The organism is Embleya sp. NPDC025285 (assembly GCF_055558835.1).
Map to the genome: position 1 here is coordinate 1 of NZ_JBVHLU010000029.1, position 56,317 is coordinate 56,317.

A 56,317-nucleotide genomic window follows, 5' to 3' on the forward strand; every position below is an offset into this window, starting at 1 on the left:
GCCCTGCGCGACCAGATCGGTGTCCTGGCGGCCAACCAGTACCGCAGCGGCGGCCTGCCGCCGTCGCTCTCGCTCGCGCTCAGCGGCGACCCCGAGGGTTACCTGCAGAAGTCGCAGATGATGTCCCAGCTCGACGGCCAGCAGGCCGCCAAGCTGAAGCAGATCGCGGCGCAGGCCCGAGTTCTCCAGCAGGACCGCACCGAGGCCTCCTCGCAGCTCGCGGAACTGGAGAAGCTGCGGACCGAGCTGAACAAGAACAAGGCCGACATCCAGGCCAAGCTCTCCGAGGCCCAGCGGCTGCTGAACACGCTCACCGAGCAGCAGAAGAAGGAAGTCCTCGACTCGGACGAGCACGCGGGCGACACCTCGCGTACGCCCGACCGCAGCTCGCGGGACAAGGAGAAGGACACCGCGCCGGCGACCAACATCCCGGCCTCCGGCCGGGCCCAGGCCGCGATCAGCTACGCGTTGGCGCAGATCGGCAAGCCGTACGTCTCCGGCGCCGAGGGCCCCGGCTCGTTCGACTGCTCCGGCCTGACCCAGGCGTCCTGGAAGGCGGCGAACGTCTCGCTCAGCCGCACCACCTGGACCCAGATCAACGACGGTCCCAAGATCGCCAAGAGCGCCCTCCAGCCGGGCGACCTGGTGTTCTACTACTCGGACAACCGGCACGTGGGCATGTACATCGGCAACGGCCAGATCGTGCACGCCCCGCGTCCGGGCAAGACCGTGACCAAGGCGCCGCTGGACTCGATGCCGTTCCTCGCGGCCATTCGACCCGGCTAGGCCCACGGGGACACCGGCGACACGTCGACGGCGCCCGTCCTCGGATTCGTTCCGAGGACGGGCGCCGTCGTGTGTGCCGGGGTATACCGCCGGTCCGGTCAGACCAGCCGGCGGTCGGTCGCCCAGCGGGTCAGCTCGTGCCGGTTGGAGAGCTGCAACTTGCGCAGTACGGCGGACACATGGGTCTCCACCGTCTTGACCGAGATGACCAGCCGCCGGGCGATCTCCTTGTACGCGTAGCCGCGCGCGATCAGCCGCAGCACCTCGCGCTCGCGCTGGGTGAGTCGGTCCAGGTCCTCGTCGATCGGCGGCACGTCGGTGGCCGCGAACGCGTCCAGCACGAAGCCCGCCAGACGCGGCGAGAACACCGCGTCGCCCTCGCCGACCCGGCCGATCGCGCGGATCAGCTCGTCGCCGGTGATCGACTTGGTCACATAGCCCCGGGCGCCGCCGCGGATCACCCCGATCACGTCCTCGGCCGCGTCCGAGACGGACAGCGCCAAAAAGCGCACGGCCGGGATCAACGACGCGCACTGGCGCAGCACCTCGACCCCGCCGCCGCCGGGCAGGTGCACATCGAGCAGGACCACCTCGGGACGGGTCTCGGTGACCACGGCCACCGCGCTCGCGACGTCGTCGGCCTCGCCGACCACCTCGACCGCCTCACCGATCTCGGCGCGCACGCCGGTCCGGAACATCCGGTGGTCGTCGACCAGGACCACCCGGGTACGCGGCGCGTCCTCGGGGTGCTCGGTGCTCGTCTCGGTGGCGTTCACGTGTTCGTCCTTCCCACAGCGGCCCGGCCGGCCTCGGCTCGGCGCATCTCCAGCTCGACCTCGGTGCCCTCGCCGGGTTCGCTGCGGATGTTCGCGGCGCCCCCGTTGCGGCGCATGCGCCCCAGCACGGACTCTCGCACACCGAGTCGGTCGGCGGGCACCGCGTCCGGGTCGAAGCCGGGTCCGCGGTCCCGCACGAAGACGGTGACCGTGTCCTCGTCGGCCTCGCCGAACACCGAGATCGCCGCGCCGCCCGCGTACTTCGCCGCGTTGACCATCGCCTCGCGCGCGGCGGCCAGCAGAGCGGCCAGCTTGTCGTCCACCGGGCAGTCGCCCACGGACACCACCTCGATCGACACGCCGTGCGCGTCCTCGACCTCGGCGGCGGTCGAGCGCAGCGCGGCGGCGAAGGTGCGATCCGGTTCCTCGCCGTCGGGGCGGTACAACCACGCGCGCAGCTCGCGCTCCTGCGCGCGGGCCAGCCGGGCCACCTCGCGCGGGTCGTCGACCTGACGCTGGATCAGCGTCAGCGTGTGCAGCACCGAGTCGTGCACGTGCGCGGCCACCTCGGCCCGCTCCTGGGCCCGGATCCGGGCCCGACGCTCGGCGCCCAGCTCGCGCGTCTGTCGCAGCAGATACGGGCCGAAGATGACCAGCAGCCCGACCAGGAGCAGCCCGGCCCCGCGCATCGCGGCCAGCGCGTCGCCGAGGCCGCCCCGGCCGAACGAGAAGAACACCAGACCGGCCAGCACCAGCGTGGCGCCGACGAAGGTGCGCAGCGCGCCGGCCACCCGGCTGCGCCCGTCCAGCGAGAACCACCGGTTGCGCTGCGACTCGTCCGCCTGGCGCCACAGCAGGATCACCCCGGGGCCGGCCACCAGCAGCGGCCAGATCCAGTCCCCGACCTTGCTTCCGCTCGTGGTCGCGCCCACGCCGGTGAGCATGGTCGCGGCGATCAGCACGATGATCAGGGCGAGTGCCTGATGCCGCTCCCGACCACGTTCGCGCGGTGGCGGGGTCGTGGCCCCCGCGCCCTGCGGTACGAAGATCCAAAAGGCCGCGTAGAGCGCGATCCCCAGACCCGCGAAGAACGCGAGCGCGACGAAGGCGACCCGCAGCAGCAGCACCTCGACACCGAGGTGCTCGGACAGACCACGCGCGACGCCGCCGGCGAACCGGTGGGAGGCGGCGCGCCGGAGCCGCGGGGTCGGCGGCACGGGCCGGACGGGCGCGGCGGGCGGGGGGTGGACGGCGGTCACACGACCGATCGTCACACGCCGGCAAGCCCCGACGCATCAGGGCTCGACCCTGATTCGCCCTCAGGGTCGAACCAGGGGCGGGCCAGGGCGGAGCCCGATGGGAACGGGGCGGCGGGAGCGCCACGATGGACCCATGAACGACGACATGAAACCCGGTATCTCGGCCGGCGACCGGGCCGGCGACGTCCCGGGCGGCCCTCCGGGGTCGTCCGCGGCGCCCACGACGACGCTTCGCCCGCAGCTCCTGCGCAGCACCGAGGACCGGATGGTCTCGGGTGTGTGCGGCGGCCTCGGCGAGCACTTCGGCCTCGACCCCGTGATCTTCCGCATCGTGTTCGCGGTGCTGTCGCTCTTCGGCGGGGTGGGCGTACTGGTGTACAGCCTGGGCTGGCTGTTCATCCCGGCCCGGGGCGAGGAACAGCCGCTGCTGCGGCGGATCCTCTCCAGGAAGTTCGACCACGGGGCATTGGCCGCCGCCGCGGTCGCCGTCATGGGGGTCGCCTTGTTCTTCACCTACCTGGACTCGGGCTTCGGTCCGTCCATCCCGCTGCTGATGATCACCGCCGTGGTGTTGTTCATGGTGTGGTCCGACACGAAGAAGAAGCACGAGGCCGCGGTCCGCACGGCCGGGGTCGTGGCGATGACGCCGGCTCCCACCCAGGTGGACGCCCGGCCGGAGGGCGCGACGGTGCCCGGGCCGCCGATGTGGTGGCAGGTGCCGGGCTCGGGGTCCGCGGAGGAGAACCGGCCCGCCTCGGCGCCGGAGCCGGTGCGGCCCAAGCGCCCGCGCTCGTGGCTGCGGTTGGCCACGCTGTCCGCGGCCACCGCCGCCGGCGGTCTGCTGTGGATCCTGGACCACACGGGGGCCGCGGACGTGACGCTCACCGTCGCGCTCGCGATCCTGCTCGGCATCGTCGGCCTGGGGCTGCTCGCGGGCTCCTGGTTCGGCCGGGCCCGGCTGCTGATCGTGCCCGCCGTCGTGCTCACCGCGCTGCTTGCCGCGGTCACCGCGATCACCGTGCCGCTGACCGGCCCGTCGGGTGAGCGCACCTATACGCCCACCTCGGTCTCGGCGCTGCCGACCTCGTACGAGCTGGGCGTGGGCACGATGGACATCGACCTGCGTCGGCTCGACCTCGGGGCCGGCGGCAGCGCGACGGTCAAGGCCCGGATCGGCGCGGGGCGGATCCAGGTCTGGGTGCCCAAGGACGTCACGGTGGTCTTCCGGGGCGGCGCCGACGTCGGCCAGGTGCGCACTCCGGCGGGCCGGGACGACGGCTACCGACCGCGGCGCGTGGAGACCACGGCTCCGGAGGCGGGGCCGGGGCGCGGGACGATCACGCTCGACCTGAAGGTCGGCGCGGGCGAGGTCGAACTGTTGAACGGCGACGACGGCCGGGAGCCCCGATGAGCGCGCCGACGGCCGACCCGATCGGCATCCGCAGAACCCGACAGTGCACCGCGACCCGGATGGAGGGCGATTTCCGATGAGGCTGAACAGGTACCGCTTCGACCCCATGGCCCTGATCGCGGGCGCGGTCTTCACCGGCATCGCGGTCGCCTACCTGCTGCGGGCGACCGGTGCCGTGTCGGTGAGCGCGCAGTGGGTCCTGGCCACCGCGGCGATCGGGGTGGGGCTGGCCGGGCTGGCGGGGGCGCTGTGGGCGCTGCTGCCCAAGGGCGGGCCGGAGCCGGTGGCGGCGTCGATGCCGCCGATGGCTCCCACGACGACTTCGCCGGAGTCGGTCGCGTCGTTCGAGCCGGGAGCCTCGTCGGAGCCGACCGCGTCGTTCGCATCGAGCGCGTCGCTCGAGCCGCCGGTTTCGCTCGGGTCGACCGCTTCGCTCGCGGTCCACGATGTGAGCGAGGACCTCGCCGAGCCGCACGCCGACGACACGGCCGAGAACGCACCCGGGGCCGAGGCGGCGGGGGACGCGCCGGGCGAGGCCGACACCGGGGACGACCGCCCCGACCCGGAGCCGCCGACGGTGGACCTGGGCAAGTAGGCGCCGGCGGGTACGAGCGCGCGGGGGGCCGACGGCCCCCCGCGCGCTCGTCGTGTCCGCGTTCAGCCGCGTCCGTGCGGCGTGAGCCACAGCGCCGCGTCCGGCCCCTTGGGTACGACGCCGGTCGGGTTGATCATGTCGTGGGTGACGTAGTAGTGCCGCTTGATGTGGTCGAAGTCGACCGTGTCGCCGAAGCCTTCGGTCTGGAACAGGTCGCGGGCGTAGGCCCACAGGACCGGATACTCGGTCAGCTTGCGCAGGTTGGTCTTGAAGTGGCCGTGGTAGACCGCGTCGAAGCGGACCAGCGTGGTGAACAGCCGGATGTCCGCCTCGGTGATCGTGTCGCCGACCAGGTAGCGCCGCCCGGCCAGCCGCTCCTCCAGCGCGTCCAGGCGGGCGAACAGCGCGTCGAACGCGGCCTCGTAGGCCTCCTGCGTGGTCGCGAACCCGCAGCGGTACACGCCGTTGTTGACGTCCCGGAAGACGTCCGCGTTGATCGCGTCGATCTCGGCGCGCAGCGGCCGCGGGTACAGGTCCGGCGCGCCGGCGCGGTGCAGCGCGGTCCAGCGGGTGGCGAGGTCCAGGGTGATCTGCGGATAGTCGTTGGTGACCACGTGCCCGGCCCGCAGGTCGATGATCGCGGGCACGGTCACCCGGCCGGCGTAGGTCGGGTCACTGGCCCGGTAGGCGTCGGCGAGGAAGGCCAGTCCGGTGGCCGGATCGCGCCCGTCGGGGTGATTGGTGAACCGCCAGCCGGTCTCGTCCCGGATCGGGTCCACGACGGACAGCCCGAGCGCGTCCTCCAGCCCGAGCAGGCGCCGCACGATCACTGCCCGGTGCGCCCAGGGACACGCCAACGACACGACCAGCTGGTATCGGCCGGCCTCCGGGTCGGGACGTCCGGTGAACCGATTGGCCTGCCGGACGAACTCCCCGCGCTTTCCCGTCTCGGCCGCGAACTGCGGCTCGGAAGTGGTCATGCGTCCACGGTAGATCGCCGGGGCCCGGACCGGCGGGCGGCGAGCCGACGCCGGCCCGACGGGCCCGCCGTCAGGTCGGGTCGAGGCCGTTCGCGCGGAGCCAGGGGAGCGGGTTGATCGGGGCGCCGCCGCCCGGGCGCACCTCGAAGTGCAGGTGCGGACCGGTGCTGTTGCCGGTGTCGCCGCTGTAGGCGATCACGTCACCCGCCTTGACCGGGCCGGAGCGGATCTTGGCCCGGGTCAGGTGGCAGTACCAGAACTCGGTGCCGTCCTTGGCGGTCAGGATCACCATGTTGCCGTAGGCCGAGTTCACCTCGGTGCGCACCACGCCGTCCATCACCGCGAACACCGAGGTGCCCAGGTCCACCGGGAAGTCGATGCCGGTGTGGGTGTGCGCCCAGCGCGAGCCGGAGGAGCCGAAATAGGCGCTGAGGCCGCGCTGAGTGACCGGGAGGAAGTACTTGGGCCTGAGGGACTCCTTGCGCTGGCGCTCGGCTTCCTGGGCCCGCTGAGCCTCTTCCTGGGCCCGCCGGGTCTCGTCCTGACGCTCCTGGAGGGAGATCCGGGTCTGCGCGCGGCTGGCACGCTCGGCGAAGTCCTCTGCGCCGACCTGGAGATCCACCAACTGCTTGTCCATCGGCGACATCAACGGCAGGTCCTCGCCGCCCGCCACCGGGTCCGCGTCCTTGGTCTCGGCACCCGCGGTGTGCAGGCCGCCGATCGCGGCGACGGCCATCGCCGCCGCGCCCATCACCGCGAGCGGCGCGCCGGCGGTGAGCGGGAGCGCGCGTTTGCGCTTGACCTTGGCCTTGGCCGGGCTCTCCTTCGGTCGCGTGTCCGCGGCCGGCCGGTCCTGTCGCCGACTCCGCTCGTCCGGCTCGTCGGCCGCGTCGTCGTCCGGCTCGACCTCGTTGTCGGTGCGGGCCGGCACGCTGTCGCCGTGGTCACCGAGATCGAAGGCGGGCTCGATCGGCGCGGGCGTCGTGCCGTCGTCGAACAGGTCCGTCGTCGAGCGGTTGCCACCGGACCACATGTCGGCGTCGTCGCGCACCGGGACGGGGGAGAACCAGGTGTCGGACTCCCACGCGGCGGTGTCCGAAGCGGCGTACCACATACCGGTGTTCGAGCCGTTGTCCCAGGACGGGTCGACGTACGGCGCGGCCGGCGCGTCCTGGACCGCGGTGTCGGTCACCGCCCAGGCCCGGGTCTGCGTCTGCGCGTCGTAGGCGGCGTACCCGCCGCTGTCCGGGACCGCCGCGTAGCCGTACGTGCCGGAGCCGTCGTAGCCGGTCACGGCGTCGTAGCCGCCCGAGACGGCGGCGTGCGCGCCGCTGTCGTACCCGTCCGACGACCCGCCCGGGATCGCCCGGCCGTACGCGTCGTAGCCCGACACCGAGGCGTATCCCGAGGCGTCGTAGGCGGGTTGGTACCCGGACGCGTCGTAGCCCGAGGAGCCGTAGGCCGAGGTGTCGTGGCCGGGCGTGGCGTAGCCCGCGGGATCGTGGTTCGTACCGGCGTACGTCGCCGTCGCGTCGTAACCGTCGTACGACGGAGCCTGCGCGCTCCAACCGCCCGAGGAATCGACCGCCGGGTAACCGCCGTTCGTACCGGCCGGGTACACGTTCGCGTCGTACCCGGAGGTCTGGCCGTATCCCTGGTCGTAGCCGCCCTGGAACGAGCCGGACGGGCCGTAGGGGGAGTACGCACCCTCGGCGTCCGGAACGTAGCGACCCTGCTGATCCTCGCTCGGATAGCGAACGTCCGTCACCTACGTCGCCTTCGTCTCGGGGGCTGGTCGGAATCGGACTGTAGTGCTCTTGACGTTCGCAGGACAATCCTCGCGATGAGAACCGCAGGTCAGGCCGCCGAGCGGGTGACGAGGTCCGGCGGCGTCGAAGCCGGTCGCACGGCCGTGGGCGCGGCGTCGCGCCCGATCGGGCGCACGGTGCAGAGCAATCGGGTGATCTCCGCCGACACGGGCGCGTGCACGGTCGGTGTGACATGCCCGGCACCGGGAACCAGGACGTTCACCGCGTCCGGGTCCGGGTGGTCGATCGCGCCCGACCACAACGGCAGTACGAACGGATCCAGGCCGCCCCGGTAGGCCACGAAACGCGTCGCGCAGCCGGGCGCCGGCCCCGCCGGCGCGGCGATCGGCGCGCCGGCCGGGAGCAGTTCCCGGACCAGCGGGTGCGCGCTGAGCAACCGTGCTGTGCGGGTGCCGCCGTGCGGGGTGCCCAGGGTCACCACGGTGCGTACCAGCGCGTCGCCGCCGAGCAACTGGGCGTGGTAGCGGGCGATCAGGCCGCCGAGGCTGTGGCCGATCACATGCACACCGGTCGCGCCGTCACGTGCGCACACCTGCTCGATGTACCGGCCCGGCAGTGCCGCCTTGCCCGCCACGTCGCCGCCGACAGGGTTGTGGTTGACCGCGTGTACGTCCGCACCCGCGCGCAGCAGCGACCGGCGCAGCGGGCCGAAGATCGAACGGTTGTCGGCCGGCCCGTGCACGAGCACCACCGGGAGCCGCTCGCCGGCCTCGATCGGCGCCGGGTCGGCCCGCCCGCCGGTCCCGCGACGGGCGGTCGGGCGCGTCGGCAGCAGGCCGCCGGGGTGGCGGGCGAGGTGTCCGGCGATCAGCACGACCTCGCGCGCCGCGCCACGCAGGATCGCGGCGGGCGGCAGTACGGGGGCGGGGCGGTCGGGAGCGGGGGACGCGAGCGCCATGCGGGCCTCCGGGTGGCGACGCGGGACGGGCCCGGCGGCTGTGGCGCGCGAGGCGCCTACCGACGGTCGCGAACCGCCTACTGGTGGGTATCCCCGACGACACGCGGACGAAGCGGTGGGTTCATCGACATGACGGTCATTCAGGGTCTCTGTTGCCAAAGGGACTTCGCCCGGCGGGTGCTCGTCCCGGGGACCACCCCGGGCGGCCCGCCCCGGTCGGGGGTTACGCTCCGGGCGAGGGCTTCGCGATGTACATGGAGGCAGTGATGGGTGTTCCCGGACCGATCAGGATCGTGGTGGCCAAGCCCGGTCTCGACGGGCACGATCGCGGCGTCAAGGTGGTCGCCCGAGCGCTGCGCGACGCGGGCTTCGAGGTGGTCTACACCGGATTGCACCAGACCCCGGTCCAGATCGTGGAGACGGCCATCCAGGAGGACGCCGACGCGATCGGCCTCTCCGTGCTCTCCGGAGCGCACATGACGCTGTTCGCCAAGGTCATCGAGTTGCTCAAGGAGCGCGAGGCGGAGGACATCCTGGTCTTCGGCGGCGGGATCATCCCGGAGGAGGACGTCCCGGAGCTCGAGCGGATCGGCGTCGCGGCGGTCTTCACGCCGGGCGCGCCGACCACCGACATCGTCGACTGGGTGCGCGCGCACGTGGCGACCACGCCCGCCTGACCGGGCACTTCGCCCGGATCAGGACAACCGGCGGTCGGGTTCGGCCGGCACGTACACACGTGTCGGTGCGGGCCCGTACCGTGACCGTCATGCTGGAACGGTGGACCGCGGAACAGGTGCTGGCTCTCGCTCCCGACGCGGCGTCACGCAAGGCCGGGAGCAAGCTGGCGACAGCACACCCATGGTCGGCCGCAGGTGCCACGACCTTCGCCGGCGGGGGCGGTGCGGTGTGGGGCGTGTGCGCGGGAAGCGGGTCGACGCCCTACCGCACGGTGGTCGACTTGAGCGGACCCGCGTCGCAATGCTCGTGTCCCAGCCGCAAATTCCCGTGCAAGCACGTGCTCGGGCTGCTGCTCCTGTGGGCGGCCGACCCGACGGCCGTGCCCGCCGACGCGGGAGCCCCGGACTGGGCGGACGTGTGGTTGACCGGGCGGCGGGAGCGGGCCGGGAAGGCCGCGTCGGCCGGATCCGCGCCGGCCGACCCCGTCGCGGCCCGACGGCGGGCCGAACAGCGCGCGGCGCAGGTGGCCGAGGGCGCCGAGCGGTTGCGCCGCTGGCTGGCCGACCGGGTCCATCAGGGCCTGGCGGGCACCGAGCGCGAGGGGTACGCCATGTGGGACGGCATCGCCGAGCGCATGGTCGACGCCAAGGCACCGGGGTTGGCGGCCCGGTTGCGCGCGGCCGGCGCGATACCGGCATCCGGGGCGGAGGGCTGGCCGGGCCGACTGCTCGAGGACTACGCCGAGTTGTGGCTGCTGCTGCGCGCCCACGAACACGCCGACGACCTGGACCCGTCCCTGGCGGCCGGGCTGCGGGCGCGGATCGGCTGGACCGTGGACGCGGAGGACGTGCTGCGCAAGGCCCGGGAGGCGGGCACGGTGGTGCGGGATCGCTGGCTGGTGCTGGGCAGCCGGGACAGTGTGGACGGCAATCTGACGGAGCGTCGGATCTGGTTGCGCGGCACGGAATCCGGTCGGCCGGCGCTGGTGCTGGCCTTCGGGCCGCAGGGCCGCGCGCCGCAACTGGCCCTGCCGGTGGGCCGATCGATCGAGGCCGACGCCGCCTTCCACGACGACGCGGTGCCGCTGCGGGCGGCGTTGGGCGAGCGGAGCGGCGCGTCGTTGGAGGGCACGGAGCCGGCGGGGGTCGGGCCGGAGGAGGCCACCGTGGGCTACGCCGAGGCGTTGCGCAGCGAACCGTGGCTGGAGGCCTGGCCGGTGGTGTTGGCCGACGTGGTCGCGGTGCCGGAGCCGATGGGCTGGCGGATCGCGGGAGCGGACGGCTTCTGGCTGCCGGTGGACCGCGCGCGGACCGGCGAACAGGCGCTGTGGCGGCTGTCCGCGATGTCGGGCGGCGCCGGGCTGACCGTGTTCGGCGAGTACGGCGCGCGCGGGTTCGTCCCGGTGACCGCGTGGCACGAGGGCCAGGCCGTGCAGTTGTAGCCGGTCGCGCGGCTCGGCCCGGGTGCGGGACGGCGCCTCGGCGGCCGGCGGCGCCTCCGCGCGCGGTGCGCGGGATCGGTCCGGAAGGGCCCGGAGACCATCGGCGGTGTGTCGGTCGGCGTTGCCGATCGGCCTGTGCGGAAGGGGAGTTCGGATGCGGGTGGCGGATCCGGTGTGGGACGACCTGGTGTCGGCGGCGTTGGTGGGCACCGGACGGCGACCGGCCGCGGAACTACCCGCGCGGGACGCGCTGGGCACGCTGGCCGCGCGGGTGGACCGGGCGGACGAGGCGGTGCGGCTGCTCGACCTGGCCGCGATCGTGATGGTGCATCGGCGCGCGGGCCGGCGAGCCCCCGCGGGTGCGCCGCCGGCGCCGTGCACCGAGGTGGACCCCCGGCCGGCCGTGCCGGAGCCGGCCCGGGCGCGGCTGCGGATCCTGCTCGAGGGCGACGGGATGGACTTCCTGCCCGAGTGGCTCGCGCTGGCCCGCGCGGCCGGACTGCGCGCGCCGGAATCCGAACTGCCGGCGTTGTTGACCGCCGCCCGCTCGCGGACCGACCTGCGCGAGACCGTGGCCGACCTGGCCGGACCGCGGGGACGCTGGCTGGCCGGGCTCAATCCGGAGTGGGTGTGGCTGACCCGGATCGCGGCCGGTGCCATCGACGATCCGGTCGAGCAGTGGCGACACGGACGGTTCGGTGAGCGGCTCGCGGCGTTCGAGGTGCTGCGCGGCGACGATCCGGACGCGGCCCGGGGGCTGTTGGCCCAGGCGTGGCACGCCGAGCCGGCCGAGGACCGCTCGGTGCTGGTGGCGGCGCTGCGCACCGGGTTGTCGGGCGGCGACGAGGCGTTCCTGGAGCAGGCCCTGGACGATCGGGCCAAGGTGGTGCGGGTGGCCGCCGCGCGGTTGCTCACCGAGTTGCCCGGTTCGGCCTTCGTGGCCCGGATGCGTGAGCGGGCGCTGGCCTGTCTGCGGCCCGGCGGCGCGGGTCGGGTGCTGGTGGTGCCGCCGAGCGAGTGCGACGAGGCGATGCTGCGGGACGGCATCGCGGAGACCTCGCCGACCGGGCGCGAGGACCACTCGTGGTGGCTGGGCGAGATCGTCGCGGCCACGCCGCTCGGGGTGTGGCGGGAGGTGTTCGGGGCGAGCCCCGAGGAGATCGTGGCCCGCCCGCTGCCGCGCCGTTTCGTGGAGGACGTCCGGGAGGGCTGGGCCCGCGCGGCCGTGCTCCAGCGGGACGTCGCCTGGGCCCGGGCGCTGGCCGGGCGCGGCGCGCCCACCCGGCTGCTGACCGTGCTGCCGGCGGCCGAGTGCGCCGAACACGTGGCCCGGCACATCGCCGCGCACGGGCTTTCCGAGGCCCTGCAACTGCTGACCAACTGCCCGGCGCCATGGCCGGACACGCTGGGCGACGCGGTCCTGGACGCGCTCGCGAGCGCGGCCGAGGGCGGCGGCTACCCCTGGAGCTTCAGCGGTGCCCGCGACGTGGCCGGCCGCGGCCTGGACCCGAGCACGATCGACCGGGTGGAGCACCTGGCCGAGGGAGGGGGCGAATGGCCCAAGGCCTTCCGCGCCCTGGCCGACACCCTGCGCTACCGGGCCACGATGCGCGCGGAACTCCTGGGCGGCTGAACCTCGGGCGCCCTCGGCCCGGACGCCCGGTGGTCGACCGGGCGGCCGAATCATTCGTCCGGCTGGACCGCCCGTCGTCCCCTCCTCGGCGGACCTCGCCGCGAGAGGATGGGCGGGTGACCGACGACGCGGATCAGATCGACCCACTGGCGAACCTGCGCCTCACCGCCCTGCGGATGCTGCGCGACTCCGGCGAGTTTCCCGAGAGCGTGCGGTGGGAGGCGTCTCCGGCCGGCCTGGTCATGCAGGCGTCGCCGGACTGGGAGCATGCCCGGATCCTCACGGGCCTGCGCCATCTGCTCGAACCCTCGCTTCCGGCCGAGATCCTGGTGCTGGAGGGTGTTGCCTTCGTGGTGGGCGTCGGCACCGAGCGCACACCCGACCTCGTCGTCCTCGATCCCCGAAAGAAGGCCGAGTTCCGGGACGGCCACGCGTTGTCCGCGTCCGGGGTCTGGATGTTCGTCGAGGTGACCTCGGACAGCACGCGCCGCGTCGACGTGCGGGAGAAGCCCGGCGAGTACGCACGAGCCGAGGTGCCGGTGATGCTGATCGTGGATCGGCACAAGCACGAGGTGATCGTGCACTTCGAGCCGGTCGACGGGCGCTACACGTTCACCGAGCGAGTGCGGGCGGGCGCCGCGGTGCGCCTGCCCGAGCCGTTCGACGCGACCGTCGAGACCGGGTTCCTGCTCGAACACCTGTGAGATCGGCGGCCCCGAACGTGTCGGACCCGGGCGGCAGGATGGGGTCTGTTCGGGTTAGTTCGAGCCCTGGGGGAGCGCTGTGACCATGTCCGCCGAACCGGTTGAGCAGAGTGTCCTGCGGGCGCACGCCGAGGACGCGTTCGCCGCCGAACTGGCCGCGCTCGCCGCCGCCGACGAGCGGCCCCGGCCGCCGCGCTGGAAGCTTTCGCCGTGGGCGGTGGCCACCTACCTGCTGGGCGGCACACTCCCGGACGGCACGGTGATCTCGCCCAAGTACATCGGCCCCCGGCGGATCGTCGAGGTCGCCGTCACCACGCTGGCCACCGACCGCGCGCTGCTGCTGCTCGGCGTGCCGGGCACGGCCAAGACGTGGGTGTCCGAACACCTTGCCGCCGCCGTGTGCGGCGACTCCACGCTGCTGGTCCAGGGCACCGCGGGCACGCCCGAGGAGGCCATTCGCTACGGCTGGAACTACGCACAACTGCTCGCGCACGGGCCCAGCCGCGAGGCGATGGTGGCCGGCCCGGTGATGCGCGCGATGAGCCGCGGGCTGGTCGCCCGGGTCGAGGAACTGACCCGCATACCGGCGGACGTACAGGACTCGCTGATCACCATCCTGTCCGAGAAGACCCTGCCGGTACCGGAGTTGAACGACGAGGTCCAGGCCGTGCGCGGGTTCAACCTGATCGCCACCGCCAACGACCGCGACCGGGGCGTCAACGAGCTGTCGTCCGCGCTGCGCCGCCGGTTCAACACCGTGGTCCTCCCGTTGCCCGCGACCGCGGACGCCGAGGTGGACATCGTCAGCCGCCGGGTGGCCCAGCTCGGCTCCTCGCTCGATCTGCCGCCGGTGGCCGCCGCCGAGGCCGAACTGCGGCGCGTGGTCACGGTGTTCCGCGAACTGCGCGGCGGTCTGACCGAGGACGGCCGGACCAAGCTGAAGACCCCGTCCGGGACGCTGTCCACCGCCGAGGCGATCTCGGTGGTGACCGGCGGCCTCGCACTGGCCGCGCACTTCGGCGACGGCGTACTGCGCTCGGCGGACGTGGCCGCGGGCATCGTGGGCGCGGTGGTCAAGGACCCGGCCGCGGACACCCTGGTCTGGCGCGAGTACCTGGAGACGGCGGTGCGGCCGCGGGCCGACTGGCAGGACTTCTACCGGGCCTGCCGCGACGCGGACCGTGCCTGATGCCCACCCCCGCGCCCGAACCGCCGATCCTGCTCGGCGTCCGGCACCACGGCCCCGGGTCGGCCCGGGCCGTCGCCGCCGCGCTCGCGCAGGTCGAGCCGGACATCGTGCTGATCGAGGGCCCGCCCGAGGCGGACGTCCTGCTCTCCTTCGCCGCAGACCCCGACATGCGACCGCCGGTCGCCCTGCTCGCGCACGCCGTCGACGATCCGGCGCAGGCCGGATTCTGGCCGTACGCCGACTTCAGCCCCGAGTGGGTGGCCATCCGGTACGCCGGCGCACACGGCGTACCCATCCGGTTCATCGACCTGCCGGTCGCGGTCTCCTTCACGCTCGACCGGGCCCGCCGCGAACGCGCGGCCGACGACCCGCCCCGGGACACCGAGGCCGCGCCCGCGCCGCCGCGCCTCGACCCGATCGCGGAGCTGGCCCGACTGGCCGGCCAGGACGACCCGGAGCGCTGGTGGGAGGACGTGATCGAGCACCGGCTGCCCACCGGCGGGGACGCGCTGACCCCGTTCGCGGCACTCGCCGACGCGATGTCCGCCCTGCGCGAGGACGAACCCGCCCCCGTCTCCGGGGCCGAGCCCGACGTCGAGCGGCTGCGCGAGGCGTACATGCGCCAGTGCGTGCGGTCCGCGCGCCGTGCCGGACATCGCCGGATCGCCGTGGTGTGCGGCGCGTGGCACCTGCCCGCGCTCGCCGCGCCCGTCTCGGCCGCCGCCGACCGCGCGCTGCTCGCGCCGCACCGGGCCAAGGTCAAGGTGGAGAGCACATGGGTGCCGTGGACGCACCGCCGACTCGCGCACAGCTCCGGCTACGGAGCGGGCGTCGCCTCGCCCGGGTGGTACCGACACCTGTACGCGAGCACCGACGAACGCGAGCTGCTGCCACGCTGGTTCGTGCGGATCGCGTCGCTGCTGCGCGACGCCGGCCACCCGGTGTCCTCGGCGCACGTGATCGAGGCCACCCGGCACGCGAGCGCGCTGGCCGCGCTGCGCGATCGGCCGTTGGCCGGCCTGGACGAGACGATCGAGGCGGTCCGCGCGGTGATGTGCGACGGCGTCACCGGGCCGCTCGCGCTGGTCCACGACGCGCTCGTGGTGGGCGACGTGATCGGCGAGGTGCCCGACGCGGTGCCCGCCGTACCGCTCCAGCGCGACCTGTCCCGCGAACAGCGCCGTCTGCGGCTGCGGCCCGAGCCCTCGGCCCGCGAACTCGAACTCGACCTGCGCAAACCCTCGCACGCCGACCGCAGCCGACTGCTCAACCGACTCGCGCTGCTGGACGTGCCGTGGGGCGTGCCGGCTCGGGCCCGGGAGGGCAAGGGCACCTTTCGCGAGACCTGGCGCCTGGACTGGCAACCGGAGTTGGCGATCCGGGTCGCCGAGGCGGGCGTGTGGGGAACCACCGTGGTCGCCGCCGCCGCGGCCCGCACGGCCGACCTGGCGATCCGGGCCGAATCGCTGGCCGACGTGACCGACGTCGCCGAGCGCTGCCTGCGAGCCGACCTGCCCGGCGCGCTGCCGCTGATCATGCGCGTGCTGGAGCAACGCGCCGCGTTGGACACCGACGTGAGCCGACTCGCCGAGGCACTGCCGGGCCTGGTGCGCGCGCTGCGCTACGGCGACGTACGCGGCACCGACACCTCCGCGCTGGGCACCGTGGTGGCCGGTCTGGTGGTCCGGATCTGCGTCGGGTTGCCGCCCGCCTGCGCGGGCCTGGACGAGGACGGCGCCAAGGCGATGCGCCGACGCCTGGACGACGTGCACGCCGCCGTGCAACTGCTGCCCGACGAGCAACAGTTCGAGTGGCACGCGACCCTGGACCGGCTCGCCGACCGGGAGAACCTGCCCGGCCTGCTCACCGGCCGAGCCACCCGGCTGCTCCTGGACCTGGGCCGGCTCGACCCGGAGGCGGCCGCCCCGCGCCTGGCCCGGGCGCTGACCCGAGGCGTCCCGCATCGCGAATCGGCCGCCTGGATCGAGGGCTTCCTGGCCGGCGGCGGCATGCTGCTCGTGCACGACGAACGCCTGCTCGCGCTGGTCGACGAGTGGATCACCGGCACCCCCGACGACCTGTTCACCGAGATCCTGCCGCTGCTTCGACGCACCTTCACCACCTTCGCCGCGGCCGAGCGCCGAATGCTGGGCGAGCGGGTCCGCACCCCGGCGCACGCCGCCGTACAGGCCGCGACCGCCGACCTGTTCGACACCGCGCGCGCCGACGCCGTACTGCCGTTGCTGGCCGGGATCCTCGGCCTCGAACGCCGAGAGGCGGCCACCCGATGAGCGAGAGCACGAGCGACGAGCGACTGCGCCGCTGGCGCCTGGTGCTGGGCGGCGACGCGGACGGCACCGGCTACGGCCTGACCGGCGAGGACACCCGGATCGACCGGGCCCTGGCCGCGCTCTACCGCCCGGGAAACCCGGCCCCGCGCGGCAGCAGGCGCGGCACCGGCCCACGCGCCGCCGGCCTGGGCGCCTCCGCCCCGTCGGTGGCCCGCTGGCTCGGCGACATCCGCGAACACTTCCCGGCGGGCGTCGTACAGATCCTGCAGCGGGACGCGATCGAGCGGCTCGACCTGACCCGGCTGCTTCTGGAACCGGAGATGCTGGCCGCCGTCGAACCGGACGTGCACCTGGTCGGCACGCTGCTCGCGCTCAACAAGCTGATGCCCGAGGCCACCAAGGAGGCCGCCCGCGCGGTGGTCCGCACCGTCGTCGACGACCTGGAGCGCCGGGTCGCGCAGCGCACCACGAGCCTGGTCCAGGGCGCGCTGGACCGGGCGACCCGGATCAACAGGCCGCGGCACCACGACATCGACTGGAACGCCACGATCAAGGCCAACCTCAAGCACTACCAGGCCGAACACCGCACGATCGTGCCGGAGCGCCTGGTCGGCTACGGCCGGCAGCGGCACGGCGTGCGCAAGGACGTGATCCTGTGCGTCGACCAGTCCGGCTCGATGGCGGCCTCGGTGGTCTACGCGTCGGTGTTCGGCGCGGTGCTGGGCTCGATGCGCTCGCTCCGGACCTCGCTGGTCGTCTTCGACACGAACGTGGTCGACCTCACCGGGCAACTGGACGACCCGGTGGACGTGCTGTTCGGCACCCAACTCGGCGGCGGCACCGACATCAACCGCGCGCTGGCCTACTGCCAGTCCCTGATCACCCGACCCGCGGAGACGGTCGTCGTGCTGATCAGCGACCTGTACGAGGGTGGTGTCCGCGACGGGATGTTGCGTCGCGCGGCGGCCATGCAGGCGGCCGGCACCTCGTTCGTCACCCTGCTCGCCCTCTCCGACGAGGGCGCCCCGGCCTACGACCACACCAACGCGGCAGCCCTGGCCGCTCTCGGCAGCCCCGCCTTCGCGTGCACTCCCGACCTGTTCCCGGAGGTGATGGCGGCGGCGATCCAGGGCCTGCCACTCCCGATCCCGGAGCCGTAGCGTCCGGGCCGACGTGTCACGCCGGTTCCCCGGGTGGGGGCAGGACCATCCAGAGCCCTGGAACGTCAGGTCAAGGCAGCGGTGTCCAGGGCGGGGAGGTCGTCGGGGAGTCGCAGCTTTTCGCCGAGCGCCACCGGGTCGGCGGATCGATAGTAGGATTCCTCGCCCCGATCCACCGGGTCCGAGTGGCAGACGGCCAACCTCTTCTGTCGGTCGATGAGGACGTAGATGGGGATACCGGCACGGGCGTACGTGCGGTACTTCCCCTCTCGGTCCACCTTCCCGTTGCTGGGAGACGTGATCTCACCGGCGAGGTGGACCATGCTCGCCGGATACCAGCCGTCGTGACTGGTGCGGTAAGCCTCATCGGAGTCGTTCGGCAGACGGTACGGAATCACGAAATCCGGGATGAAGGCGCCGGTTACGTGCCTTTCCCCGGCCGGTTCCGAGCAGTATCCGTTGCCGATCAGAGCCAAGTCGACGCCTGCCATCCGCAACTGAACGATCAGTTCGACGGCCCAGCGATTGTGCTGGTCGTTTGCCGGCGGTGTCATGTGATAGTTCCCCTCGATGAACTCCACGCGCACGCCCTTCGGGGCCGCCAGCGTTGCGATGAACGCGGTGGGCCGCGTGGTGAAGACATCGAGCGGCGAGGCGATCCCCGGCTCGTGGGCGAGCGCCGTCATCTCGACTCCTTCTTCGGGACTGGGTTGCGTGTCCATGCTGTCCGCTCCGTTCGTCCGTCTGTCGGGATTCCCTGTAAGTGTGATTGTCGGCCGCAGGGCTTCGGCGTGGGATGGGACACATTGCCGCGATCACGGTCCGTTTCGGTGTGTTCCCTGTGTCACGGTGGAACAGGCCTAAACGGGCGGATCTCGACACCCGGCAGGGTTGGTTTCGAGCTTTGCTCGCGGAGTGTGATCAAGACCCTGATTCGGGGCCCGCGCTCTTGCCCGATAACCTGCCAGGCGGATCAGCTACGCGTGCGGACGCCGTCCACCAGAGTCTGGGGGCGAGCCTGCCGGACCCTGCGCGACGACGGACGCGGCTGCGCATGTTCCGCATATCCGATCGCGATCACAAGGACGGACCCGCGTGGACCTGTTCGAGTACCAGGCGAGGGATCTCTTCGCTAAGCACGGTGTGCCGGTTCTGCCCGGTGAAGTCGTCTTCACGCCGGAGGAGGCACGGGCCGCCGCCGAGCGCATGGGCGGCAAGGCCGTTGTCAAGGCGCAGGTGAAGGTCGGTGGCCGCGGCAAGGCCGGTGGCGTCAAGCTGGCGTTCAGCACCGACGAGGTCGTCGAGAAGACCGAGCAGATCCTCGGCCTCGACATCAAGGGCCACATCGTCAAGAAGGTCATGCTGGCCGGGCTGGCCAAGCCGGTGGACGAGTACTACGTCTCGTTCCTGCTCGACCGTACCAACCGCACCTTCCTGGCGATGGCGTCGGTCGAGGGTGGCGTCGAGATCGAGGTCGTCGCCGAGGAGAACCCCGACGCGCTCGCCAAGATCCCGGTCGACGCGATCGAGGGCGTGACCGAGGCCAAGGCCCGCGAGATCGTCGAGGCGGCGAAGTTCCCGGCCGAGCTGCACGACCAGATCGTGGCGACCCTCAAGACGTTGTGGACCGTCTTCGTCGAAGAGGACGCCACGCTCGTCGAGGTCAACCCGCTGATCAAGTCCGAAGAGGGCAAGATCATCGCGCTGGACGGCAAGGTCTCGCTGGACGAGAACGCCGACTTCCGCCACCCCGACCACGAGGCGCTCGAGGACAGGGACGCGGCCGACCCGCTGGAGGCGGCGGCCAAGGCCAAGGGCCTGAACTACGTCAAGCTCGACGGCTCGGTCGGCATCATCGGCAACGGCGCGGGCCTGGTCATGTCCACGCTCGACGTGGTCGCGTACGCCGGGGAGAACCACGGCGGCGTGAAGCCGGCCAACTTCCTCGACATCGGCGGCGGCGCGTCCGCCGAGGTGATGGCGAACGGCCTGGAGATCATCCTGGGCGACGCCGACGTCAAGTCGGTGTTCGTCAACGTCTTCGGCGGCATCACCGCGTGCGACGCGGTCGCGAACGGCATCGTGCAGGCGCTCGAACTGCTCGAGCAGAAGGGCGAGGCGGTCACCAAGCCGCTCGTCGTGCGTCTGGACGGGAACAACGCGGAGCTGGGTCGGCAGATCCTGACCGACGCGAACCACCCGCTGGTCCAGCAGGTGGACACCATGGATGGCGCGGCCGAGCGGGCCGCCGAGCTCGCTGCCGCGAAGTAAGGGAGACCGACCCAGCATGGCTATCTTCCTGACCAAGGACAGCAAGGTCATCGTCCAGGGCATGACCGGCTCCGAGGGGATGAAGCACACCCACCGGATGCTCGCCTCCGGGACGAACATCGTCGGTGGCGTGAACCCGCGCAAGGCCGGCACCACGGTCGACGTGGACGGCACCGAGGTACCGGTATTCGGCACCGTGGCCGAGGCCATGGAGGCCACCGGCGCGGACGTCACGGTGGTCTTCGTGCCGCCGAAGTTCACCAAGGACGCCGTGGTCGAGGCCATCGAGGCCGGGATCGGCCTCGCGGTGGTGATCACCGAGGGCGTGCCGGTGCACGACACCGCGCAGTTCTGGGCGCTCGCCGGCGCCAAGGGCAACAAGACCCGGATCATCGGCCCGAACTGTCCCGGCCTGATCACCCCGGGTCAGTCCAACGCGGGCATCATCCCGGCCGCCATCACCAAGCCGGGCCGGATCGGTCTGGTGTCCAAGTCGGGCACCCTGACCTACCAGATGATGTACGAGCTGGCCGACATCGGCTTCTCGACCGCCGTCGGCATCGGCGGCGACCCGATCATCGGCACCACGCACATCGACTGCCTCCAGGCGTTCCAGGACGACCCGGACACCGACGCGATCGTGATGATCGGCGAGATCGGCGGCGACGCCGAGGAGCGTGCCGCGGCCTACATCGCCGAGCACATCACCAAGCCGGTCGTCGGCTACGTCGCGGGCTTCACCGCCCCCGAGGGCAAGACCATGGGCCACGCCGGCGCCATCGTCTCGGGCTCCTCGGGCACCGCACAGGCCAAGCAGGACGCGCTCGAGGCCGTCGGCGTCAAGGTCGGCAAGACGCCGTCCGAGACGGCGCGCCTGATGCGCGAGATCATGGCGGGCTGACCCACCGGTCGCCCGTAGCCGACGACGCCCCGCGAACCGCTTTCCAGGCGGTTCGCGGGGCGTCGTGGTTTCCTCCAGCCCGCACGGGACCCGGTCAGAGCGGCGGCGTGCGCCGGAGACCGTTGTCCAGGCAGCTCGTGTCGAGCACGAACGCGCTCTTCGGGGCGGGCATCGTGTCCGGCCCGCTCGGGGCCGCCGACGCGAGGGTGAACATCCCGGTCGGGGTCGGCCCGAACGTGCGTTGCACGGTGGGCGCCACCGGCCGGACCAGCGGCTTGATCGGCTGTGTCGGCGCGGCGGCCGGCTCCGGGCCGACGGGCTGCGCCGCCGGTTCCGCCGCGGGTGCCGGCTCCGGTTCCGCGGGCGCCGGCGCGGCCGGCGGAGTGGGTGCCTCCGGCGCCGGCGGTGCGGCGGCCGGTGCGGGCGGTGCGGCGGCCGGCGCCGGTGGGGTCTCCACGTCGCCGGGTACCGGTGGCAGGCGTCGGGCCACCTCGGGACCGGTGATCGGGCGGACCCGGTAGCCGCCTCGCGAGTCCCGCGAGGTGGCCGGGTCGAGCAGCCGGGGCAGCGACGTGATCACGAGGGCGAGGACCGCCGCCGCGACCATCGCGACCAGCACCGAGGTCCGCGTCCTGCTGCCCAGCCTGGCCGCGTGCGGCCCGGGCACACGCGGTTCGTACCGTGCCGCGAGATCGCACGTGATCGTGCTCAGGAAGTCGTGCGCCTCCTGGCAGTTCGGTGACGGCCCGGTCAGCGCCGGGACCAGCTCGGCCAGGTCCTCGTGCGCGTGCACGAGCCGCATCAGGGTCGCCTCGGTGGTCGCCTCGGTCTCGACCGCGACCTGCTCCGGCGACATCCCGAACAGGTGACGCAGCACGAACACCCGCCGACGGTGCCCGGGCACCCGTTGGAGCGCGCGCAGGAGCGCGATGTCCTGCTCGCGACGCGCGTCGTCGTCCGTGTGCGGGACGACCCGGTCGGTGTGGTCCGGATGCGGCACCAGGCGCCACATCGCGCGCCGCAGCAGGAACCGGTGGCCGAGCGCGAGGTCGCCGGCGAGGGTGCGTACGTGGCCGGCGTCGGCCGGAGTGTTCGCGACGTCCGGCAGGTCGCGCCAGACCAGCGCGAAGGCGCGCCGGGTCACGTGTGCGGCCCGGGTGGGGCTCGCGGTCAACAGGTACGCGTAGCGCGCGATGTCGGATGCGATCGCCGCGTGCAGGGCCTCGAAGCCCGGGGCACGCTCGCGGGAGGTGTTCCGCTCGTTGTCGATGCCCATAGGGGCCTGAGGTACCCGAGGGGCGATTGATAATGCATATTAAATGACCCCAATCGAGCAAATGGGGTGTCTTGCCGCGCTCGGCGGCCATATGCGGCCCGGATCGGATCCGCGTTGGCAGCATGGGGCCGTGACCGAAATGCCGGAAAACGAACGCGGCCCGTCGGCGCCCTGGACGGTGGCCCGATCCACCCCGTGGGCCGGCGTCGAGCGCCTTCCGGCCACCCCCGGGATGTCCCCGCCCCAAGCTCTGGGGGAGTCGCCCGGGTCGCTGCCGGAGGCGGAACCCGGGTCGGTCGTCGATCCCCCCGAAACCGCCGAGACGCCGGGACCGTCCGGGCCGCCGGACCCGGTGGACCGGGTGGACCCGGTGGCTCCGGGAGACCCGGGAGACCCGGGAGACCGGGAGGACTCGGTGGACCCCTCCGAACCCGGGGAGTGCGCCGCCGAGTACTCGGGGTCCACCGAGGCCACCAAGCCCGCCGAGGTCCTCCTCGCCCCGCCCCGCCCCGAGACTCCGCCGATCGTCGTCCCGTCCAAGCCGGACCGTCCGCCCGCCGCGCTCCCGGTGCTGAGCCCCGTCGAGACCCCCGGTGGGCCCGAGTCGCCCGCCGATCGCCCGTGGGGCCCACCGGAGCCCGGCCGCTCGCCGGCCGCGGTCCTGGCCGCCCTGCCGGGCCTGCCTGCCCTGGTCGCCCTCGCCGACCGCCGCCCCGACACCGCCCGGATCGCGCAGGCGCTGGCCCGAGGCGTGGTGTCGGCGCTGCTCGCGGTCGGGGCCGGGCTCGGCGGCGTGGCGGTGCTCGTACTGATCGTGGCCACGTGCGGCGCCACCTCGGGCGGCTTCGATCACCCGCAGGCGCTGCTGCGGGTGATCGGCGGCATTTGGCTCGCCGCGCACCACGTGGGCTTCGAGTTCGTCGAGATCAGCCATCGGGCGACCGGATCGGTCGAACCGATCGTGACCGTGGTACCGCTGCGGCTCGCCCCGCTCGGCCTGACCGTGCCGCTGATCTGGGTGTTGTGCCGGATCGGCCGGCGGCTCGCGGACGGTCTGGCCGGGACCGCGATCGTGCTCGCGTCCCAGGTGCTGGTGTACACCGGCCTGCTGTACGCGGTCGCCCTCGGCGTCGGTACGGCGAGCGTGCGGCCCGTGTTCGACACGGTCGTGCCGGCCGCGCTCGGGGTCCTGGCGGCCGGGGTGCTCGGCGCGTTCGGGCCCGCGCTGGTCCGGGTGCCCGCCGTCCGGGCCGCCCTGGCCTCGGCCGCGGTGCTCGCGGCGGGCGGGGCGCTCCTGGTGCTCGCGTGCCTGTTCGCGCACGCGGGCCAGGTTCGGGTCGCGCTGGCGCTGACCACCCACGACCCGGTCGGCTTCGCGGCGCTGGCCGTACTGTGCGCCGCGCTGGTGCCCAACGCGATCGTGTGGGCGGTGTCCTACGCCGCCGGCACCGGGTTCGCGCTCGGCGCGGCCACCACCATCGCGCCCACCGGCGGCACCCTGGGCACGCTGCCCACCCTGCCGCTGCTCGCCGCGCTGCCCGGCCCGGCCACGGTGCCCTCCACCGCGTGGGCGCCCGCGGTGCTCCCGGTGCTCGCGGGCGTCGCGGCGGGCTTCTTCGCGGCCCGCGCCGAGCCGCCCCGGGCCTGGCTCGCGGTCACCTCGCACGCCGCGGGCGCGGGCCTGGGTGTCGGCCTGCTCGCCCTCGCCTCGGCCCGGCTCGCCTCCGGCACCGCCGGCCTGGCCAACCTCGCCGACCTGGGCCCGAACGTGTGGCGCACCGCCGCCGCGCTGACCGTCGAGATCGCGCTGATCGCCGCCCCGACCGCGCTGGCCACGACCTGGTGGCGCGGCCAAAAAAGCCCGAAGGCCGCCCCCGCCGAGACGGAGACGGCCCTCGGAACCACCGGCCCTTCCTAGCCGAGCGCGGCACGCAGGAAGAACTCGGCACCCAGCGGCACCCGGCGATACCTAGAACGTGCCGTCCACGACCCAGTGGTAGCGCTCGGGCAGCTTGTCCAGGCAACGCTGCTCGCCGGTCTTGGTGAGCGCGCTGTCCATGCAGTCGTAGTAGTCCTTGTTGACCGCCTCGAACGTCCACACGCCCAGCACGTAGACCACCGCGATCGCGCCGGTGACCAGACCCGCGAGCGCGGCGCCGGAACGGGCGCCCGCCGGTCGGCGAACGCGCGGCCGATGCGCCGGACCGCCCGGGGCGTGCCCCGGATGCCGCGCGGTGCCGCCGGGACCCTCCTCGATTCGCGGTCCGGCCGTGGCCGGCGTCGTCCCGCGCACCGTGCGGATGCCGAGCACCAGCGCGACCACGCCCAGCACCACGCCGAGCACCAGACCCAGGTCGGACGGCAGGAACAGCGCGAAGAACACCGCCCACACCCCCGACCACAGCGCCAGTCGGCCGTTGCGGACCCGGATGTCCTTCGGGTCGGGCTGCTCGCGCGGTTCGCGCGGAGCCCGTTGCGGCCGGTCCTCGCGACCGTGCCGATCGCCCCCGTTGCCGCCGTCCCCTCGCCCGTTGCCGGGCACGTTCCACGGGGCGGCCGGCGGGCGATCGGGCGTACCCTCCGGCGGCGGGGCGTAGGGATCCCGCTCGTCGGTCTCGTTGCCGGTACTCATCCTCTGCCTGCCCTCGTCGTGCCGGATCGCGGGATTCCCTTCCCAGGATCGTACGTGTGCGGGGTGCACCGTAGCCGGGCGGCGGCGCCCAAGTGGCCTCAAGGGCCCGTCGGGCGGATGCCGCCGGGTCCGCCGATGCCGTCCCACCCCGCCGGTTCGGTACTGCCTACCCCCTGACGCTATCGTTGCCGACGTACGGGCGTCGCTCCGTGTTCCCGCCTCTTGTCGGGGAACGCCCGCCGGCCCCGTACGAGATCCCGGCGAGAGCCCGAATCCATGTGGTGCCTCTCCCGCCCTTCCTTCCGGAAAGAGCCTGAAAGCAGTGGCCGTTCACGCCCCGCGCACCCCCGGGCCGGCCCGGCTCGTCGTCCTCGTATCCGGCTCCGGCACCAACCTCCAGGCCCTGCTCGACGCGTGCGCGGATCCCGCGTACGGCGCGAGTGTGGTGGCCGTGGGCGCCGACCGCGACGGCATCGCGGGGCTGACCCGGGCCGAGCGGGCGGGCGTGCCCACCTTCGTCGAACGCGTCGCCGATCACTCGGACCGGGCAAGCTGGGACGCCGCGCTGGCCGACGCGGTCGCCGGGTACGAACCCGATCTGGTGGTGTCGGCCGGCTTCATGAAGATCCTGGGCCCGCGCTTCCTGGCCCGCTTCGAGGGACGCACCCTCAACACCCACCCCGCACTGTTGCCCTCGTTCCCCGGCGCGCACGGCGTCCGGGACGCGCTCGCGTACGGCGCCAAGGTGACCGGTTGCACGGTCCACCTCGTGGACGCCGGCGTGGACACCGGGCCGATCATCGCTCAGGGCGTCGTCACGGTCGAGGACGGCGATCACGCCGACGGCGGCGACGCGTTGCACGAGCGCATCAAGACTGTCGAGCGCACCCTGCTCGTCGAGGTCGTGGGCCGGCTGGCCCGCGAGGGCTACCGCATCGAAGGAAGAAAGGTCCGGATCCCCGCATGACTTCCGCCGCCCCCACCCCCACTCCCGCCACCGAGGACGAGGCTCGCCGCCCGATCCGTCGCGCGTTGATCAGCGTGTACGACAAGAGCGGCCTGGAGGAACTGGCCCAGGGCCTGCACGCGGCCGGCGTCGAGCTGGTCTCCACCGGCTCCACCGCCGGGCGGATCGCCGCCTCGGGCGTGCCGGTGACCAAGGTCGAGGAACTGACCGGTTTCCCGGAATGTCTGGACGGCCGGGTCAAGACGCTGCACCCGCGCGTGCACGCCGGCATCCTGGCCGACCTGCGCCTGGAGTCGCACCGGGCGCAGCTCGAGGAATTGGACGTACGGCCGTTCGACCTGGTCGTGGTCAACCTGTACCCGTTCACGCAGACCGTCGAGTCGGGCGCGACCCCGGACGAGTGCGTCGAGCAGATCGACATCGGCGGCCCGTCGATGGTCCGCGCCGCGGCCAAGAACCACCCCTCCGTCGCGGTGGTGACCAGCCCGGACCGCTACGCCGACGTGCTGGCCGCGCTCGAGGCGGGCGGCTTCGACCTGGCGCAGCGCAAGCGGCTCGCGGGCGAGGCGTTCGGGCACACCGCCGCCTACGACGTCGCGGTCGCCTCCTGGTTCTCGAACAGCTACGCGCCGGCCGACGAGGAGAGCTTCCCGGCCTTCCTCGGCTCGGTCCGCCGCCGGGAGAACGTGCTCCGCTACGGCGAGAACCCGCACCAGGCGGCGGCCCTGTACGTGGACGGCACCGGCGGCCTCGCGGGCGCCGAGCAGTTCCACGGCAAGGAGATGTCCTACAACAACTACATGGACACGGACGCGGCCCGGCGTGCCGCGTACGACCACGAGCAGCCGTGCGTGGCGATCATCAAGCACGCCAACCCGTGCGGGATCGCGATCGGCGCGGACGTCGCCGAGGCGCACCGCAGGGCGCACGCGAGCGACCCGGTGTCCGCCTACGGCGGCGTGATCGCGGTCAACCGACCGGTGAGCGTCGCGATGGCCGAGCAGGTGGCGGGGATCTTCACCGAGGTGATCGTCGCGCCGGACTACGAGGACGGCGCGGTCGAGGTGCTCGCCCGCAAGAAGAACATCCGGGTGCTGCGCGCCCCCGAGGCGCCGCGTACGCCCGCCGAGTTCCGCCAGATCGACGGCGGCCTGCTGTTGCAGAACGCGGACCGCTACCAGGCGCCCGGCGACGACGCCGCCGCCTGGACGCTGGCCACCGGCGAGCCCGCCGACGCCGAGACGCTGCGCGACCTGGTGTTCGCCTGGCGCGCGGTGCGCTCGGTCAAGTCCAACGCGATCCTGCTCGCGTCCGGCGGCGCGACCGTGGGCGTGGGCATGGGCCAGGTGAACCGGGTCGACTCGGCCAAGCTGGCGGTCACGCGCGCGGGCGAGCGGGCGGCCGGTTCGGTCGCCGCGTCCGACGCGTTCTTCCCGTTCGCCGACGGCCTGGAGGTGCTGATCGCGGGCGGTGTGCGCGCGGTGGTCCAGCCCGGTGGGTCGGTTCGCGACGAAGAGGTGGTCGAGGCGGCACGTACGGCCGGGATCACCATGTACCTCACCGGGACCCGGCACTTCTTCCACTGATTCCACCGCTCGATCGCGTCCCGGGTGACCGGGGCGCGGTGAAGGCCCGCGAGGCGCGACCCCGGTCGGGGTCGCGCCTCGCGCGTGTGCTGAGGGTGGTGCTCAGACCTTGACCACGACCGTCGAGCAGACCTTGTCCGCGAACGTCTGCTTCTTGTCGTCCCACAGCGGCCACAGCCAGCCCAGGAAGCACGCGATCGTGTCCAGGAAGTGGGCGAGACCGCGAACGAACGCCATACCGAAGCCGGTCGGCATCCCGTCGCTCTCACGCAGCACCTTGATGCCCACGGCGCGCTTGCCGATGGTCTGCCCGGTCTTGCCCTGGCGGTACAACTGCCAGAGTTGGAAGGCCAGCGAGATCAGGCCGCCGATGACGATCAGGAGGACCGGACCGGCACCGCCGTCGTACTCGGTCGTCTCGCTGCCGTCGAGGTTCTCGGTGACCGTGGTCTTGTCCATGAACCAGATGTAGCCGCCGATATAAGGTATCGAGACCGGCAAGGCGACGAGCGCGTCGACCAGCAGCCCGCCTGCCCGACGGCCCCAGCTCGCGCACCACTCGCCGATGTTCGGCGGCGGGCCGTAGCCGGCGGGTGGACCGTAACCGGGCTGGCCGTAGCTCGGCTGGCCATAGCCCGGCTGGCCGTAGCTCGGCTGACCGTAGGCCGGCTGGCCGTAGCCGGGCTGACCGTAGCCCTGGCCTTGGCCCTCGGCACCGTAGCCGGACGGCGGGCCGTACGGACCCGGAGGTTGGGACATGCGGAACTCTCCCCTGAGAACGCGCGTACACGCGATACGCGGCGCCGATGGTTCCGGGTTTCGTCGACACGCGAACGCCGAAACGGGCCGCGATGTCGCCCCCACCGCCCGGAGCCTGTTGGAGGCGGCACCCTACACCTCGACGGTTGGCGCGCGGAAGGTCTGCGGCGGCTGCCGTGACCGGGGTCATGGTGGGGGACTTGGCATTCCGTGCGAAAGGTGCGTTGCATAGGAGGATGCAGGATCAGGCGACACCCGGACCCCAGCCGAAACGCGCACCACTCGCGTTGCCGCCGGGGCCCTCGGGGACCTCGTCCGATCCGCCGACGCTGCCGCCGTTCCCGGCGGTGCACCCGCCCGAGCTGGGTCCGCAGAACCAGATCAAGCCGCTGGTCACACTCACCGGCAAGGGCTTCACCTGGGCGTCCGGGGCACGCGCCGCACTCGGCGTGGGCATCCCGTTCGCGATCGTCACCGCGACCCTGGGCCTGGGCTACGCCACCTTCGCCGCGCTCGGCGGCTACACCGTCCTGTACGCGGCCAAGGAGCCGTACGCGCGCCGGGCGATCACCCTCGCGCTGGTGGGTCTGGGGCTGGCCCTGTCGCTGACCCTGGGCTCGCTCGCGGCCGGCACCGCGTTCTTGTACGTCCCGGTGATCACCCTGGTCGCCACCGTCGCCACCTTCCTGTGCGGCGCGTTGCAGGTGGAACGCCCGGGCGGCTACATGTTCACCCTGGTCTGCGCGATGGGCGCGTTTTTGCCGCACCAACCCGACATGGTCCCCGAACGGGCCGCGCTGGTGCTCGCGGGCGCGGCCGGCGCGTGGCTGGTGTCGATGTCCGGCTGGCTGGTGCGCCCGCGCCACCCCGAGCACATGGCGCTCGCGGCCTGTTTCGAGGCGCTCGCCGACTTCTTCGCCGCGATCGGCGACCAGCCCAGCGACGCCGCCCGACACCGCGCGTCCGAGACGGTGCACAGCGCGTGGGTGACCGTGTTGCGCGCGGACACCAAGCGCAACCGGCGTACCGGCGAGGCACGTCGGCTGCGGGTGTTGTGTCGGCGGGCGCTCGACCTGTTCCAGGCCGCGCAACTGCTCGCCGTCGAGCGCACCCGGCCGCTGCCGCCGGAGATCCCGGACACCGTGCGCGCGCTGGCCGGCGCGGTCGGCCGGCCCAAACTGGTCCCGGTCATGCCCGCGGTGCTCGCCGACACCGAGACCGCCGCCGAACGCCTCCTGCGCACGGTGCTCAAGGCCGCCGCCGAGGCGGCCGGCCGACCGGCGGTCAAGGAGGGCGAGATCATCCCCGGTCGGCGGCCCACCGCCGGCGAGCGCATGCGCGCCGCGTTCGACCGCGCGTCGCTGGTCCCGCCGACCGCGCTGCGCACCGGGCTCGGGGTCGGTTCGGCGACGCTGGCCGCCGCGCTGTTGCCGGTGGTGCACCCGGTGTGGGTGGCCATCGCGGCCGGTGCCGCGCTCCAGGGCGGCAATGTCGTGCTCGACTTCGGCCGTGTCTTGCAACGGGCGATCGGCACGCTGGTGGGCGTGGCGGTGATCGCGCTGTTCTTCCACGACCTGATGCCCAACCAGTGGCTGGTGGTGATCGCGGTCGCGCTGCTGTTCGGCGCGACGCAGACGGTGATCGCCCGCAACCTCGCCGTGGCCGCCGCGTGCGTGACCCCCGTCGGCCTCTTCCTGGCCGCCGCCGGCCAACCCGGCGCGCACGTGGGCGATCTGGCCGCCACGCGCCTGATCGACACCGTGCTGGGCCTGGCCGTCGGTCTGACCGCGAGCCTGGTGTTGTGGCCGCGCGCGTCCGCGACCCGACTGCCGCGCCAACTGGGCCGGACCATCCGCGCCGAGGGGCTGCTGCTGCGGGCCACGGTCACCGGGCAGATCGTGGACGATCGCGCGTGGGGCAGCACCCGCCGGGCGGCCCGCCGCGAACTGCTCGACCTGTGGAGCGTGTACGAGGCGGCACTGGGCGAGTTCACCGGCCGCCGACTGGACGCCGAACGGCTGTGGCCCGCGATCGTGACTGCCCAGCGGCTCGGCTACCGGCTGATGACCGCGCCCGAGACCTATCGCAGCACACCGCCCGAACCCATTCCCGAGGACGACCTGGCCCGCCTGGACGCCTATCTCAACGAACTGGCGTCGGCCGCCGAGGAGCGCCGTCCCCCGACGCCGCCCGAACTGCCGGACCTGTGGGGGCATCCGGTGCCGCGCCAACACCTCAAGCGGCTGGCCCAGGCGATCGCCCGGGCGAACGAGCCGGTGCCGACGTGGCAACTGCCCGAGTTCGTCCAGCAGCGCATCCTGGCCCCGCCGGCACGCCTTCTGCACGGGGCCCGCCGCGCGGCCGGCTCGGATACGGGACAATCTCAACGACCGGCCCGGAACCGTGGACCAGGAGACAGAACTTGAAGGCGCAGATCCTCGACGGCAAGGCCACCGCCACCGCCATCAAAGCCGAACTGGCCGTACGGGCCGAGGCCCTGAAGGCCCGAGGCATCACGCCGGGTCTGGGCACCGTGCTCGTGGGCGACGACCCCGGCAGCCACTCGTACGTGCGCGGCAAGCACCGCGACTGTGCCCAGGTGGGCATCGCGAGCATCCAGCGCAACCTGCCCGCGGACGCGACGCAGGAACAGGTCGAGGACGTGGTGCGCGAGCTCAACGCGGACCCGGCCTGTACCGGCTACATCGTCCAGCTCCCGCTGCCCAAGCACCTGGACGCCAACCGGGTCCTGGAGCTGATGGACCCGGACAAGGACGCCGACGGCCTGCACCCGATGAACCTGGGCCGGCTGGTGCTGGGTCAGGAGGCGCCGCTGCCGTGCACCCCGCGCGGCATCGTCGAACTGCTCCGCCGGCACGACATCCAGATCAACGGCGCCGAGGTGTGCGTGATCGGCCGAGGCGTCACCGTCGGCCGCCCGATCGGCCTGCTGCTCACCCGCCGCACCGAGAACGCCACGGTGACCCTGTGCCACACGGGCACCAAGGAACTGCCGTTCCACGTGCTCCAGGCGGACATCGTCATCGCCGCGGCAGGGGTGCCCGGACTGATCAGCGGCGACATGGTCAAGCCCGGCGCGGTGCTGCTCGACGTGGGCATCACCCGTACCGAGCAGGGCCTGGTCGGCGACGTGCACCCGGAGGCGTACGAGAAGGCCGCTTGGGTCGCCCCGATGCCCGGCGGGGTGGGTCCGATGACCCGCGCGATGTTGCTCACCAACGTCATCGAGGCCGCCGAGCGGCAGGTCACCAGCCTGTGATCGGACCGTGCCGGACCCGGGGCGGGGGCCGCGCGGGCACGGGCCCGCGGCGCGCGCCCGTCGCACCCGGGTCCGGCGCGGATCCGCTGCCGGCGAGATGAGAGAGGTGGGACCTGTGGCAACCGCTCGGGGGCGACGCAAGGACGGCAGGAGGAAGGAGCCGGGTACCTACCCGCCGGAGGGCGGTGCCTCGCCGGCCGGACCGGGGCCGTTGCGGGAGTGGCCCGCGATGGTGGTCTTCGGCTGCCTGCTCGCCGCGCTGCTGACCGCCGCGCTGAACGGCTTCCGGATCGCCGCGATCCTGATCGCCGGCACCTTCCTGATCGCGGCGATACTGCGGCTGTTCGTCTCCGACGTGGGCGTGCTCGCGGTCCGCAGCCGGTTCACGGACGTGGGCGTGCTGCTGTTCTTCGGCGTCGCGGTGCTGCTGCTCGGGCTGAGCATCCCCGATCCGCTCGTCGACCTGCCGTGGGTGCCCAAGCGCACCGGCTCCTAGGGGTGTCCTCGATGCCCTCGGCGTCCTCGGTCGCCCGACGGGGGATCGGGGACGCGTCCCGGGCACCGTCGGCGTCCGGCGGCGCGTCGAGGGGTCGGCTCCCGGATGTGCCGGTGGGCGGCGGGGCGGTCAGTACAGCAGGCGTGCGTCGGCCGCGATCTCGCTCGGGGTCATCCCGGCCGAGCGGGCGATCTCGGCGCGGCGGACCGCCGTGATCGCGTCGAACAGGGTCTCGCCGAGCGCCTCGCGCAGTACCGCGCTCGCCTCCAGCGCCGCCAGCGCGGCGGCCGGCGACTCCGGCAGACGGGGCACGCCGGCGACGGCCGACGGGTTGCCCGCCACCTCCACCGGCAGCCGCAGCTCGTCCTCGATGCCGGCCAGTCCGGCCGCGATCACCGTACCCACCACCAGGTAGGGATTGGCCGTCGCGTCGAAGCACTTGAGTTCGGCGTTCGCGGCGTGTTGCCGTTCGCCCGCCATCCCGGTGATCAGCCGCAGCGCCGCCTCCCGGTTCTCCAGGCCCCAGCAGCGGTACGCGCCCGCCCAGCGGTCCGGGACCAGACGCAGGTGGCCGGCCGCGCCCGGGGCGCCGATCGCCAGCAGCGCGGGCAACTCGCGCAGCACCCCGGCCAGGAACGCCTCGCCCTCGCGGGTCAGCCCCCGTGGTCCCTCGCCGCCGTGGCACAGGTTCACCCCGTCGCGCCACGGCGAGAAGTGCAGGTGCGCGCCGTTGCCGACCTCGCCGGGCAGCACGCACGGCGCGAAGGAGACCGCGTGTCCGTGCCGGGCGGCGACCGCGCGGATCGTCTCGCGCACCAGCACCGTGGTGTCCGCCGCGCCGACCGGGTCCTCCGGAGCGACGGAGACCTCCAACTGGCCCGCCGCGTACTCCGGATGCACCTGCAACACGCTCACGTCCTGGGCGGCGAGCGCGCGGATCAGCTCGCGCAGTTGATCGGATACCCGAACCATCCGGGTCATCCCGTACGCGGCCTTGTGGAACGCGGGGACGAAGGAGCCGTCCGGGGCCTCGGTGCCGGTGATCCACTCGACCTCGAAGCCCATCCGCAGCGACAACCCGCGCAGCCCGGCACGCGCGGTCATCCGCCGGGCGAAGGCACGTTGGCAGCCCGGGTAGGGCACGCCGTCCTGGGTGTACCGGTCACCCGGCGCCCAGGCCCAGCCCGGCTGCGCGGCCAGCGGGCGCAGCGCCGCCAGGTCGGGGATCAGCCGCAGATCGCCGGCCGGGCCGCCGACCAGCGAGCCGGCGGTGATCGAGTCGTCGGCGAGGAAGACGTCGAACACGGGGGAGAAGCCCACACCGTGCGTGGCGACCGCGTCCAGGCGCGAGTACGGGATCGCCTTGACCCGGGTGATGCCGGCGTTGTCGACCCAGCCGAGCACGACCGCGTCGATCGTCTCGAGCGCGGCGGGCCGCACCGGCGGCTCGAGTCGGCCGGGGGTGGGCACACAGGTCGTCTCGGGGAGGTCCGACAGGTGCATGTGGTCACCCTCCGGGTGTGGGCGGCTGCGCGGAGTCACGAACCTATCCGCCGGCTCCGCGGAAACGAAAACCGGGCGGTGCAATAGGCTTCGGGGCGAACCTCACACCCGGGGTTGGCCGAGCCGCCCCGGGGCGGGAGTAATGTGGCGGCGAAAAGTATCTCGATGCCGAGCTACCGGCGGACTGCCATCGGCGTCGGATCCCGCCGCAGCAGAGGAGACCCGCGCGCAATGTCCCGTACCCCCGTCAACGTCACCGTCACGGGCGCGGCCGGTCAGATCGGCTACGCGTTGCTGTTCCGCATCGCCTCCGGTCACCTGCTCGGTCCCGAAACCCCGGTGCGCCTGCGCCTTCTGGAGATTCCGCAGGCGGTCAAGGCCGCCGAGGGCACCGCGATGGAGCTCGACGACTGTGCGTTCCCGCTGCTTGCCGGGATCGACATCTTCGACAACCCGACCGACGGCTTCGCGGGTGCGAACGTGGCCCTGCTCGTCGGTGCCCGCCCGCGCACCGCGGGCATGGAGCGCGGCGACCTGCTGGCCGCCAACGGCGGCATCTTCAAGCCGCAGGGCGAGGCGATCAACGCCGGTGCCGCGTCCGACATCAAGGTGCTCGTGGTCGGCAACCCGGCCAACACCAACGCGCTGATCGCGCAGCAGCACGCGCCGGACGTACCGGCCGAGCGCTTCACCGCGATGACCCGCCTGGACCACAACCGCGCGCTGACCCAGCTCGCGAAGAAGACCGGCGTCGCGGTCACCGACATCGCGAAGCTGACCATCTGGGGCAACCACTCGGCCACCCAGTACCCGGACGTCTTCCACGCGCAGATCGCGGGCAAGAACGCCGCCGAGGTGGTCGACGACCAGACCTGGCTCGCGGACACCTTCATCCCGACCGTCGCCAAGCGCGGCGCGGCGATCATCGAGGCGCGCGGCGCGTCCTCGGCGGCGTCCGCGGCGAACGCGGCGATCGACCACGTGCACACCTGGGTCAACGGCACCGCCGACGGCGACTGGACCTCGATGGGTGTCGTCTCGGACGGTTCCTACGACGTGCCCGAGGGCCTCATCTCGTCCTTCCCGGTGGTCTGCAAGGACGGCAAGTGGGAGATCGTCCAGGGCCTGGACATCAACGAGTTCTCCCGCGGCCGGATCGACGCCTCGGTGCGGGAGCTGGCCGAGGAGCGCGACGCGGTGCGCGAGCTGGGCCTGATCTGAACCCGAGCCGAATCCGGGCCGGGAGCCGTTCGCCGATTTCGGACGGGGCCTGGTCGGTGGTGACCAAGGGCGGGCCGAGCGGCCCGCCCTTGGTGTGTTCCGGGAGCCTGCCGAGCACGATCGTGCTGCGGGTGTCGAGCACCAGGGGTTCGTCCCGGAGCCGGTCCGACACCTCCTCCGGGTGCCGTACGTCGGTCGCGGTGGTCCGCGACACCGCGTCCATGTCGCCGGCCACGCTGTCCGCGCCGATCACCTCGGGATGCCGGCGCAGACAGGCGAGCAACTGCGCGGGAGAGGTGCGCGGCGCGCAGGAGATCCGCACGAGCGCCTCGGTGGTCCGGCCCAACGCGTGCGGATCCACCCGGCGTGGAAGCCGCGGATCACGCCGGCCTCGCGCAGTCGGTCCACCCGCCGCTCGACCGCGGGCGCCCAGAGGCCGACCTCGGCCCCGATCCCGGCGAAGCTCGCCCGGGCGTCGCGGACGTGGTGAGCCACGATCTGCTTGTCCAGGCCGTCCGGTCGCACGCCTCCATCGTGACCCCGAACGGCGAGGTTACGGGCGGGTTTGCTCGTGCCGCCCGATTCGACCGGGTTGCTGCCCGGCTCCGAACGGTTCGGCCGGCGCCGCGACCGGGAGCGGCCCGGGGCGGTAGCGGTTCCGTGGCAGTACGCCGCCGGTGTCGACCCAGGTCGGGAGCGGTTCGCGGGCGGCGAGCCAGCTGTCGGGGATGCCGCGCAGGCCCGTGCGCGACGCGACCACGCCGGCCGTGATCGCGCACGTGGTGTCCACGTCGCCCATGCCCCGTGCGGTGTCCCACAGGGCGTCCTCGAGCGCGTCGAGCCGGCGTGCCGCCGTCCACAGCGCGAACGGGACCGTGTCGGGCGCGCTCATCCGGGAGCCGTTGCCCAGCACGCTCACCGCGTGCGGGACCGAGGACGTGGCCGGCAATCGGGACGCGGTCCGAATCCCCGAGGCCACGTCGCCCTCCGGCGTGTGCCCGGCCACCTCGGTCAGGAACTCGACCGGATCCGGGGCCGGTTCGTCCCGCCCCCGGGTCGCCAGCGCCGCCGCGATCGCCACCGCGATCGCGCCCGCCGCCGCCTCCGGGTGGGCGTGCGTGGTCGCGGCCGAGCGCTCGGCCTCGGCCGCGACGTGGGCGAGTCCCGCGTCCGCGTGCCAGGCGCCCAACGGCGCGACCCGCATCGCGGTGCCGTTGCCCCACGAGCCCTGGCCCTCGAATTGACGGCGCGTCACCTCGCGCCACGGTTCACCCTCGCGGATCGCGCGCAGCACGCCGTGCATCGAGGCGCCGTAGCCGCGATGCGGGTCGGCCTCGTACGACGCGGCGAAGTGCGCGGCCAGCGCGTCCTGATCCACGTCGTCGCACAGGTGCAGGATGCGCAGCACGGACAGCGCCATCGCGGTGTCGTCCGTCCACTGCCAGAACGCGGCATCCGGCGCGATCCGGCGCGCCTGACGTTCGGTCGGGTCGGGGTGCCTGCGCCTGAGGACGAACCACTGTTCGCCGAAGGCGTCGCCCAGAGCCAGGCCATGCAGTGCACGTGCCGCGTCGGCGACGCGTCGGGTACGGTCCATACGCTCAGCCTGTCAGCCGGTCCCGAGCCGGACCAGGCATTTCCGGCGCGCCCGAAGCCGCTCGCTTCCGGGAGAAAAGTGTCGGATATTGCTCAGTCTTATCTCGATATCAAGAGGCTTGGCGTCGAACGACTCGCTAGAATGAGTTCATGAAAGACGAGGTCGATCGGCTTGTCGCGGCGTGGAAGCGGGAGCGCCCGGACCTCGACGTCGAACCCCTCGAAGTACTGAGCCGGGTCACCCGACTGGCGCGCCACCTGGACCGCGCCCGGCGTACCGCGTTCTCCGCGCGCGACCTCGAACCGTGGGAGTTCGACGTGCTCTCCGCGCTGCGTCGCGACGGTGCGCCGTATCAGCTCTCGCCCGGCCAATTGCTCACCCAGACCCTGGTGACCTCCGGGACGATGACCAATCGCATCGACCGCCTCGCCGCCAAGGGGCTGGTGTTGCGGCTGCCCGATCCCGACGATCGGCGCGGCGTGCTGGTCCGGCTGACCGACGACGGCCGCGATCGCGTCGACGCGGCGATGGCCGAGCTGCTCGACCAGGAGCGGGCCATCCTGGCCGGCCTGACGATCGAGCAACAGGCGGTCCTGGCCGGGCTTTTGCGTTCCCTTGTCGCGCCGTTCGACAACCACGCCTGAAACAAACCTCTTTGACCATTTCGTAGCCTTGATTCACTCTTAGTGATCAAATGTGTCAAGGACCCGTTGTGTGTCGGGAACGGCTCCCTGTAGACAAGTCCCTGTTGGGAAGCGGACCGCAAGGGTCCGCCTCGGGGAACAGGAGCAGGGCATGACGTCCATCATTCGCCCGGTCGGCGGAACGCGTCGCGAGCGGCGTTCGGCGTACGACCGGACCGACCGACCCACTCCCGCCGAACTCGCCGCACTGACCGGGCACGACTAGCCCCGGTCGACCGGGGCTCGGGCCGGGGGGTCGGCTCGGGGATCGGACTCGGGGTTCGGGCCGGGGGGTTCGGGCTCGGGGGTCGGAGGAGCCGGGAGGGGTTACGTCAGGGGGAGCGACTCCGCACCCGATCCGTGAAGGCGTCTTGGGGAAGTAACGCCGGAGTGGGTCGGAACGCGGTTGTCGAGGAGTGACACGCCGGGGGGCGTGGGGGGTGCAGGGCACAGCGCGAACGCGGGGGACACAGGGGAAATGGGGCGGGGAACCGGGGCGGGGACGACCGGGGCGGAAAAGTGGGAGGGAAACCGGGCGGGGAAGCGCACGCAGGGGGCGATTCGGGGAGAAAGGCAGCCGGGATCACGCACGACGGCGGGCCGGTGGATGACGATCCACCGGCCGGCCGTCGACGTCGTCCATACCCGCGGCGGAGGCGATGGCGACTACGTCTTCGCATGCCTGTCCGACTACGCCTGCGGCGTGAACGTCACCGGCAGCCGCTGCAACCCGCGCATGATCAGCCCACCCCGCCACCGCAGTTCGTCCTTCGGCAGCGCGAGTCGCACGTCCGGCAGCCGATCCAGCAACGTGCCGATCGCGATCCGGCCTTCGAGCCGGGCCAGTGGCGCGCCGATGCAGTAGTGGATGCCGTGCCCGAACGCGAGGTGCTGGTTGTCCGCGCGTGCCGGATCGAGCAGATCGGGCTCGGCGAACCGGCGCGGGTCCCGGTCGGCCGCCGCGAGTACGACGAGCACCGGTTCACCCGCCGGGATCAGCGTCCCGCCGATCTCCACCTCGGTGGTGCTGAAGCGCCACGTGGCCACCTCGACCGGCCCGTCGTAGCGCAGCAGTTCCTCGACGGTGGGCGCGAGCAGCGTGGGGTCGGCCCGTACCGCGAGTCGCTCGGCGTCATGCGTGAGCAGCGTCAGCAGGCCGTTGCCGATCAGGTTGACCGTGGTTTCGAAGCCGGCGAAGAGCAGGATGAAGGCCATCGCGGCGGCCTCGTCCTCGGTCAGGTGTTCGCCGTGGTCGCTCGCCCGGATCAACCCCGAGATCAGGTCGTCGTCCGCGTCGGTGAGCGTCGCGCGCTTGCGATGGATCAACTCGGCGAGGTAGGTACGCATGTGCCGTACCGCCCGGGCCACCCCGCCGCGCGGCCCGGAGCCGTGCCGGATCATCATCCCGGCCCAGGTCCGGAAGTCCGCCTGGTCCTCCTCGGGCACTCCGAGCAGGTCGCAGATCGCGTAGATCGGCAGCGGGAACGCGAAGTCGTGGATCAGGTCTGCCTCGCCGGTCCGGGCGAAGTCGTCGAGCAGCCGGTCCGTCAGGGCCTGGATCCGAGGCCGGAAATCCTCGGCCCGACGCGGCGTGAACGCCTTGGACACCAGTCGGCGCAGCCGGGTGTGGTCCGGCGGGTCGAGGTTGAGCAGGTGCGCGCCGACGCCCGAGCGCTGTTCGCCGGGCACCCCGACCTTGCCCTGCTTCCAGGCCGCCTCCGAGTGTCGGGGGTCCTTGCTCAGGCGCTGGTCGGCGAGGGCCTGCTTGGCGTCCGCGTACCGGGTGACCAACCAGGCCTCGACCCCGCTGGGCAGCGTGGTGCGATGCACGGGCGCGTACTCGCGCAGGTGCGCGTACGCCGGGTACGGGTCGGCGATGAACTCCCGGGAGAACAACTCGGGTCCGGCCGGCACCGCGTGCGCCGGGCAGCCCGTGGGGTCGTCGGTCACGGCTGCGGGCTCCGCGCCGCGCGCAGGCCCTTGATACCGAGCCAGCCGATCGCGTTGCCCGCCACGAACGAGACGATCGTCAGGGCCAGGTGGATCAGGAAGAACGCGGTCGCGCCGTCGTTCCAGGACCGGTCGTCCGCCCAGATGTTCTTGAGGAAGTTCGGCCACAGGATCCAACTCCAGATCCCGAACAACACCAGACAGGTGGAAACACCTCGGCCGATCCTCAACGTGAAGCACCCGTTCCTCGGTCAAAACCTCAGCAAATTTGTCCCGGTTCAGTATGCGGCGGCGCGGTCGACGGACCGCAGCCGGGGGCCGCCAGTACGCTCATCACATGTCTGATTGGTTCCGGGCTTCTCGGAAGCCGGCCGTGTTCTGCGCTGCCGCGCTCGTTTTCACGTTGGGTCTTGTCCCGGTCGCTCGGGCCGCCGGGCCCACCCCGGAACCACAACCGCCGTCACCGATGTCCGATCTCGGCGGCCCGAGGCTGGCCCAGCCGGGCGTACAGAGCGACCTGCCGCCGGGCGCACCCCCGTTGCCCGCCGTCGAGGGCTGGGCGTGGGTGGTCGCGGACGCGGACAGCGGCAAGATCCTGGCGGCGAAGAACCCGCACTGGAAACTGCCGCCGGCCAGCACGCTCAAGATGTTGTTCGCCGACACCGTGTTGCCCAAGATCGACCGCAACACCACCTACCAGGTGACGCCCGCCGACCTGCGCAACCTCGGCGAGGGCAGCAGCCTGGTCGGGATAAAGGAGAACGAGACCTACAAGGTCGAGGACCTGTGGCGCGGCGTGTTCCTGCGTTCGGGCAACGACGCGGTGCGCGTGTTGTGCGCGATGAACGGCGGCGTGCCCGCGACGGTGCAGCAGATGAACGAGCGGGCCAAGCAACTCCAGGCGGGCGACACCAATGTGGTCTCGCCGGACGGCTACGACGCACCCGGGCAGGTCTCCAGCGCGTACGACCTCGCGCTGTTCGCCCGCGAGGGGCTCAAGAACAACGACTTCCGCTCCTACGCGAGCACCAGGGTCGCCGACTTCCCGGGCGTGGCGGGGGCCAAGTTCCAGATCCAGAACACCAATACGATGCTCGGCCAGTATCCCGGCATGATCGGCGTCAAGAACGGCTACACCACCAACGCCGGCAACACGTTCGTCGGCGGTGCGCAGCGCGGTGGGAAAACCCTGCTGGTGAGCCTCATGCACGTCGAGGGCAAGGGCAAGACCTACGAGGACACCGGCAAGTTGCTCGACTGGGGCTTCGCCGCGCTGGCCCAGGCGAAGCCGATCGGCGCGCTGGTCGACCCGTTGTCGAGTCCGGGCGACAAGGGTGACAAGAAGGACAAGGGCTCGAAGCCGACCGATGCCAAGGCGGGCGATGCCAAGACCACGCAGGCGGCGTCCTCGTCGGACGACGGCGGATTCGCCTGGGGGCTGTGGGCGGGCATAGGGGTGCCGGCGGCCCTCGTGCTGGGCGGCGGCGTGTTGTTCGCCCTTCGGCGGCGCGAGGGGGATTCGGGCGTTCGGTTCGAGAATTTGCCGTAGGTGTCGGTGGGCTCGGATCGGCCTCGAACGCCGGCCCGGCTGATGGTGCTCGGCCCGGGACGGGTGGCCCCGAGCGTCGGCCGGGCCGGGCGGTGGGTTCAGGGGCGCTTTCGGGTGAAGCGCTCCAGCAGGATGCCGAGTGCGGCGGTGCCGGCGATCGCGAGCCCGTAGGTGCGGGCCGGGTGCGCGTGCTTCCCGCCGTAGCGGGTCAGTTCCAACGGCGGTTCGGCCGCGGCCTTCTCGGCGGCGGCCTCGGCGTTCTCCTCGACCTCCGCGGCCTCTTGCGCGTTGGCCGTCCACGCCGCGCAGAACAGCAGCAGCCGGGTCACGAAGTAGATCCACAGGAGCAGCGCGACCGGCACCCCGAACGCTCCGTACGCGCTCTTGCCCGCGACGCCCGCGATGTACGAGGACACCAGCAGCTTCAACAGTTCGAAGCCGATCGCGCCGATCAGCGCGCCCTTGAGCGCGACCGACCGGCCCATGGTCAGCCGGGGCATGCCGACCAGCAGGTACACGAACAGCACCACACTCGCGCCGACCGCGACCGCGAACGCGGCGATCTGGAGCAGGATCCGGCCGACCGGCTGGTGTTCGAGCCCGATCGAGTCGGAGACCTCCCGGATCACGATGGTCGCGAACGTGGACGCGCCCACCGACAGCGCGAGTGCCAGCCCCAAACCGATCAGCACACCCACGTCGGCGATCTTGCGCACGACCGCGTTGCCGGGTTCCTCGTCCATGTCCCAGAGCGCCCGGATGGACGAGCGGGTCGCGTCCACCCACCCGGTCCCCGACACGAGCAGCACCGCGCCGCCGATCGCCCCGACCGCGCCGGCGTTGCGCACCAGTGCGTCCAGGTCGAGCTTGTCCGCGATGCCGGGGATCTGCTCGGAGATCTTGTTCTGCATGCGCTGGACCTGGGACGGGTCGAGCGCGGCGGCCACCACCGCCGCCGCCAGCGTGATCAGCGGGAACAGCGACAGGAACCCGTAGTAGGTCACCGCCGCGGCCAGCCGATTGCCCTGCCGATCGCCATAACGCGAATACGCCCGCCAGGTGGGGCCGATGACCGGGATCCGGCCGAGTCGTTCCTTGATCGCCACGGCTGACTGCTGCCCAACCGACGCCCGGCCCACACGCGACTCCACTCTGTGACGTCCCGCGTGGCCGAGACGGCGTCACACGGGCAGGGGTCCTGGCAACGATTGGCCGAACGCGAAGTCACGTTGCGGGCGCCACACCCCGTCGGCGCCGTGCTCGTACAGGCTGAAGCCCCAGATCGGGAAGACCGCGTCGTAGTCGACGAGTTCCGCGAAGGCCAGGTCGAGCATATGGTCCGGCAGGTGGTGCGCGACGGTCACGTGCGGGTGGTACGGGAAGTGCAACTCGCGTTCCAGCGGCCCGGACCGCACCGCCGCCTCGATCCGCTCGCACTCCGGGATGCCGCGCGCGACCTGCACGAACACCACCGGCGAGGTGGGTCGGAACGTACCGGTGCTGCGCAGGTGTATGTCGAACGGGGCCTCGCCGGCGGCGACCGCGCGTAGATGTTCCTCGACCTCGGCCATCGCCGCGTCGGCCACCTCGGTGGGCGGCAGGAGGGTCACGTGGGTCGGGATGGCGTTCGCCAGCGGATCTCCGAACCCGGCGCGGCGAGCCTGGAGCTCACTGCCGTAGGGCTCGGGGATCGCGATCGATACCCCGATGGTGCGCTTCGCCATGTGTTGCGCCTCAGACTCCCATCCGGCCGGTCACCGGAGGCAGGAAGCCGACACGGTCGTAGGTTTTGGCCAGCGTCTCGGACGCCACCGCGCGGGCCTTCTCCGCACCTCGCGCGAGCAGCACGTCCAACTCGCCCGGGTCGTCCAGGTACGTGCGCACACGCTCCTGGAAGGGCGTCACGAACTCGACGAGCACCTCGGCCACCTCCTTCTTCAGGTCGCCGTAGCCCCTGCCCGCGAATCGCTCCTCCAACGCGGCGATCGCGGTGCCGGACAGCGCCGAGTGGATGGTGAGCAGGTTGGACACGCCCGGCTTGTCGGTCTCGTCGAAGCGCACCTCGGTGCCGGTGTCGGTGACCGCGCTGCGGATCTTCTTGGCGCTGACCTTGGGGTCGTCGAGCAGATTGACGATGCCCTTGGGCGCCGAGGCCGACTTGCTCATCTTGATCGTCGGGTCCTGGAGGTCGACGATCTTGGCCGTTTCCTTGACGATGAACGGCTTGGGGATGACATACGTCTCCCCGAAGGTCGTGTTGAAGCGCTGCGCGACGTCGCGGGTCAGCTCCAGGTGCTGGCGCTGGTCCTCGCCGACCGGGACCGCGTCCGCCTGGTAGAGCAGGATGTCCGCGACCTGGAGCACCGGGTAGGTGAACAGGCCGACCGTGGTGCGGTCGTTGCCCTGCTTCGCGGACTTGTCCTTGAACTGGGTCATCCGCGCGGCCTCGCCGAAGCCGGTCACGCAGTTCATGATCCAGGCGAGCTGCGCGTGCTCGGGCACGTGGCTCTGCACGAACAGCGTGCAGCGCTCGGCGTCGAGGCCGGCCGCGAGCAGTTGTGCGGCCGAGACCCGGGTGCGCTCGCGCAACTCCTTCGGGTCCTGCGGAACCGTGATCGCGTGCAGGTCGACCACGCAGTAGAAGGCATCGTGGCTGTCCTGGAGCGGCACCCACTGGCGGATCGCACCCAGGTAGTTGCCCAGGTGGAACGAATCCGCGGTGGGCTGGATTCCGGACAGAACACGGGGACGCGTCGATGCCATGACGTCATTCTCTCAGGCGCGTGAGGCGGATCCGGTCAGGGGAGCCACGCGACCCCCGCGCCGGGCGCACAACAAAGCGCACGGGCGCCCCGGGAAACACGCAACGATCGTGCGGGGGTGGACAACACAGGCGCCTTTACTCGCCCTTCGGGCGCGACCTAGGCTGTGCAGGGCCGATACAGAGGGTCGTCGACCGCACATCCACGGTGACGATCGGTGCGGCTCTCGGCCTGCCGCCAAGCACCGGCCTGCCGTCCTGCACGGCTACACCAACGGCACGGCACATCGACGTGGGTCGCGGAGATCCCGCGCCCACGTGTGCCGCCGCCGTCCGCGAGAAGGGGATATCGCGTGCGCCTCACCTCGTGCTGCGGTCGATCGGACCGTTCCGTCCTGCGGTCCGAGCGCATCCGGAGTCGAGCGGAGCCGACTGCCCCGGCAGCGCCGCCGAGGGTTCGTCGCGCCGCGCGCCGCGGAGCTGCGGCACTGCGTGATGTGCCCGCCGGTGTTCTTGGACGCACGCACGGGCGCGGGGGCGGTTCGGGGCTCGGAGGCGCCCTCGGGCACCGAGGCGCTTCGGGGGTCGCGGGAGCTCGTGGGCGCGTCGGAGGTGATCGCGTCGGACGCATGGGTGCCCGCGGGTGAGACCGGGTTCGCGGCGCGGACCACGACCGCGATGGGTCGGTGGGAGCGGTTGCGCGGGACGCTGATCGCGCTGGGGCATCGGGTCAGCCTGGTCGCGGGTCGGGGATTCCGTACGGTCGAACTGGACATGTCGGCATTCGCGGCCCATGGGGCGAGCGTGCGCAGTTGCGTGCCGGAGTTGCGCGCCGGCCGTTGATCACCCGTGCTCGCGGGGTATTCCGTATGTACCTGCCCGGGCATGTTTTCCACATCTTGCGGTCGTTGCGTGATTTCTTCGTCTTCGTACCGTTCTTCGTCGTCGTATCGAGCCCCCACCGTTTCGCGTACCGATCTCCACCGTTGCGAAAGGACGTCATGAGCACGCAGCACTCGCCCGTCCCCACCTCCGAGAACAAGGCCGGTGTCGGCCGCCCGGTCGGCCCCGGGGCCGAGAGCACTCGACTGATCGAGCTGGCCGCGGACTTCAGCGCGCACAACTACCACCCGTTGCCGATCGTGATCGCCGAGGCGCACGGTGCGTGGATGACCGATGTCGAGGGGCGGCGCTACCTGGACATGCTGGCCGGGTATTCCGCGCTCAACTTCGGACACGGCAACGCGCGGCTGATCGACGCGGCCAAGCGGCAGTTGGATCGGGTCACGCTCACCAGCCGGGCGTTTCACAACGACCGGTTCGCCCCGTTCTGCGAGCAGCTCGCGCAGCTTGCCGGCATGGAGATGGTGCTGGTGATGAACACCGGCGCGGAGGCGGTCGAGACCGCGGTCAAGACCGCGCGCAAGTGGGGTTACGAGGTCAAGGGCGTACCGGACGGGCAGGCCAGGATCGTCGTCGCGGCCGGCAACTTCCACGGCCGCACCACCACGATCGTGAGCTTCTCCACGGACGAGGAGGCACGCCGGCACTTCGGCCCGTACACCCCGGGCTTCGACGTGGTGCCCTACGGCGACGCGCAGGCGCTGCGCGCGGCGATCACCGAGGACACGGTGGCGGTGCTGATCGAGCCGATCCAGGGCGAGGCGGGCGTGCTGGTCCCGCCGCCCGGCTACCTGGCCGAGGTGCGGCGGGTCACCCGGGAGCGCGACGTGCTGTTCATCGCGGACGAGATCCAGTCCGGCCTCGGGCGCACCGGCCGCACCTTCGCGTGCGAGCACGAGGGTGTGGTGCCGGACATGTACGTCCTGGGCAAGGCGCTCGGCGGCGGCATCGTGCCGATCTCGGCCGTGGTGTCCTCGCGCGCGGTGCTCGGGGTCTTCGCGCCGGGCGAGCACGGGTCGACCTTCGGCGGGAATCCGCTGGCCTGCGCGGTGGGCCTGGAGGTGCTGGAGATCCTGCGCTCGGGCGAGTTCCAGCAGCGCTCCGCCGACCTCGGCGACCATCTGCACCGCGAACTCGGCGCGTTGCTCGGCCACTCGGTGGTCGCCGTGCGCGGTCGCGGCCTGTGGGCGGGCGTCGACATCGACCCGGCCTTCGGCACCGCACACGAGGTCTCCGAGGCCCTGATGGCCCGGGGGGTGCTGGTCAAGGACACCCACGGCCAGACGATCCGCGTCGCCCCGCCCCTGGTCATCTCCAAGGACGACCTGGAGTGGTCCCTGGACCAACTGAGGGCGGTGCTGGGCTAGCCCGGGGCTCGGGTGGGGACGGTCGCGCAGTCGAGGCATTCGCGGCCGTCCGTCCCACGAACGCGGTCGTCTCGGGACGGCAGGGCGTGGGCGCCTACGGGGCCGCCGTTCAAAAGCACCGCCACGCGGAGACCGAACGGTTCCGCGATTCACTCGGCCCGCCAAGCCCCCAGTAGTTCGGCGGGCCCGAACGTCGCCTGGAGCCCGGAGCAATCGACACCGCTTCGGGAGACGCCGACCAGGGGGATCGACTCGTCGGTGAGCGCCGCTCGGTGTTTGTGCAGCGAGGCCAGGTCGTGGGCGTCGAAGGGGGACGATTCAAGCCACTTGATCGACCCCAGGAACAGCAACCGCTTGGCCACAGGCTGCCGGTCGGCTCCCACCAGGTCGATCTCGACGTCGTTGCTTCGGGTCCAATAACCGCCGATGGCGGGCGCGGCGGGCAGGTCGCCGGCGGGCAGGATCCGGGCCAAGGCCCCTCGGATCAATGGCTCGACGGCGCGTCCTCGCCAACTGGTCCACCCGCCCCTGATCCGAGCCAGCGTGAGATCGCCGCGCATCCGCTCGATCTCCGGCATGTGCGGGTCGAGGAAGGCCAGCCAGAAACGCAGGTATGGATCCGCCACGCGATAGCGGCGCTCCTTCGAGGGACGCAACGAGAGGGGCAGTTCGGTTGCCACGACCCGCTTGTCGACCAGCAGATCCGCCGCCCTGCTCAGGGTGCTGTGCGCGAGCCCGCCGGCGGCGCGCGCGATGTTGGTGAAGGTGCGCTCGCCTGCGCCGATCGCGCGCAGCACCTCCCGGCCCATTGCCTGCGGTGGGAACTCCGCGGCGAGTGAGCGCTCGGCCGAGACCAGGAGAGCGGAGATCGGATTCTCCAACGCCGCCCCCAGGAACTCCCACATCGAAGCCCCCGGCCGCCACTCACGACAGATCAACGGCAGCCCGCCGGTGATCAGTGCGGCGTCGAACGCGTCGGCGGGTGCCAGGTCCAGCATCTCGCCGAGGTCGGCAGGGTTCAGCGGGCCGACGACCATCTCGCGTCCCCGCTGGTGGAACGGGCGCTCGTAGCTGTTGAGCGCCTGCATCATCGACAGATCGGACCCCACCAAGAGCAACAGGACCGGCTTGCGGCAGAGCAAGCGGTCCCAGGCGCGCTGGAGCATGCCCTCGAAGGCCTCGATCCGTTCCATCAGGTATGGCACCTCGTCGATCACCACGACACTCGGCGCGTCATCGGGCAGGATCTCCGCCAGGAGGCGGAAGGCCGCGTTCCACTGGCTCGGAGCCTCCTCCGCGAAGAGTGAGTGATCCGGCAGGGTGGATTGGTTCATCGCGTCGAGGAGCTCCGCCAGCTCGTCCTCGGCCGAGCCGCCACCCGCGGTGAAGAACAGATGGGGGACCGCCGCCTGCCGGAGGAACTCCTCGACCAGGGTGGACTTGCCCACCCGGCGCCTGCCACGCATGAGCACGCATTGGCCGGGCCGTGCCGAGCCGACGGCCTCGTGGACTTCCCGGAGCGTGGTGCGAAGCGTGCGCAGTTCGCGTTTCCTGCCGATGAAGCGATGCACCAGGAGTCCCATCGGGCCGGGCGGTGATGTCGATCCGCCTAATAGTAGCGCAGCAGATACTATCGACAGCGATACTATCTGGATTGGAACCATGGTCCGAATCCGGTCGACCGGGGTAGGCCGGCGACCGTGATCCCGGCCGCCGGCCATGCGTGATTCGCGTCGACATGCGGTTCGGAGCGGACCGGCTGATGACGGCCGTGAGGGGCCGGCCCGATGGGCCGGCCCCTCACGGGTTCGTCGAGATCGTCCTCACGAGCTGCGGCGGCCGACCAGTCTCGGCTTCGGTTCGATGCCGGAGAGGCCGTTCCAGGCCAGGTTGACCAGGTGCGCGGCCACGTCGGCCTTCTTCGGCCGGCGGACGTCGAGCCACCACTGGCCGGTCAGGGCGACCATGCCGACCAGCATCTGGGCGTACATGGGCGCGAGCTTCGGGTCGTAGCCGCGCGACTTGAACTCCAGGCCGAGTACGTCCTCGACCTGCGAGGCGATGTCGCTGATCAGCGACGCGAACGTGCCGGTGGACTGGGCCACCGGCGAGTCCCGGACCAGGATCCGGAAGCCGTCCGTGTTCTGGTCGATGTAGTCGAGGAGCGCGAAGGCGGCCTGTTCCAGCAGTTCCCTGGGGTGCCCGCCGGTCAGCGCGCTCGTCACCATGTCCAACAATGCGCTGGTCTCGCGGTCCACGACGACCGCGTACAGGCCTTCCTTGCCCCCGAAGTGTTCGTAGACCACCGGCTTCGAGACGCCCGCCTTGTGGGCGATCTCCTCGACACTCGTCGCGTCGTAGCCACGCTCCGCGAACAGTGTTCGACCGATGTCGATCAACTGCTCCCGACGCTCTTTCCCGGTCATGCGCACACGACCGCCGCCGCGCGGTGCACTCCGCCTGCTGCTCTCGGTCACTGCCCCATCATGCCGCGCGGCGTGCCGCGACCCGTTCCCGGTCCGGCCAACGCACGTCCCAGACCCAGCCGAGCTTCTCCATCCAGCGGATCGCCCGGGCGCTGCTGTCGAGCTGGCCACGCAGTACGCCGTGCCGTGCGCTGGTCTGATCCGCGTGGTGCAGGTTGTGCCAGGACTCGCCCATCGAGGGGATCGCCAGCCACCACACGTTGCCCGAGCGGTCGCGCGATTTGAACGGGTGGTCGCCGACCGCGTGGCAGATCGAGTTGATCGACCAGGTCACGTGGTGCAGCAGCCCGACCCGGACCAGCCCGGCCCAGAAGAACGCGGTCACCGCGCCCTGCCACGACCACGCCCACAGGCCGCCGACCAGCGCCGGAGCCGCCAGGGACACGGCGACCCAGAGCGGGAACTGGCGGGAGACGCGAATCATGTCGCGGTCCTTGAGCAGGTCGGGCGCGTACTTCTCCTGCGAGGTCTGCTCGACGTCGAACAGCCACCCCATGTGCGCCCACCACAGGCCCTTGGCCAGCGCGCCGACGCTGGTGCCGTAGCGCCACGGCGAGTGCGGGTCGCCCTCCTTGTCGGAGAACTTGTGGTGCTTGCGGTGGTCGGCGACCCACCGCACCAACGGACCCTGCACGGCCATGTTGCCCGCGATCGCGAGCGCGATCCGGACCGGGCGCTTGGCCTTGAACGACCCGTGGGTGAAGTAGCGGTGGAACCCGATGGTGATCCCGTGGCCGGTGATGGCGTACATCACCACGCCGATCACCACGTCGTGCCAGGACAGCCCCCAACCCCATGCCGCCGGCACCGCTGCCACCAACGCGAGGAACGGGATGCCGATGAAGAGCGCCAGTGCGATCTGTTCGGCGACGTGCTTGCGCTCACCGCCGAGCGTGCCGCGCGGGGCCGCGTCGTCGGCGGGCTTCCGTTCGGCTTCGAGCACGCTGGTGCCGGGGGAAGGGGTCATAGGGATTCCCTCAGGTCGGGGACAGGCGATGCTACGGCGACGTAACCTACGGAGCCGTAAGTTCCGCCAGTATGGCAGGTCATGAGCGGAAAGTGAGGTGTCCGCACAGCCTCCGATTTTTCCGGGCACCTTGGTCAAAACCCTTGTGTCGGACGGCTTCCCGGCCCGGTCGGGAGCATGCGCGATGCGTCCGGCGGGCTTTTCGGGACCGCCCCGCGGCCGGCTTCCGCGAGGTTCGATGGGGTCGGCGGGGGGTTATTCGCGCACGAAGCGTCGAGGGGCCGGCATAGTAGGTGCCGTGAAAACGGGATGAGCCCGCCTGCCAAGCGGAATGCCCGATTCATTCCGCTATGGTGTAACTCGGCAGCACACGGGGTTTTGGTCCCCATGGTCCAGGTTCAAATCCTGGTAGCGGAGCCTTTCGGCAGTGCCGACCGCAGCGGCGCGTGGAGCCTTCTCCCGACGGCGCTATCCTCGTAGGGCCCGGTTTGTTCGGCTCGGCTTCGTCGTGCCGTCATTTCGTTTCTCCGGAGTCGGCCTCCGGAGTCGTCGGGCATCCCCCGCCAGCGATGCCGAGGAGCCTTGCTCTGTGAGCCCCATCCGCCCGGCTGCCGTCGTCGTACTTGCTGCGGGTGAGGGCACCCGCATGCGCTCCAAGACCACCCCGAAGGTGTTGCACGCCCTGGCCGGTAGGGCCATGGTCGGGCACGTGGTCGAGGCCGCGCGACGGCTGGATCCCGAAGACCTGATCGTCGTCGTCGGCCACGGTCGCGACCAGGTCGCGAGCTATCTGTCCGAGCTGGACCCGGCCGCCCGGGTGGTCGTCCAGGAACAGCAGAACGGCACCGGCCACGCCGTCCGCGTCGCCTTGGACGGGCTCGCCGAGTCCGGCCGGGAGCCGGACGGAGTGGTCCTGGTCACGTGCGGGGACACCCCGCTGCTCACCTCGGACAGCCTGGCCGCGATGGTCCACACGCACGAGAGCGAGGGCAACGCGGTCACCGTGCTCTCCGCCGTCGTGCCGGATCCGGCGGGCTACGGCCGGATCGTCCGGGAGAACACGCCCGACGGGCGCGGCGCCGTCACCGCGATCGTCGAGCACAAGGACGCCTCCGCCGCCCAGCGCGCGATCGCCGAGATCAACTCCGGCGTGTACGCGTTCGACGGCAAGCTGCTGCGCGAGGCGCTCGGCCGGATCACCCCGCACAACAGCCAGGGCGAGGAGTACCTCACCGACACCCTGCACGTGCTGCGCGAGGCCGGACACCGGGTGGGCGCCGCGGCCGCGGTGGACCACCGGGAGATCCTGGGCGTCAACGACCGGGTGCAGCTCGCCGAGGCACGGCGGGTGTTCAACGACCGCCTGCTCGAGGCCGCGATGCGCTCCGGCGTGACCGTGATCGACCCCGCGACCACCTGGGTCGACGTGGACGTCACCTTCGAGCCGGACGCCGTGATCCACCCCAACACCCAGCTGCACGGCGCCACCAGCGTCGCCGCCGAGGCCGTGGTGGGCCCCAACTGCACGCTGCGCGACACCGTCGTCGGCGAGCGGGCCCACGTGTACAACGCCACCACCGAGGGCGCCGAGATCGGCCCCGAGGCGACCGTGGGTCCGTACACCTACCTGCGACCGGGCACCCGGCTCGCGGGCAAGGCCAAGGCCGGCGGTTTCGTGGAGATGAAGAACGCCGTGCTGGGCGAGGGATCCAAGGTGCCGCATCTGACCTACGTCGGGGATGCGACCATCGGAGTGGGTGCCAACATCGGTGCGGCCACGATCTTCGTGAACTACGACGGAGTGAACAAACACCACACGGTGGTCGGGGACCACGTGCGAGTGGGCAGCGACACCATGCTGGTCGCCCCGATCGAGATCGGCGACGGTGCCTACACGGCCGCCGGATCGGTGATCACAGAAGATGTCCCGCCCGGTGTGATGGCGGTGGCGCGGGGGCGCCAGCGCAACATCGACGGGTGGGTCGCACGCAAACGCGCGGGTACGGCCTCGGCGCAGGCCGCCGAACGCGCGCTCGCGTCGAGCCAGGGCGACGCGGGTGACGTGCACACAACGGCCGGGCCGAACGACGGTTCTGCCGAGGCGAATGGCAAGGAGACGGTGCTGTGAGCGGGATCAAGGTGACGCCTGAGCGCAAGCTCATGCTCTTCACGGGCAGGGCCCACCCCGAACTTGCGAAGGAGGTGGCCTCGGAGCTCGGTGCGGATCTCGTTCCCACCAAGGCCTTCGAGTTCGCCAACGGGGAGATCTACGTACGTTTCGAGGATTCCGTACGAGGTGCCGACGCGTTCGTGATCCAGAGCCACACGGCTCCGATCAACACGTGGATCATGGAACAGCTCATCATGATCGACGCGCTCAAGCGGGCCTCCGCCAAGCGCATCACGGTCATCGTGCCGTTCTACGGCTACGCCCGACAGGACAAGAAGCACCGCGGTCGCGAGCCGATCTCGGCCCGACTGATGGCGGACCTGTTCAAGACCGCCGGCGCCGACCGGCTGATGGCCGTGGACCTGCACACCTCGCAGATCCAGGGCTTCTTCGACGGTCCGGTGGACCACCTGTTCGCGCTGCCGCTGCTTGCCGACCACGTCGGCAAGCGGGTGGACCGCGAGCGGCTCACCGTGGTCTCCCCGGACGCCGGCCGCGTGCGGGTGGCCGACCAGTGGACGGACCGCCTCGGCGCGCCGCTGGCGATCATCCACAAGCGTCGCGACCCCAACATCGCCAACGAGGTCACCGTGCACGAGGTGGTCGGTGACGTCGCCGGCCGTACGTGTGTGCTGGTCGACGACATGATCGACACCGGTGGCACGATCTGCGCCGCCGCCGAGGCGCTGTACGAGAACGGCGCCGCCGACGTGATCGTGGCCGCCACCCACGCGGTGCTCTCCGGCCCCGCCGTGGACCGGCTGAAGAACTCGCGGATCAGCGAGGTCATCGTGACCAACTCGCTGCCGATCGAGGAGGAGCGTCAGTTCGACAAGCTGACCGTCCTGTCGATCGCGCCGATGGTCGGCCGGGCGATCCGCGAGGTCTTCGAGGACGGTTCGGTCACCAGCCTCTTCGAGGGCCACGGCTGACCCAGCACGCCGTCGACGGCCGCCCCCGAACGGGTCGTCGAGCCTTGACTCACGTACGCCGCCCGGCCGTTCGGCCGGGCGGCGTACGTGTGCCCACCTGCTTTTCGAGGTATCTTGCGTCGAATGGGGCGCGCGCCATCACTCGTTCGAGTGGCGCTCCCCGCGACCCGATTTCGGGGTGACCGAGAAGAGCGGGTAGGCTAACGGGGTTGCCCGGCGAGGGATGCGCGCTACTTGCTCCGTGATCGACGCGGTAGTTGTGTGTCGTGTACTCCTCCAAGGCTTTTGCAGGGGACCCGGTGCCACTCGGGCACCTACGAACCGACTCCGGCCATCATCGTCCGCAGTCGATCCGCACCATGGGGACCCCGCCCCGCCATCCGCCACCGCGTCGTTCGAGGAGTACCCGTCGTGTCCGAGGTCCGTATCGTCGCCGAGCCGCGTTCCGAGTTCGGCAAGGGTGCCGCCCGTCGCGCCCGTCGCGCGGGTAAGGTGCCGGCCGTCCTCTACGGTCACGGCTCCGCTCCGCTCCACCTTGCGCTTCCGGGCCACGAGCTCATGCTCGCGCTCAAGACCCCCAACGTCCTGTTCTCGCTGGACATCGACGGCAAGGCGCAGCTCGCCCTGCCCAAGGACGTCCAGCGCCACCCGATCAAGCGGCACCTCGAGCACGTCGACCTGCTGATCGTCCAAAAGGGCGAGACGGTCACCGTCGAGGTTCCGGTCAGCACCGTCGGCGAGATCGCCCCGGGCGGCCTGCTCGAGACCGTCGTCCCGGCGCTCCCGGTCGAGGCCGACGCCACCGCCCTCCCCGGCACCATCGAGATCGACGTGACCGGCCTTCAGCCGGGCGCCTCGGTGCACGCCAAGGACATCAAGCTGCCCAAGGGCACCGCGCTCGCGGGCGACCCCGAGGCCGTCATCCTGCACATCCTCACCCCGTCGGCGCCTGAGCCGACCGCCGAGGAGACCGCGGCGGCCGACGAGGCCTGATCCGGTCCGTTGTCGTAGGACGAACGCGGGGACAACAACATCATGAGTGAGTCGCAGGCCCACGCCGGCACGGAGAACAGTCCGTGGTTGGTCGTGGGCCTCGGCAATCCCGGGCCCGAGTACACCGGGAATCGCCACAACGTCGGGTTCATGGTCGTCGATCTGCTCGCCGAGCGGGATCGATCGAAGTTCAAGGCGCACAAGTCGCGCGCGCAGGTGGTGGAGACCAGGATCGGTCCGCACCGGGTGGTGCTGGCCAAGCCGATGTCGTTCATGAACCTGTCCGGCGGTCCGGTGACCGCGCTGCGCGACTTCTACAAGATCCCGGTCGCGAACATCATCGCGGTCCACGACGAGTTGGACGTCGACTTCGGCGTGCTGCGGCTCAAGCGCGGTGGCGGCGACAACGGGCACAACGGTCTGAAGTCGATCACCAAGTCGCTCGGACCCGACTACCTGCGGGTGCGGTTCGGCATCGGTCGTCCGCCCGGGCGGATGGACGTGGCCGCGTTCGTGCTCAAGGACTTCTCCGCGACCGAGCGCAAGGAACTCGCGTTCGAGGTGGACCGGGCGGCCGACGCGTGCGAGGCACTGGTGCGCGAGGGCCTGGAGCGCGCGCAGAATCGGTTCAATACCTGACCCGACGGGTCGCGACGTGCACGAGGGCGGGTCTCCCACGGGGACCCGCCCTCGTGCGTCCGGGCCGGCTACCAGCGGCCGTCGTCGCGGATGCGCACCGGGGCGTGGCCCAGCACCAGTGCGCTGATCGCGCTGTCCATCGACGAGCCGATGAACCACTCGCCGGTGTGGTCCAGGCCGAACACCCGACCGCTCGGGTCGATCGCCAGATAGCCGCTGCCGCCGTCCTCGTCGCCGAGGGGGGCCAACGGGGTGCCCAGCGCGCGGCCCACGTCGGTGAGCGTGCGCGGCAGGTGCAGGCCCCGGGTGGGGTCGATGGTGAACGGCCGGCGCAGCACGTCCTTGCCCGCGCCGCCGATGGCGAAGTGCAGCGTGCCGAACTCGGCCCAGGCCACCAGCGCCGCCGGGAACACGCTGTGCCGGTGCCCGTCGGGTGACTCGTGGTCGCTGATCTGCCGGGCCCACGCCTCGGCCTGGGCCAGCCGGCGCCGGCCCACGGTCCAGCCGGCCCGTTTGAGTTCGTGCACCACGTCGGAGGAGAACCGCGACACGTCAGCCGCTTTCCGTCGAGGCGACGCCGAAGTGCTCGAGCATCGCCGCGCACGACCGACACGGCGGTTGATACGTGTCGTGCTGCGGGTCGCCGTCCTCGCGGATCCGCCGCAGGGTCAACTTGGCCCCCTTGAGCGAGCGCCGCGCCTCCTGCACGGTGAACGGCCGCCGGGCCGCCCGCTTGGTACGCGCCGCCTCGGCCTCGAAGAGGTGCTCGGAGACCAGCTCGACCTCGGGGCAGCGGCCCCGCCAGCGCTCGCGCGACTCGACCGGGAGCGCCGCCAGGAAGTCCCGGACCAGCGGATGCGCCGTCGGCACGGTGTCACCCTTGGCGCCGGCCCGGGTGCGGATGCGCTTGCCGACGAACAGCGCGGCCGCCACGGCCGGGAGGATGCTCTCGCGGGTCCCTCGCGGGCCGCCGCTCTCGCGCGGCTCGAAATCCGCCGGCTCCAGGTCCGGATCCACTTCCGCCGTACGTTCCTTCGCCAGGGTCGTCGTCGGAGTACCCGCGGCCACGTGGCGTTCCCTTCTCGTTCATGTGCTGCTTCGGTCGGCGCTGCCTGTGTCGAGATCTCGATCATGCCGGCGCCGCAATCGGTGACTGTGCGTGTAACAGCGTGCCAAACGTCTCGGTGACCCGTGCAACCGGGACTCCCGCAAGGATCTTCGCAGTTCGGTCCGACCCGCGGATTTCCCGGTTGACCCCCGGCGGAGCGAATCGGGCGCTAGCTTCGTTCGAGTGGGGGTGCCGTGCGGCGGCTGGGCCCGTGCGGCCGGGGGGAGCAGGGGAGTTGACGTTCCGTCATGTCGAATTCCGGGTCTGGGCGGGCCATCGGGCTCGCCGTCATAGGGGCCGGCTATTGGGGGCCCAATCTGGTGCGCAACGCGCAGGCCACACCGGCCCTGCGGGTGGAGTGGTTGTGCGACCTCGACGAGGTCCGGGCCCGTGCGGTCCTGGGTGAGTACAGCACGGTCCGGGTGAGCACGTCGTACCAGGACGTCCTGGCCGACCCGCGTGTGCAGGCCGTCGCGATCGCGACGCCCGCCGGAACCCACTTCGACCTGGTCGCGGCGGCTCTGGAGGCGGGCAAGCACGTCCTGGTCGAGAAGCCGATCACATCCGATCACGCGGACGCGGTCAAGCTGGTCGAACTGGCCGAGCGCAACGGTCTGACGCTGATGTGCGACCACACGTTCTGTTACATGCCGGTGGTCCGGCACATCCGCGACTTGATCCACGGCGGCGAACTGGGCGACATCCGCTTCATCGACTCGGTGCGGATCAACCTGGGTCTGGTCCAGCCGGATGTGGACGTGCTGTGGGATCTGGCGCCGCACGACCTGTCGATCCTGGACTTCATCCTGCCGCTCGGGGTGCGACCGGTGTCGGTGTCCGCGCACGGCGCGGACCCGCTGGGCACCGGCCGGGCCTGTCTGGCCTACCTGGTGGTGCGGCTGAACACCGGCGCCATCGCGCACATCCATGTGAACTGGCTCTCGCCGACCAAGGTGCGCACCACCATCATCGGCGGTTCGCGGCGCACCCTGGTGTGGGACGACACCAATCCCACCGCCCGCCTCCAGGTGCACGACAAGGGCATCGATCTCGCCGAGGACGCCGCGCTCAGCCCGGAGGCCCGGCGGGAGAAGCAGATCTCCTACCGGGTGGGCGACGTCGTCTCGCCCGCGCTGCCCGAGCGGGAGGCGCTGCGCGCGGTGATGGCCGAGTTCGCCGAGGCGATCGGTACGTCCCGGCCCGCGCTCACCGACGGTCGCGCGGGTCTGCGCGTCCTGGAACTGCTGGAGGCCGCCACGCGCAGCCTGGAACTGGGCGGCGTCACCGTCGCGCTGGGAGAACTCCGATGAGTGTCGAGATAGCCGGTTCGCGCTGTGTGGTCACCGGGGGGGCCGGGACCATCGGATCCACCATCGTGGACCACCTGTTGGCCGCCGGCGCGGCGAAGGTGGTCGTGCTGGACAACCTGACCCGGGGGCACCGGGGCAACCTGGCCCGGGCGCTCGCCGACGAGCGGGTCGACCTGGTCGAGGGCGACATCCGCGATCGCCCGCTGCTCGCCCGCCTGATGCCGGGCACCGACGTGGTGTTCCACCTCGCCGCGATCCGGATCACCCAGTGCGTGGAGGAACCCCGGCTCGCGCTGGAGGTGTTGGTGGACGGCACCTACGACGTCATGGAGGCGGCGGTCGCCGCCGACGTGCGCAAGGTGGTCACCTCCTCCTCCGCG

At 71.9% G+C, this 56,317-nt stretch carries 52 protein-coding genes and 1 tRNA gene (1 of these 53 cut by a window edge); 30 read left to right on the plus strand and 23 right to left on the minus strand.

Annotated elements, in window-relative coordinates; genetic code table 11:
• Positions 1 to 786 (plus strand): C40 family peptidase (locus ACZ4FV_RS20840; protein WP_465323051.1); only part of this gene is annotated, 786 nt, incomplete at its 5' end.
• Positions 787 to 884: 98 nt separating this feature from the next.
• Here the strand turns inward: ACZ4FV_RS20840 and ACZ4FV_RS20845 are convergent.
• Positions 885 to 1,562 carry a LuxR C-terminal-related transcriptional regulator gene (locus ACZ4FV_RS20845; protein ID WP_395869989.1) on the minus strand — a complete coding sequence of 226 codons (678 nt, stop codon included), beginning with the start codon at positions 1,560 to 1,562 and terminating at the stop codon, positions 885 to 887.
• The gene (locus ACZ4FV_RS20850) at positions 1,559 to 2,821 is read right to left on the minus strand and encodes an ATP-binding protein (RefSeq protein ID WP_395869987.1); all 1,263 of its coding nucleotides are present in this window, start codon (positions 2,819 to 2,821) and stop codon (positions 1,559 to 1,561) included. The genes ACZ4FV_RS20845 and ACZ4FV_RS20850 overlap by 4 nt, the downstream gene beginning before the upstream one ends.
• A 133-nt stretch (positions 2,822 to 2,954) precedes the next feature.
• On the opposite strand from ACZ4FV_RS20850, the gene ACZ4FV_RS20855 reads away from it, so the two are divergent.
• Positions 2,955 to 4,232, plus strand: a complete 1,278-nt coding sequence (locus tag ACZ4FV_RS20855; protein ID WP_395869985.1) for a PspC domain-containing protein — start codon at positions 2,955 to 2,957, stop codon at positions 4,230 to 4,232.
• Between the two features lie 76 nt (positions 4,233 to 4,308).
• On the plus strand, positions 4,309 to 4,827 hold the full coding sequence (locus ACZ4FV_RS20860; protein WP_402230302.1) for a hypothetical protein: 519 nt from the start codon (positions 4,309 to 4,311) through the stop codon (positions 4,825 to 4,827).
• Positions 4,828 to 4,889: 62 nt separating this feature from the next.
• On the opposite strand, the gene ACZ4FV_RS20865 is transcribed toward ACZ4FV_RS20860, so the two are convergent.
• From ACZ4FV_RS20865 to ACZ4FV_RS20875, 3 genes are all read right to left on the minus strand, one after another.
• Positions 4,890 to 5,807: a glutathione S-transferase family protein gene (locus tag ACZ4FV_RS20865; protein ID WP_395869981.1), complete on the minus strand. Its 918-nt coding sequence runs from the start codon at positions 5,805 to 5,807 to the stop codon at positions 4,890 to 4,892.
• Between the two features lie 70 nt (positions 5,808 to 5,877).
• On the minus strand, positions 5,878 to 7,575 hold the full coding sequence (locus ACZ4FV_RS20870; protein ID WP_402230305.1) for a peptidoglycan DD-metalloendopeptidase family protein: 1,698 nt from the start codon (positions 7,573 to 7,575) through the stop codon (positions 5,878 to 5,880).
• A gap of 89 nt (positions 7,576 to 7,664) precedes the next feature.
• Positions 7,665 to 8,534, minus strand: coding sequence for an esterase/lipase family protein (locus ACZ4FV_RS20875; protein ID WP_395869978.1), 870 nt, complete (start codon positions 8,532 to 8,534; stop codon positions 7,665 to 7,667).
• A 266-nt stretch (positions 8,535 to 8,800) separates the two neighbouring features.
• Between ACZ4FV_RS20875 and ACZ4FV_RS20880 the strand changes: the two genes are divergently transcribed.
• The 7 genes from ACZ4FV_RS20880 to ACZ4FV_RS20910 all read left to right on the plus strand — a co-directional run bounded on the left by ACZ4FV_RS20880 (position 8,801) and on the right by ACZ4FV_RS20910 (position 17,630).
• On the plus strand, positions 8,801 to 9,211 hold the full coding sequence (locus ACZ4FV_RS20880; protein ID WP_395869976.1) for a cobalamin B12-binding domain-containing protein: 411 nt from the start codon (positions 8,801 to 8,803) through the stop codon (positions 9,209 to 9,211).
• A gap of 89 nt (positions 9,212 to 9,300) precedes the next feature.
• On the plus strand, positions 9,301 to 10,653 hold the full coding sequence (locus tag ACZ4FV_RS20885; protein ID WP_395869974.1) for an SWIM zinc finger family protein: 1,353 nt from the start codon (positions 9,301 to 9,303) through the stop codon (positions 10,651 to 10,653).
• 154 nt (positions 10,654 to 10,807) lie between these two features.
• A complete protein-coding gene (locus ACZ4FV_RS20890) occupies positions 10,808 to 12,286 on the plus strand; it encodes a DUF5691 domain-containing protein (protein ID WP_465323052.1) in 1,479 nt (492 codons plus the stop codon).
• A 116-nt stretch (positions 12,287 to 12,402) separates the two neighbouring features.
• Positions 12,403 to 12,990: a Uma2 family endonuclease gene (locus ACZ4FV_RS20895; RefSeq protein ID WP_395869970.1), complete on the plus strand. Its 588-nt coding sequence runs from the start codon at positions 12,403 to 12,405 to the stop codon at positions 12,988 to 12,990.
• Positions 12,991 to 13,075: 85 nt separating this feature from the next.
• On the plus strand, positions 13,076 to 14,179 hold the full coding sequence (locus ACZ4FV_RS20900) for an ATP-binding protein (RefSeq protein WP_465323053.1): 1,104 nt from the start codon (positions 13,076 to 13,078) through the stop codon (positions 14,177 to 14,179).
• Positions 14,179 to 16,470: a DUF5682 family protein gene (locus ACZ4FV_RS20905; RefSeq protein WP_395869966.1), complete on the plus strand. Its 2,292-nt coding sequence runs from the start codon at positions 14,179 to 14,181 to the stop codon at positions 16,468 to 16,470. Before ACZ4FV_RS20900 ends, ACZ4FV_RS20905 begins: the two co-directional genes overlap by 1 nt.
• A complete protein-coding gene (locus ACZ4FV_RS20910; protein ID WP_395869964.1) occupies positions 16,467 to 17,630 on the plus strand; it encodes a VWA domain-containing protein in 1,164 nt (387 codons plus the stop codon). Before ACZ4FV_RS20905 ends, ACZ4FV_RS20910 begins: the two co-directional genes overlap by 4 nt.
• A 65-nt stretch (positions 17,631 to 17,695) precedes the next feature.
• Here the strand turns inward: ACZ4FV_RS20910 and ACZ4FV_RS20915 are convergent, their stop codons facing one another.
• Positions 17,696 to 18,316, minus strand: coding sequence for a Uma2 family endonuclease (locus ACZ4FV_RS20915; protein WP_402230317.1), 621 nt, complete (start codon positions 18,314 to 18,316; stop codon positions 17,696 to 17,698).
• 409 nt (positions 18,317 to 18,725) lie between these two features.
• On the opposite strand from ACZ4FV_RS20915, the gene sucC reads away from it, so the two are divergent.
• Together sucC and sucD are read left to right on the plus strand one after the other, a co-directional pair.
• Entirely contained in the window at positions 18,726 to 19,901 is a 1,176-nt protein-coding gene (gene sucC / locus ACZ4FV_RS20920) for an ADP-forming succinate--CoA ligase subunit beta (protein ID WP_395869960.1), read from the plus strand.
• Positions 19,902 to 19,917: 16 nt separating this feature from the next.
• Positions 19,918 to 20,802 (plus strand): succinate--CoA ligase subunit alpha, encoded by an 885-nt coding sequence (sucD, locus tag ACZ4FV_RS20925; protein WP_395869958.1) that lies wholly within the window; start codon positions 19,918 to 19,920, stop codon positions 20,800 to 20,802.
• 94 nt (positions 20,803 to 20,896) lie between these two features.
• Here sucD and ACZ4FV_RS20930 read toward each other — a convergent pair whose 3' ends face one another.
• A complete protein-coding gene (locus ACZ4FV_RS20930) occupies positions 20,897 to 22,078 on the minus strand; it encodes an RNA polymerase sigma factor (RefSeq protein WP_465323054.1) in 1,182 nt (393 codons plus the stop codon).
• Between the two features lie 139 nt (positions 22,079 to 22,217).
• Here ACZ4FV_RS20930 and ACZ4FV_RS20935 point away from each other — a divergent pair, with 139 nt between their 5' ends.
• Complete coding sequence (locus ACZ4FV_RS20935) at positions 22,218 to 23,996, plus strand: cell division protein PerM (RefSeq protein ID WP_465323070.1); 1,779 nt, start codon at positions 22,218 to 22,220, stop codon at positions 23,994 to 23,996.
• Between the two features lie 51 nt (positions 23,997 to 24,047).
• Here the strand turns inward: ACZ4FV_RS20935 and ACZ4FV_RS20940 are convergent, their stop codons facing one another.
• A complete protein-coding gene (locus ACZ4FV_RS20940; RefSeq protein WP_402230324.1) occupies positions 24,048 to 24,710 on the minus strand; it encodes a hypothetical protein in 663 nt (220 codons plus the stop codon).
• A 322-nt stretch (positions 24,711 to 25,032) separates the two neighbouring features.
• Here ACZ4FV_RS20940 and purN point away from each other — a divergent pair, with 322 nt between their 5' ends.
• On the plus strand, positions 25,033 to 25,677 hold the full coding sequence (gene purN, locus ACZ4FV_RS20945) for a phosphoribosylglycinamide formyltransferase (protein ID WP_395869952.1): 645 nt from the start codon (positions 25,033 to 25,035) through the stop codon (positions 25,675 to 25,677).
• Positions 25,674 to 27,263, plus strand: coding sequence for a bifunctional phosphoribosylaminoimidazolecarboxamide formyltransferase/IMP cyclohydrolase (gene purH / locus ACZ4FV_RS20950; protein ID WP_395869949.1), 1,590 nt, complete (start codon positions 25,674 to 25,676; stop codon positions 27,261 to 27,263). The genes purN and purH overlap by 4 nt, the downstream gene beginning before the upstream one ends.
• A 102-nt stretch (positions 27,264 to 27,365) precedes the next feature.
• On the opposite strand, the gene ACZ4FV_RS20955 is transcribed toward purH, so the two are convergent.
• Positions 27,366 to 28,022 carry an RDD family protein gene (locus ACZ4FV_RS20955; protein WP_395869947.1) on the minus strand — a complete coding sequence of 219 codons (657 nt, stop codon included), beginning with the start codon at positions 28,020 to 28,022 and terminating at the stop codon, positions 27,366 to 27,368.
• 236 nt (positions 28,023 to 28,258) lie between these two features.
• Between ACZ4FV_RS20955 and ACZ4FV_RS20960 the strand changes: the two genes are divergently transcribed.
• From ACZ4FV_RS20960 to ACZ4FV_RS20970, 3 genes are all read left to right on the plus strand, one after another.
• Complete coding sequence (locus tag ACZ4FV_RS20960; RefSeq protein WP_465323055.1) at positions 28,259 to 30,448, plus strand: FUSC family protein; 2,190 nt, start codon at positions 28,259 to 28,261, stop codon at positions 30,446 to 30,448.
• On the plus strand, positions 30,445 to 31,302 hold the full coding sequence (locus ACZ4FV_RS20965; protein ID WP_395869944.1) for a bifunctional methylenetetrahydrofolate dehydrogenase/methenyltetrahydrofolate cyclohydrolase: 858 nt from the start codon (positions 30,445 to 30,447) through the stop codon (positions 31,300 to 31,302). Before ACZ4FV_RS20960 ends, ACZ4FV_RS20965 begins: the two co-directional genes overlap by 4 nt.
• A gap of 115 nt (positions 31,303 to 31,417) precedes the next feature.
• Positions 31,418 to 31,798 (plus strand): DUF3017 domain-containing protein, encoded by a 381-nt coding sequence (locus tag ACZ4FV_RS20970; protein WP_395869943.1) that lies wholly within the window; start codon positions 31,418 to 31,420, stop codon positions 31,796 to 31,798.
• Positions 31,799 to 31,927: 129 nt separating this feature from the next.
• Here ACZ4FV_RS20970 and ACZ4FV_RS20975 read toward each other — a convergent pair whose 3' ends face one another.
• Complete coding sequence (locus tag ACZ4FV_RS20975) at positions 31,928 to 33,301, minus strand: type I glutamate--ammonia ligase (RefSeq protein WP_402230330.1); 1,374 nt, start codon at positions 33,299 to 33,301, stop codon at positions 31,928 to 31,930.
• Between the two features lie 231 nt (positions 33,302 to 33,532).
• On the opposite strand from ACZ4FV_RS20975, the gene ACZ4FV_RS20980 reads away from it, so the two are divergent.
• A complete protein-coding gene (locus tag ACZ4FV_RS20980) occupies positions 33,533 to 34,522 on the plus strand; it encodes a malate dehydrogenase (protein ID WP_395869939.1) in 990 nt (329 codons plus the stop codon).
• Here ACZ4FV_RS20980 and ACZ4FV_RS20985 read toward each other — a convergent pair.
• The 3 genes from ACZ4FV_RS20985 to ACZ4FV_RS20995 are packed head-to-tail and all read right to left on the minus strand — an operon-like array spanning position 34,434 to position 36,119.
• Positions 34,434 to 34,883, minus strand: a complete 450-nt coding sequence (locus ACZ4FV_RS20985; protein ID WP_402230331.1) for an Lrp/AsnC family transcriptional regulator — start codon at positions 34,881 to 34,883, stop codon at positions 34,434 to 34,436. The genes ACZ4FV_RS20980 and ACZ4FV_RS20985 overlap by 89 nt on opposite strands.
• Positions 34,772 to 35,047, minus strand: coding sequence for an Lrp/AsnC family transcriptional regulator (locus ACZ4FV_RS20990; protein ID WP_395869936.1), 276 nt, complete (start codon positions 35,045 to 35,047; stop codon positions 34,772 to 34,774). The genes ACZ4FV_RS20985 and ACZ4FV_RS20990 overlap by 112 nt, the downstream gene beginning before the upstream one ends.
• A 28-nt stretch (positions 35,048 to 35,075) precedes the next feature.
• Positions 35,076 to 36,119: an ADP-ribosylglycohydrolase family protein gene (locus ACZ4FV_RS20995; RefSeq protein WP_395869934.1), complete on the minus strand. Its 1,044-nt coding sequence runs from the start codon at positions 36,117 to 36,119 to the stop codon at positions 35,076 to 35,078.
• A 149-nt stretch (positions 36,120 to 36,268) separates the two neighbouring features.
• Here ACZ4FV_RS20995 and ACZ4FV_RS21000 point away from each other — a divergent pair, with 149 nt between their 5' ends.
• Positions 36,269 to 36,763 carry a MarR family winged helix-turn-helix transcriptional regulator gene (locus ACZ4FV_RS21000; RefSeq protein ID WP_395869932.1) on the plus strand — a complete coding sequence of 165 codons (495 nt, stop codon included), beginning with the start codon at positions 36,269 to 36,271 and terminating at the stop codon, positions 36,761 to 36,763.
• Between the two features lie 729 nt (positions 36,764 to 37,492).
• Here the strand turns inward: ACZ4FV_RS21000 and ACZ4FV_RS21005 are convergent.
• Entirely contained in the window at positions 37,493 to 38,752 is a 1,260-nt protein-coding gene (locus ACZ4FV_RS21005) for a cytochrome P450 family protein (RefSeq protein ID WP_465323056.1), read from the minus strand.
• Positions 38,749 to 38,982, minus strand: coding sequence for an SCO4848 family membrane protein (locus tag ACZ4FV_RS21010; RefSeq protein WP_395869928.1), 234 nt, complete (start codon positions 38,980 to 38,982; stop codon positions 38,749 to 38,751). Before ACZ4FV_RS21010 ends, ACZ4FV_RS21005 begins: the two co-directional genes overlap by 4 nt.
• A gap of 236 nt (positions 38,983 to 39,218) precedes the next feature.
• On the opposite strand from ACZ4FV_RS21010, the gene ACZ4FV_RS21015 reads away from it, so the two are divergent.
• Complete coding sequence (locus ACZ4FV_RS21015; RefSeq protein WP_395869926.1) at positions 39,219 to 40,301, plus strand: D-alanyl-D-alanine carboxypeptidase family protein; 1,083 nt, start codon at positions 39,219 to 39,221, stop codon at positions 40,299 to 40,301.
• Positions 40,302 to 40,399: 98 nt separating this feature from the next.
• On the opposite strand, the gene ACZ4FV_RS21020 is transcribed toward ACZ4FV_RS21015, so the two are convergent.
• The 3 genes from ACZ4FV_RS21020 to trpS all read right to left on the minus strand — a co-directional run bounded on the left by ACZ4FV_RS21020 (position 40,400) and on the right by trpS (position 43,064).
• Entirely contained in the window at positions 40,400 to 41,407 is a 1,008-nt protein-coding gene (locus tag ACZ4FV_RS21020; RefSeq protein WP_402230337.1) for a YihY/virulence factor BrkB family protein, read from the minus strand.
• Positions 41,408 to 41,482: 75 nt separating this feature from the next.
• The gene (locus ACZ4FV_RS21025; protein WP_465323057.1) at positions 41,483 to 42,025 is read right to left on the minus strand and encodes a 2'-5' RNA ligase family protein; all 543 of its coding nucleotides are present in this window, start codon (positions 42,023 to 42,025) and stop codon (positions 41,483 to 41,485) included.
• Between the two features lie 10 nt (positions 42,026 to 42,035).
• Positions 42,036 to 43,064 carry a tryptophan--tRNA ligase gene (trpS, locus tag ACZ4FV_RS21030; RefSeq protein WP_402230339.1) on the minus strand — a complete coding sequence of 343 codons (1,029 nt, stop codon included), beginning with the start codon at positions 43,062 to 43,064 and terminating at the stop codon, positions 42,036 to 42,038.
• 595 nt (positions 43,065 to 43,659) lie between these two features.
• On the opposite strand from trpS, the gene ACZ4FV_RS21035 reads away from it, so the two are divergent.
• Positions 43,660 to 43,905: a hypothetical protein gene (locus tag ACZ4FV_RS21035; protein ID WP_402230341.1), complete on the plus strand. Its 246-nt coding sequence runs from the start codon at positions 43,660 to 43,662 to the stop codon at positions 43,903 to 43,905.
• A 158-nt stretch (positions 43,906 to 44,063) separates the two neighbouring features.
• Entirely contained in the window at positions 44,064 to 45,332 is a 1,269-nt protein-coding gene (gene rocD / locus ACZ4FV_RS21040; protein ID WP_395869919.1) for an ornithine--oxo-acid transaminase, read from the plus strand.
• Positions 45,333 to 45,481: 149 nt separating this feature from the next.
• Here rocD and ACZ4FV_RS21045 read toward each other — a convergent pair whose 3' ends face one another.
• The 3 genes from ACZ4FV_RS21045 to ACZ4FV_RS21055 form a co-directional block, all read right to left on the minus strand.
• Positions 45,482 to 46,903, minus strand: coding sequence for an ATP-binding protein (locus ACZ4FV_RS21045; protein WP_395870013.1), 1,422 nt, complete (start codon positions 46,901 to 46,903; stop codon positions 45,482 to 45,484).
• 252 nt (positions 46,904 to 47,155) lie between these two features.
• Positions 47,156 to 47,758, minus strand: coding sequence for a TetR/AcrR family transcriptional regulator (locus tag ACZ4FV_RS21050; protein ID WP_020554598.1), 603 nt, complete (start codon positions 47,756 to 47,758; stop codon positions 47,156 to 47,158).
• A 58-nt stretch (positions 47,759 to 47,816) separates the two neighbouring features.
• Entirely contained in the window at positions 47,817 to 48,785 is a 969-nt protein-coding gene (locus tag ACZ4FV_RS21055; RefSeq protein WP_395869917.1) for an acyl-CoA desaturase, read from the minus strand.
• A gap of 344 nt (positions 48,786 to 49,129) precedes the next feature.
• Between ACZ4FV_RS21055 and ACZ4FV_RS21060 the strand changes: the two genes are divergently transcribed.
• The 5 genes from ACZ4FV_RS21060 to pth all read left to right on the plus strand — a co-directional run bounded on the left by ACZ4FV_RS21060 (position 49,130) and on the right by pth (position 53,519).
• Positions 49,130 to 49,202 (plus strand) — tRNA-Gln (locus tag ACZ4FV_RS21060).
• Between the two features lie 172 nt (positions 49,203 to 49,374).
• Positions 49,375 to 50,913 carry a bifunctional UDP-N-acetylglucosamine diphosphorylase/glucosamine-1-phosphate N-acetyltransferase GlmU gene (glmU, locus tag ACZ4FV_RS21065; RefSeq protein ID WP_395869915.1) on the plus strand — a complete coding sequence of 513 codons (1,539 nt, stop codon included), beginning with the start codon at positions 49,375 to 49,377 and terminating at the stop codon, positions 50,911 to 50,913.
• Positions 50,910 to 51,887 (plus strand): ribose-phosphate diphosphokinase, encoded by a 978-nt coding sequence (locus ACZ4FV_RS21070; RefSeq protein WP_395869913.1) that lies wholly within the window; start codon positions 50,910 to 50,912, stop codon positions 51,885 to 51,887. The genes glmU and ACZ4FV_RS21070 overlap by 4 nt, the downstream gene beginning before the upstream one ends.
• A gap of 411 nt (positions 51,888 to 52,298) precedes the next feature.
• Positions 52,299 to 52,880 carry a 50S ribosomal protein L25/general stress protein Ctc gene (locus ACZ4FV_RS21075; protein WP_395869911.1) on the plus strand — a complete coding sequence of 194 codons (582 nt, stop codon included), beginning with the start codon at positions 52,299 to 52,301 and terminating at the stop codon, positions 52,878 to 52,880.
• Between the two features lie 42 nt (positions 52,881 to 52,922).
• A complete protein-coding gene (gene pth, locus ACZ4FV_RS21080; protein ID WP_395869909.1) occupies positions 52,923 to 53,519 on the plus strand; it encodes an aminoacyl-tRNA hydrolase in 597 nt (198 codons plus the stop codon).
• Between the two features lie 68 nt (positions 53,520 to 53,587).
• Here pth and ACZ4FV_RS21085 read toward each other — a convergent pair whose 3' ends face one another.
• Together ACZ4FV_RS21085 and ACZ4FV_RS21090 are read right to left on the minus strand one after the other, a co-directional pair.
• Complete coding sequence (locus ACZ4FV_RS21085) at positions 53,588 to 54,070, minus strand: SUKH-3 domain-containing protein (protein ID WP_395869907.1); 483 nt, start codon at positions 54,068 to 54,070, stop codon at positions 53,588 to 53,590.
• A gap of 1 nt (position 54,071) precedes the next feature.
• On the minus strand, positions 54,072 to 54,587 hold the full coding sequence (locus ACZ4FV_RS21090; RefSeq protein WP_395869905.1) for a YwqJ-related putative deaminase: 516 nt from the start codon (positions 54,585 to 54,587) through the stop codon (positions 54,072 to 54,074).
• A gap of 288 nt (positions 54,588 to 54,875) precedes the next feature.
• Here ACZ4FV_RS21090 and ACZ4FV_RS21095 point away from each other — a divergent pair, with 288 nt between their 5' ends.
• On the plus strand, positions 54,876 to 55,937 hold the full coding sequence (locus ACZ4FV_RS21095) for a Gfo/Idh/MocA family protein (protein WP_395869903.1): 1,062 nt from the start codon (positions 54,876 to 54,878) through the stop codon (positions 55,935 to 55,937).
• Positions 55,934 to 56,317, plus strand: partial view of an NAD-dependent epimerase/dehydratase family protein gene (locus tag ACZ4FV_RS21100; protein WP_465323058.1) — the 5' end (the start) only. The gene runs 582 nt beyond the window's last position; 384 of the gene's 966 nt are visible here — the first part of the coding sequence; the start codon lies at positions 55,934 to 55,936; its stop codon lies off the right edge, out of view. The genes ACZ4FV_RS21095 and ACZ4FV_RS21100 overlap by 4 nt, the downstream gene beginning before the upstream one ends.

Bases quoted from the DNA above. Each gene is read 5' to 3' on its own strand.
- ACZ4FV_RS20855 (WP_395869985.1), top strand. From the start codon at position 2,955: ATGAACGACGACATGAAACCCGGTATCTCGGCCGGCGACCGGGCCGGC.
- ACZ4FV_RS20860 (WP_402230302.1), top strand. From the start codon at position 4,309: ATGAGGCTGAACAGGTACCGCTTCGACCCCATGGCCCTGATCGCGGGC.
- ACZ4FV_RS20865 (WP_395869981.1), bottom strand. From the start codon at position 5,807: ATGACCACTTCCGAGCCGCAGTTCGCGGCCGAGACGGGAAAGCGCGGG.
- ACZ4FV_RS20875 (WP_395869978.1), bottom strand. From the start codon at position 8,534: ATGGCGCTCGCGTCCCCCGCTCCCGACCGCCCCGCCCCCGTACTGCCG.
- ACZ4FV_RS20880 (WP_395869976.1), top strand. From the start codon at position 8,801: ATGGGTGTTCCCGGACCGATCAGGATCGTGGTGGCCAAGCCCGGTCTC.
- ACZ4FV_RS20885 (WP_395869974.1), top strand. From the start codon at position 9,301: ATGCTGGAACGGTGGACCGCGGAACAGGTGCTGGCTCTCGCTCCCGAC.
- ACZ4FV_RS20890 (WP_465323052.1), top strand. From the start codon at position 10,808: ATGCGGGTGGCGGATCCGGTGTGGGACGACCTGGTGTCGGCGGCGTTG.
- ACZ4FV_RS20900 (WP_465323053.1), top strand. From the start codon at position 13,076: ATGTCCGCCGAACCGGTTGAGCAGAGTGTCCTGCGGGCGCACGCCGAG.
- ACZ4FV_RS20905 (WP_395869966.1), top strand. From the start codon at position 14,179: ATGCCCACCCCCGCGCCCGAACCGCCGATCCTGCTCGGCGTCCGGCAC.
- ACZ4FV_RS20910 (WP_395869964.1), top strand. From the start codon at position 16,467: ATGAGCGAGAGCACGAGCGACGAGCGACTGCGCCGCTGGCGCCTGGTG.
- ACZ4FV_RS20915 (WP_402230317.1), bottom strand. From the start codon at position 18,316: ATGACGGCGCTCGCCCACGAGCCGGGGATCGCCTCGCCGCTCGATGTC.
- sucD (WP_395869958.1), top strand. From the start codon at position 19,918: ATGGCTATCTTCCTGACCAAGGACAGCAAGGTCATCGTCCAGGGCATG.
- ACZ4FV_RS20930 (WP_465323054.1), bottom strand. From the start codon at position 22,078: ATGGGCATCGACAACGAGCGGAACACCTCCCGCGAGCGTGCCCCGGGC.
- ACZ4FV_RS20935 (WP_465323070.1), top strand. From the start codon at position 22,218: ATGCCGGAAAACGAACGCGGCCCGTCGGCGCCCTGGACGGTGGCCCGA.
- ACZ4FV_RS20940 (WP_402230324.1), bottom strand. From the start codon at position 24,710: ATGAGTACCGGCAACGAGACCGACGAGCGGGATCCCTACGCCCCGCCG.
- purH (WP_395869949.1), top strand. From the start codon at position 25,674: ATGACTTCCGCCGCCCCCACCCCCACTCCCGCCACCGAGGACGAGGCT.
- ACZ4FV_RS20955 (WP_395869947.1), bottom strand. From the start codon at position 28,022: ATGTCCCAACCTCCGGGTCCGTACGGCCCGCCGTCCGGCTACGGTGCC.
- ACZ4FV_RS20960 (WP_465323055.1), top strand. From the start codon at position 28,259: ATGCAGGATCAGGCGACACCCGGACCCCAGCCGAAACGCGCACCACTC.
- ACZ4FV_RS20975 (WP_402230330.1), bottom strand. From the start codon at position 33,301: ATGCACCTGTCGGACCTCCCCGAGACGACCTGTGTGCCCACCCCCGGC.
- ACZ4FV_RS20980 (WP_395869939.1), top strand. From the start codon at position 33,533: ATGTCCCGTACCCCCGTCAACGTCACCGTCACGGGCGCGGCCGGTCAG.
- ACZ4FV_RS20995 (WP_395869934.1), bottom strand. From the start codon at position 36,119: ATGGACCGTACCCGACGCGTCGCCGACGCGGCACGTGCACTGCATGGC.
- ACZ4FV_RS21000 (WP_395869932.1), top strand. From the start codon at position 36,269: ATGAAAGACGAGGTCGATCGGCTTGTCGCGGCGTGGAAGCGGGAGCGC.
- ACZ4FV_RS21015 (WP_395869926.1), top strand. From the start codon at position 39,219: ATGTCCGATCTCGGCGGCCCGAGGCTGGCCCAGCCGGGCGTACAGAGC.
- ACZ4FV_RS21025 (WP_465323057.1), bottom strand. From the start codon at position 42,025: ATGGCGAAGCGCACCATCGGGGTATCGATCGCGATCCCCGAGCCCTAC.
- trpS (WP_402230339.1), bottom strand. From the start codon at position 43,064: ATGGCATCGACGCGTCCCCGTGTTCTGTCCGGAATCCAGCCCACCGCG.
- rocD (WP_395869919.1), top strand. From the start codon at position 44,064: ATGAGCACGCAGCACTCGCCCGTCCCCACCTCCGAGAACAAGGCCGGT.
- ACZ4FV_RS21050 (WP_020554598.1), bottom strand. From the start codon at position 47,758: ATGACCGGGAAAGAGCGTCGGGAGCAGTTGATCGACATCGGTCGAACA.
- ACZ4FV_RS21055 (WP_395869917.1), bottom strand. From the start codon at position 48,785: ATGACCCCTTCCCCCGGCACCAGCGTGCTCGAAGCCGAACGGAAGCCC.
- pth (WP_395869909.1), top strand. From the start codon at position 52,923: ATGAGTGAGTCGCAGGCCCACGCCGGCACGGAGAACAGTCCGTGGTTG.
- ACZ4FV_RS21095 (WP_395869903.1), top strand. From the start codon at position 54,876: ATGTCGAATTCCGGGTCTGGGCGGGCCATCGGGCTCGCCGTCATAGGG.